This is a genomic window from Pseudomonas sp. BW7P1, assembly GCF_024981055.1.
In the GTDB taxonomy this organism is placed as follows: Bacteria; Pseudomonadota; Gammaproteobacteria; order Pseudomonadales; family Pseudomonadaceae; genus Aquipseudomonas; species Aquipseudomonas bananamidigenes.
On sequence record NZ_CP103374.1, the window covers coordinates 228,809 to 284,794 of the forward strand.

General features: G+C 61.1%; 55 protein-coding genes (2 of these 55 only partly in view). 26 read left to right on the plus strand and 29 right to left on the minus strand.

The features are described 5' to 3' along the window. Positions 1-110 carry the 5' portion of a glycine--tRNA ligase subunit beta gene (gene glyS / locus NWV16_RS01045; protein WP_260521640.1) on the minus strand. Its footprint begins 1,945 nt before the window's first position, so 110 of the gene's 2,055 nt are visible here — the first part of the coding sequence; the start codon lies at positions 108-110; its stop codon lies beyond the left edge, outside the window. After that, positions 107-1,060, minus strand: a complete 954-nt coding sequence (gene glyQ / locus NWV16_RS01050; protein ID WP_003187265.1) for a glycine--tRNA ligase subunit alpha — start codon at positions 1,058-1,060, stop codon at positions 107-109. The genes glyS and glyQ overlap by 4 nt, the downstream gene beginning before the upstream one ends. Positions 1,061-1,141: 81 nt before the next feature. On the opposite strand from glyQ, the gene NWV16_RS01055 reads away from it, so the two are divergent. Next, a complete protein-coding gene (locus NWV16_RS01055) occupies positions 1,142-1,699 on the plus strand; it encodes a DNA-3-methyladenine glycosylase I (RefSeq protein ID WP_065260137.1) in 558 nt (185 codons plus the stop codon). A 40-nt stretch (positions 1,700-1,739) separates the two neighbouring features. Beyond that, positions 1,740-2,627, plus strand: coding sequence for a lysophospholipid acyltransferase (locus NWV16_RS01060; protein ID WP_260521641.1), 888 nt, complete (start codon positions 1,740-1,742; stop codon positions 2,625-2,627). Positions 2,628-2,677: 50 nt separating this feature from the next. On the opposite strand, the gene NWV16_RS01065 is transcribed toward NWV16_RS01060, so the two are convergent. The 5 genes from NWV16_RS01065 to def are packed head-to-tail and all read right to left on the minus strand — an operon-like array spanning position 2,678 to position 7,242. Then, positions 2,678-2,992, minus strand: coding sequence for a tetratricopeptide repeat protein (locus NWV16_RS01065; protein ID WP_260521642.1), 315 nt, complete (start codon positions 2,990-2,992; stop codon positions 2,678-2,680). 20 nt (positions 2,993-3,012) lie between these two features. Beyond that, the gene (gene trkA / locus NWV16_RS01070) at positions 3,013-4,389 is read right to left on the minus strand and encodes a Trk system potassium transporter TrkA (protein WP_260521643.1); all 1,377 of its coding nucleotides are present in this window, start codon (positions 4,387-4,389) and stop codon (positions 3,013-3,015) included. Positions 4,390-4,411: 22 nt separating this feature from the next. Beyond that, on the minus strand, positions 4,412-5,722 hold the full coding sequence (gene rsmB / locus NWV16_RS01075; protein ID WP_260521644.1) for a 16S rRNA (cytosine(967)-C(5))-methyltransferase RsmB: 1,311 nt from the start codon (positions 5,720-5,722) through the stop codon (positions 4,412-4,414). Further along, positions 5,719-6,678: a methionyl-tRNA formyltransferase gene (gene fmt / locus NWV16_RS01080; protein ID WP_260521645.1), complete on the minus strand. Its 960-nt coding sequence runs from the start codon at positions 6,676-6,678 to the stop codon at positions 5,719-5,721. The genes rsmB and fmt overlap by 4 nt, the downstream gene beginning before the upstream one ends. A gap of 57 nt (positions 6,679-6,735) precedes the next feature. Beyond that, entirely contained in the window at positions 6,736-7,242 is a 507-nt protein-coding gene (gene def / locus NWV16_RS01085; protein WP_065260143.1) for a peptide deformylase, read from the minus strand. 170 nt (positions 7,243-7,412) lie between these two features. On the opposite strand from def, the gene NWV16_RS01090 reads away from it, so the two are divergent. The 3 genes from NWV16_RS01090 to NWV16_RS01100 all read left to right on the plus strand — a co-directional run bounded on the left by NWV16_RS01090 (position 7,413) and on the right by NWV16_RS01100 (position 10,231). Next, a complete protein-coding gene (locus NWV16_RS01090; protein ID WP_260521646.1) occupies positions 7,413-8,438 on the plus strand; it encodes a LysM peptidoglycan-binding domain-containing protein in 1,026 nt (341 codons plus the stop codon). A gap of 82 nt (positions 8,439-8,520) precedes the next feature. After that, positions 8,521-9,618: a DNA-processing protein DprA gene (dprA, locus tag NWV16_RS01095; RefSeq protein ID WP_260523601.1), complete on the plus strand. Its 1,098-nt coding sequence runs from the start codon at positions 8,521-8,523 to the stop codon at positions 9,616-9,618. 55 nt (positions 9,619-9,673) lie between these two features. Further along, positions 9,674-10,231: an L-threonylcarbamoyladenylate synthase gene (locus NWV16_RS01100; RefSeq protein WP_065260146.1), complete on the plus strand. Its 558-nt coding sequence runs from the start codon at positions 9,674-9,676 to the stop codon at positions 10,229-10,231. 49 nt (positions 10,232-10,280) lie between these two features. Here NWV16_RS01100 and NWV16_RS01105 read toward each other — a convergent pair whose 3' ends face one another. Continuing rightward, complete coding sequence (locus NWV16_RS01105; protein ID WP_260521647.1) at positions 10,281-11,258, minus strand: NADPH:quinone reductase; 978 nt, start codon at positions 11,256-11,258, stop codon at positions 10,281-10,283. Positions 11,259-11,409: 151 nt separating this feature from the next. Here NWV16_RS01105 and hemF point away from each other — a divergent pair, with 151 nt between their 5' ends. Both hemF and aroE read left to right on the plus strand, forming a co-directional pair. After that, positions 11,410-12,324: an oxygen-dependent coproporphyrinogen oxidase gene (gene hemF / locus NWV16_RS01110; protein ID WP_260521648.1), complete on the plus strand. Its 915-nt coding sequence runs from the start codon at positions 11,410-11,412 to the stop codon at positions 12,322-12,324. Between the two features lie 9 nt (positions 12,325-12,333). Next, the gene (aroE, locus tag NWV16_RS01115) at positions 12,334-13,155 is read left to right on the plus strand and encodes a shikimate dehydrogenase (protein WP_260521649.1); all 822 of its coding nucleotides are present in this window, start codon (positions 12,334-12,336) and stop codon (positions 13,153-13,155) included. Between the two features lie 7 nt (positions 13,156-13,162). On the opposite strand, the gene NWV16_RS01120 is transcribed toward aroE, so the two are convergent. The 3 genes from NWV16_RS01120 to betC form a co-directional block, all read right to left on the minus strand. After that, positions 13,163-14,731: a SulP family inorganic anion transporter gene (locus NWV16_RS01120; protein ID WP_260521650.1), complete on the minus strand. Its 1,569-nt coding sequence runs from the start codon at positions 14,729-14,731 to the stop codon at positions 13,163-13,165. A 200-nt stretch (positions 14,732-14,931) separates the two neighbouring features. Then, entirely contained in the window at positions 14,932-15,849 is a 918-nt protein-coding gene (gene choX / locus NWV16_RS01125; RefSeq protein ID WP_260521651.1) for a choline ABC transporter substrate-binding protein, read from the minus strand. A gap of 16 nt (positions 15,850-15,865) precedes the next feature. Continuing rightward, the gene (betC, locus tag NWV16_RS01130; RefSeq protein WP_260521652.1) at positions 15,866-17,380 is read right to left on the minus strand and encodes a choline-sulfatase; all 1,515 of its coding nucleotides are present in this window, start codon (positions 17,378-17,380) and stop codon (positions 15,866-15,868) included. A 114-nt stretch (positions 17,381-17,494) separates the two neighbouring features. On the opposite strand from betC, the gene NWV16_RS01135 reads away from it, so the two are divergent. After that, the gene (locus NWV16_RS01135) at positions 17,495-18,445 is read left to right on the plus strand and encodes a choline sulfate utilization transcriptional regulator (RefSeq protein ID WP_260521653.1); all 951 of its coding nucleotides are present in this window, start codon (positions 17,495-17,497) and stop codon (positions 18,443-18,445) included. On the opposite strand, the gene NWV16_RS01140 is transcribed toward NWV16_RS01135, so the two are convergent. Next, a complete protein-coding gene (locus NWV16_RS01140; protein WP_260521654.1) occupies positions 18,446-19,111 on the minus strand; it encodes an NAD(P)-dependent oxidoreductase in 666 nt (221 codons plus the stop codon). It abuts the gene before it with no gap. 84 nt (positions 19,112-19,195) lie between these two features. Here NWV16_RS01140 and NWV16_RS01145 point away from each other — a divergent pair, with 84 nt between their 5' ends. After that, complete coding sequence (locus NWV16_RS01145) at positions 19,196-19,522, plus strand: DOPA 4,5-dioxygenase family protein (RefSeq protein WP_065260155.1); 327 nt, start codon at positions 19,196-19,198, stop codon at positions 19,520-19,522. Here the strand turns inward: NWV16_RS01145 and NWV16_RS01150 are convergent, their stop codons facing one another. Genes NWV16_RS01150 through NWV16_RS01160 form a run of 3 tightly spaced genes read right to left on the minus strand, consistent with a single transcriptional unit; the run spans position 19,523 to position 21,459 of the window. Beyond that, positions 19,523-19,924 (minus strand): GFA family protein, encoded by a 402-nt coding sequence (locus NWV16_RS01150; RefSeq protein ID WP_260521655.1) that lies wholly within the window; start codon positions 19,922-19,924, stop codon positions 19,523-19,525. A gap of 18 nt (positions 19,925-19,942) precedes the next feature. Further along, positions 19,943-20,449 (minus strand): hypothetical protein, encoded by a 507-nt coding sequence (locus NWV16_RS01155; protein WP_260521656.1) that lies wholly within the window; start codon positions 20,447-20,449, stop codon positions 19,943-19,945. Next, positions 20,446-21,459, minus strand: coding sequence for an AAA family ATPase (locus tag NWV16_RS01160; RefSeq protein WP_260521657.1), 1,014 nt, complete (start codon positions 21,457-21,459; stop codon positions 20,446-20,448). Before NWV16_RS01160 ends, NWV16_RS01155 begins: the two co-directional genes overlap by 4 nt. Positions 21,460-21,875: 416 nt before the next feature. Between NWV16_RS01160 and NWV16_RS01165 the strand changes: the two genes are divergently transcribed. The 9 genes from NWV16_RS01165 (at position 21,876) to NWV16_RS01205 (ending at position 32,119) form a co-directional block, all read left to right on the plus strand. Continuing rightward, a complete protein-coding gene (locus NWV16_RS01165) occupies positions 21,876-23,183 on the plus strand; it encodes a CitMHS family transporter (protein ID WP_260521658.1) in 1,308 nt (435 codons plus the stop codon). Between the two features lie 70 nt (positions 23,184-23,253). After that, complete coding sequence (locus NWV16_RS01170; RefSeq protein ID WP_260521659.1) at positions 23,254-24,021, plus strand: TerC family protein; 768 nt, start codon at positions 23,254-23,256, stop codon at positions 24,019-24,021. Between the two features lie 213 nt (positions 24,022-24,234). After that, on the plus strand, positions 24,235-25,893 hold the full coding sequence (locus NWV16_RS01175) for a Na/Pi cotransporter family protein (protein ID WP_260521660.1): 1,659 nt from the start codon (positions 24,235-24,237) through the stop codon (positions 25,891-25,893). A 169-nt stretch (positions 25,894-26,062) separates the two neighbouring features. Then, complete coding sequence (locus NWV16_RS01180; protein WP_260521661.1) at positions 26,063-27,454, plus strand: pitrilysin family protein; 1,392 nt, start codon at positions 26,063-26,065, stop codon at positions 27,452-27,454. A 76-nt stretch (positions 27,455-27,530) separates the two neighbouring features. Continuing rightward, positions 27,531-28,559, plus strand: a complete 1,029-nt coding sequence (locus NWV16_RS01185) for a DUF2914 domain-containing protein (protein ID WP_260521662.1) — start codon at positions 27,531-27,533, stop codon at positions 28,557-28,559. Positions 28,560-28,613: 54 nt separating this feature from the next. Beyond that, positions 28,614-29,762, plus strand: a complete 1,149-nt coding sequence (locus tag NWV16_RS01190) for an ABC transporter permease (protein ID WP_260521663.1) — start codon at positions 28,614-28,616, stop codon at positions 29,760-29,762. 14 nt (positions 29,763-29,776) lie between these two features. After that, positions 29,777-30,562 (plus strand): ABC transporter ATP-binding protein, encoded by a 786-nt coding sequence (locus NWV16_RS01195; RefSeq protein WP_260523602.1) that lies wholly within the window; start codon positions 29,777-29,779, stop codon positions 30,560-30,562. Between the two features lies 1 nt (position 30,563). Then, a complete protein-coding gene (locus NWV16_RS01200) occupies positions 30,564-31,502 on the plus strand; it encodes an MlaD family protein (RefSeq protein WP_065260166.1) in 939 nt (312 codons plus the stop codon). After that, entirely contained in the window at positions 31,499-32,119 is a 621-nt protein-coding gene (locus NWV16_RS01205; protein ID WP_260521664.1) for an ABC-type transport auxiliary lipoprotein family protein, read from the plus strand. The genes NWV16_RS01200 and NWV16_RS01205 overlap by 4 nt, the downstream gene beginning before the upstream one ends. 114 nt (positions 32,120-32,233) lie before the next feature. Here NWV16_RS01205 and NWV16_RS01210 read toward each other — a convergent pair whose 3' ends face one another. The 5 genes from NWV16_RS01210 to NWV16_RS01230 all read right to left on the minus strand — a co-directional run bounded on the left by NWV16_RS01210 (position 32,234) and on the right by NWV16_RS01230 (position 36,578). After that, a complete protein-coding gene (locus NWV16_RS01210) occupies positions 32,234-33,463 on the minus strand; it encodes a nucleoside recognition domain-containing protein (RefSeq protein WP_260521665.1) in 1,230 nt (409 codons plus the stop codon). A gap of 102 nt (positions 33,464-33,565) precedes the next feature. Continuing rightward, positions 33,566-34,897, minus strand: coding sequence for a glutamate/aspartate:proton symporter GltP (gene gltP, locus NWV16_RS01215; protein WP_260521666.1), 1,332 nt, complete (start codon positions 34,895-34,897; stop codon positions 33,566-33,568). A 697-nt stretch (positions 34,898-35,594) separates the two neighbouring features. Beyond that, positions 35,595-36,059 carry an inhibitor of vertebrate lysozyme family protein gene (locus tag NWV16_RS01220; protein WP_065260170.1) on the minus strand — a complete coding sequence of 155 codons (465 nt, stop codon included), beginning with the start codon at positions 36,057-36,059 and terminating at the stop codon, positions 35,595-35,597. A gap of 2 nt (positions 36,060-36,061) precedes the next feature. After that, a complete protein-coding gene (locus NWV16_RS01225; RefSeq protein ID WP_003177151.1) occupies positions 36,062-36,226 on the minus strand; it encodes a DUF1328 domain-containing protein in 165 nt (54 codons plus the stop codon). 67 nt (positions 36,227-36,293) lie between these two features. Then, positions 36,294-36,578 carry a hypothetical protein gene (locus NWV16_RS01230; RefSeq protein ID WP_260521667.1) on the minus strand — a complete coding sequence of 95 codons (285 nt, stop codon included), beginning with the start codon at positions 36,576-36,578 and terminating at the stop codon, positions 36,294-36,296. Between the two features lie 427 nt (positions 36,579-37,005). On the opposite strand from NWV16_RS01230, the gene algB reads away from it, so the two are divergent. Both algB and NWV16_RS01240 read left to right on the plus strand, forming a co-directional pair. Continuing rightward, a complete protein-coding gene (gene algB / locus NWV16_RS01235; RefSeq protein ID WP_025112294.1) occupies positions 37,006-38,352 on the plus strand; it encodes a sigma-54-dependent response regulator transcription factor AlgB in 1,347 nt (448 codons plus the stop codon). Between the two features lie 10 nt (positions 38,353-38,362). Next, on the plus strand, positions 38,363-40,153 hold the full coding sequence (locus NWV16_RS01240; protein ID WP_260521668.1) for a KinB sensor domain-containing domain: 1,791 nt from the start codon (positions 38,363-38,365) through the stop codon (positions 40,151-40,153). On the opposite strand, the gene NWV16_RS01245 is transcribed toward NWV16_RS01240, so the two are convergent. From NWV16_RS01245 to NWV16_RS01275, 7 genes are all read right to left on the minus strand, one after another. After that, on the minus strand, positions 40,150-41,763 hold the full coding sequence (locus tag NWV16_RS01245; protein WP_260521669.1) for an EAL domain-containing protein: 1,614 nt from the start codon (positions 41,761-41,763) through the stop codon (positions 40,150-40,152). The two genes, NWV16_RS01240 and NWV16_RS01245, sit on opposite strands and share 4 nt — an antisense overlap. A 74-nt stretch (positions 41,764-41,837) precedes the next feature. Then, a complete protein-coding gene (locus NWV16_RS01250) occupies positions 41,838-42,617 on the minus strand; it encodes an N-acetylmuramoyl-L-alanine amidase (RefSeq protein ID WP_260521670.1) in 780 nt (259 codons plus the stop codon). 102 nt (positions 42,618-42,719) lie between these two features. Beyond that, a complete protein-coding gene (locus NWV16_RS01255; RefSeq protein WP_260521671.1) occupies positions 42,720-44,789 on the minus strand; it encodes a diguanylate cyclase in 2,070 nt (689 codons plus the stop codon). Then, positions 44,786-45,664 carry an endonuclease/exonuclease/phosphatase family protein gene (locus tag NWV16_RS01260; protein ID WP_260521672.1) on the minus strand — a complete coding sequence of 293 codons (879 nt, stop codon included), beginning with the start codon at positions 45,662-45,664 and terminating at the stop codon, positions 44,786-44,788. Before NWV16_RS01260 ends, NWV16_RS01255 begins: the two co-directional genes overlap by 4 nt. A 14-nt stretch (positions 45,665-45,678) precedes the next feature. Beyond that, positions 45,679-46,320, minus strand: coding sequence for a thiol:disulfide interchange protein DsbA/DsbL (locus NWV16_RS01265; RefSeq protein ID WP_065260177.1), 642 nt, complete (start codon positions 46,318-46,320; stop codon positions 45,679-45,681). A 211-nt stretch (positions 46,321-46,531) separates the two neighbouring features. Further along, positions 46,532-47,143, minus strand: a complete 612-nt coding sequence (locus NWV16_RS01270) for a c-type cytochrome (protein WP_065260178.1) — start codon at positions 47,141-47,143, stop codon at positions 46,532-46,534. A gap of 32 nt (positions 47,144-47,175) precedes the next feature. Continuing rightward, positions 47,176-47,481 (minus strand): c-type cytochrome, encoded by a 306-nt coding sequence (locus NWV16_RS01275; protein WP_065260179.1) that lies wholly within the window; start codon positions 47,479-47,481, stop codon positions 47,176-47,178. A gap of 191 nt (positions 47,482-47,672) precedes the next feature. Between NWV16_RS01275 and yihA the strand changes: the two genes are divergently transcribed. After that, on the plus strand, positions 47,673-48,317 hold the full coding sequence (yihA, locus tag NWV16_RS01280; protein ID WP_260521673.1) for a ribosome biogenesis GTP-binding protein YihA/YsxC: 645 nt from the start codon (positions 47,673-47,675) through the stop codon (positions 48,315-48,317). Between the two features lie 410 nt (positions 48,318-48,727). Here the strand turns inward: yihA and polA are convergent, their stop codons facing one another. Next, on the minus strand, positions 48,728-51,532 hold the full coding sequence (gene polA, locus NWV16_RS01285) for a DNA polymerase I (protein WP_260521674.1): 2,805 nt from the start codon (positions 51,530-51,532) through the stop codon (positions 48,728-48,730). 74 nt (positions 51,533-51,606) lie between these two features. Between polA and NWV16_RS01290 the strand changes: the two genes are divergently transcribed. After that, on the plus strand, positions 51,607-51,897 hold the full coding sequence (locus tag NWV16_RS01290; RefSeq protein WP_065260182.1) for a DUF2782 domain-containing protein: 291 nt from the start codon (positions 51,607-51,609) through the stop codon (positions 51,895-51,897). Between the two features lie 60 nt (positions 51,898-51,957). Continuing rightward, complete coding sequence (locus NWV16_RS01295; RefSeq protein WP_260521675.1) at positions 51,958-52,911, plus strand: homoserine kinase; 954 nt, start codon at positions 51,958-51,960, stop codon at positions 52,909-52,911. Positions 52,912-53,013: 102 nt separating this feature from the next. Here NWV16_RS01295 and NWV16_RS01300 read toward each other — a convergent pair whose 3' ends face one another. After that, positions 53,014-53,934, minus strand: coding sequence for a zinc ABC transporter substrate-binding protein (locus NWV16_RS01300; protein WP_260521676.1), 921 nt, complete (start codon positions 53,932-53,934; stop codon positions 53,014-53,016). A gap of 66 nt (positions 53,935-54,000) precedes the next feature. Here NWV16_RS01300 and zur point away from each other — a divergent pair, with 66 nt between their 5' ends. The 3 genes in view from zur to znuB are tightly spaced (each overlapping or abutting the next) and all read left to right on the plus strand, a layout consistent with a single transcriptional unit that may run on beyond the window. Beyond that, on the plus strand, positions 54,001-54,483 hold the full coding sequence (gene zur, locus NWV16_RS01305) for a zinc uptake transcriptional repressor Zur (RefSeq protein WP_065260668.1): 483 nt from the start codon (positions 54,001-54,003) through the stop codon (positions 54,481-54,483). Next, the gene (gene znuC, locus NWV16_RS01310; RefSeq protein WP_065260667.1) at positions 54,483-55,268 is read left to right on the plus strand and encodes a zinc ABC transporter ATP-binding protein ZnuC; all 786 of its coding nucleotides are present in this window, start codon (positions 54,483-54,485) and stop codon (positions 55,266-55,268) included. The genes zur and znuC overlap by 1 nt, the downstream gene beginning before the upstream one ends. Continuing rightward, on the plus strand, positions 55,261-55,986 hold the 5' portion of the coding sequence (znuB, locus tag NWV16_RS01315; protein ID WP_065260666.1) for a zinc ABC transporter permease subunit ZnuB. It continues 63 nt past the right edge of the window; the window shows 726 of its 789 coding nt (coding positions 1-726); its start codon is at positions 55,261-55,263; the stop codon falls past the right edge of the window. The genes znuC and znuB overlap by 8 nt, the downstream gene beginning before the upstream one ends.

Below are 55,986 nucleotides of genomic sequence, written 5' to 3' on the forward strand. Positions count from 1 at the left end.
GTCTGCAGGCCCTTTTCGATACCGGCCAGAAACGCTTCGGCCAGGATGTTCAGGGCTTTGGGTGGCAGTTCTTCGGTGCCCAGTTCAACCAGAAAATCTTGAGCACTCATTGTGCAGCCTCCAGCTTGGCCAGTACTTCGTCACGCAGATCCGGGGTTGCCATCGGGAAGCCCAACTTGGCGCGGGCCAGCAGGTAGGCTTGGGCGACGGAACGCGCCAGGGTGCGAACGCGCAGAATGTATTGCTGACGCGCGGTCACCGAGATCGCCCGGCGCGCATCCAGCAGGTTGAAGGTGTGCGAGGCCTTCAGAACCATTTCGTAGCTTGGCAACGGCAGCGGCTGGTCAAGTTCGATCAGGCGCTTGGCTTCGCTTTCATAGAAATCGAACAGTTCGAACAGCTTGTCGACGTTGGCGTGCTCGAAGTTGTAGGTGGATTGCTCCACTTCGTTCTGGTGGAACACGTCGCCGTAGGTCACCTTGCCGAACGGACCGTCGGCCCAGACCAGGTCGTAGACCGAGTCCACGCCTTGCAGGTACATGGCCAGACGCTCGAGGCCGTAGGTGATCTCGCCGGTCACCGGGTAGCACTCGATGCCGCCCGCCTGCTGGAAGTAGGTGAACTGGGTCACTTCCATGCCGTTGAGCCAGACTTCCCAGCCCAGACCCCAGGCGCCGAGGGTCGGCGATTCCCAGTTGTCTTCGACGAAGCGGATGTCATGGACCAGCGGGTCCAGGCCGACATGCTTGAGGGAGCCCAGGTACAGTTCCTGGAAGTTGTCCGGGTTCGGCTTCAGGACCACCTGGAACTGATAGTAGTGCTGCAGACGGTTCGGGTTTTCGCCGTAACGGCCGTCAGTCGGACGGCGGCTTGGCTGTACGTACGCGGCGTTCCAGGTTTCCGGGCCGATGGCACGCAGGAATGTCGCGGTGTGGAAAGTGCCGGCGCCTACTTCCATATCGTAGGGCTGAAGTACCACACAACCTTGCTCGGCCCAGTATTGCTGGAGCGCGAGGATCAAGTCTTGGAAGGTACGCACGGCTGGCGTAGGCTGGCTCACGAAATTCACCTGTTTCTTGGGCTGCGATTTAAAGAGCGGGAGTATACCCGATTCAGTCGCACCTCCACCCCCTGGAGCCTTATGCCACGCTGCTTTTGGTGCAACGATGATCCGCTGTACATGGCTTACCACGATCAGGAGTGGGGTACGCCGCTACGCGACGCGCAGGGATTGTTCGAGTTGCTTTTGCTCGAAGGGTTCCAGGCCGGGCTTTCCTGGATCACCGTGCTGCGCAAGCGCGAGCGATATCGCGAGGTGTTGTACGGCTTCGACGTACAGCGCGTGGCGCAGATGAGCGACGCGGAAATCGATGAGTTGATGCTCGATCCGGGGATCATCCGCAACCGTCTCAAGCTCAATGCCGCCCGGCGCAACGCTCAGGCGTGGCTGGAACTGGATGACCCGGTGGCGTTCCTCTGGTCGTTTGTGGATAACCGCCCGATCATCAATCATTTCAAGGATCGCAGCGAAGTTCCGGCCATTACCCCGCAAGCCGTGGCCATGAGCAAAGGCCTGAAAAAGGCCGGTTTCACCTTCGTCGGCCCGACCATTTGTTATGCCCTGATGCAGGCTTCGGGCATGGTCATGGATCACACTCAGGATTGCGACCGCTACGCGCAGCTGGTCAACGGCGGTTAGAATGGCCGCCTCGCGCACAGCACAAGATCAGGAGTGACCTGTGGAAAAGTTTAAAGGCGCCATGCTGGTCGGCGCTCTGCGGCTGTTTGCCATGCTTCCGTGGCGGGCCGTGCAGGCCGTGGGTTCGGCGATCGGCTGGATCATGTGGAAAACCCCCAACCGTTCCCGCGATGTGGTGCGGATCAACCTCGCCAAATGTTTTCCACAGATGGACCCGGCCGAACGTGAGCGTCTGGTGGGGCAGAGTCTGAAAGACATCGGCAAGTCCCTGACCGAAAGCGCCTGCGCCTGGATCTGGCCGGCCCAGCGTTCCATTGATCTGGTACGCGAAGTCGAAGGCCTCGACATCCTCAAGGAGGCGCTGGCGTCGGGCAAAGGCGTGGTCGGCATCACCAGCCACCTGGGCAACTGGGAAGTGCTCAACCACTTTTATTGCAGCCAGTGCAAACCGATCATTTTCTATCGTCCGCCGAAGCTCAAGGCTGTGGATGAATTGCTGCGCAAGCAGCGGGTGCAACTAGGCAACCGTGTGGCGGCGTCGACCAAGGAAGGCATCCTCAGTGTCATCAAGGAGGTGCGCAAGGGCGGTCAGGTGGGGATTCCGGCGGACCCGGAGCCGGCTGAATCCGCCGGGATCTTCGTGCCGTTCTTCGCCACCCAGGCCCTGACCAGCAAGTTCGTGCCGAACATGCTCGCCGGTGGCAAGGCTGTCGGGGTATTCCTGCACGCCCTGCGTCTGCCGGACGGTTCCGGTTACAAAGTGATTTTGGAAGCGGCGCCGGAAGCCATGTACAGCACCGATACCGAAACCTCCTGCGCCGCAATGAGCCAGGTGGTCGAGCGTTACGTGGCGGCTTATCCGAGCCAGTACATGTGGAGCATGAAACGCTTCAAGAAGCGCCCGCCGGGCGAAGCGCGCTGGTACTGATCCACGCGTTCATCTGTGGATAATCTCGCCTGCGAGGTTATCCACAGATTTCACGGCTTTTGCCGATCCAGCTTCTTCAGAAACACCGTCATTTCCTTTTCGGCCTGCTTGTCGCCATGAGCCCGGGCCGCTTCCAGTCCCTGCTCCCAGGCCTGTCGCGCAGCCGCCGTGTCGCCCAGTGCCAACTGCGCCTTGCCCAGCAGTTTCCAGGCCGCCGAATACTTCGGATCGAAACCGACGCAATGCTGAAAATGTTCGGCTGCCTTTGCATTTTCCCCCTGATCCAGATAGCCCTTGCCGAGGCCGAAGCGCAGCAATGAGTTATCCACACCCTTGGCGAGCATTTTTTCCAGGGATTCGATCATCGGTTTCGCCTCGAAGTCGGTCAGAAAAAACTCAGTCCCACGTGGAACAGCTTCTCCACATCGCGGATATACTTTTTATCCACAAGGAACAGAATCACATGGTCACCCGCGGCGATGACCGTATCGCCGTGGGCGATGATCACTTCTTCATCGCGAATGATTGCGCCGATAGTCGTGCCCGGAGGCAGGGCGATGTTCTCGATGGCCTTGCCGATGACCTTGCTCGACTTCGAATCACCATGGGCCACCGCTTCGATGGCTTCCGCCGCACCACGGCGCAGGGAGTGCACGCTGACGATATCGCCACGGCGCACATGGGCCAGCAAGGTGCCGATGGTCGCCAGTTGCGGGCTGATGGCGATGTCGATGTCGCCGCCCTGGATCAGGTCGACGTAGGCCGGGTTGTTGATGATCGTCATCACCTTCTTCGCCCCCAGACGCTTGGCCAGCAGCGATGACATGATGTTGGCCTCGTCATCGTTGGTCAGCGCGAGAAAGATGTCGGCGTCGGCGATGTTCTCTTCCAGCAGCAGGTCGCGATCCGACGCACTGCCCTGCAGCACCACGGTGCTGTCGAGGGTGTCGGAAAGGTAGCGGCACCGCGCCGGGTTCATCTCGATGATCTTCACCTGGTAACGGCTTTCGATGGCCTCGGCCAGGCGCTCGCCGATCTGCCCGCCGCCGGCAATGACGATGCGTTTGTAGGTTTCGTCGAGGCGGCGCATTTCGCTCATCACGGCGCGAATGTTCTCACGGGCGGCGATGAAAAAGACTTCGTCGTCGGCCTCGATCACCGTGTCGCCCTGAGGAAGAATCGGGCGGTCGCGTCGGAAAATGGCGGCAACCCGTGTCTCGACATTCGGCATGTGTTCGCGCAACTGACGCAGTTGCTGCCCCACCAGCGGCCCGCCGTAGTAGGCGCGTACTGCCACCAGTTGCGCCTGGCCTTCGGCGAAGTCGATCACCTGCAAGGCGCCGGGATGTTGGATCAGGCGTTTGATGTAGTTGGTGACCACTTGCTCGGGGCTGATCAACACGTCGACCGGAATCGCTTCGTTCTGGAACAGCTGTTCTTCGCGGGTCAGGTACGAAGCTTCACGCACGCGGGCGATCTTGGTCGGCGTGTGGAACAGGGTGTGGGCGACCTGACAGGCGACCATGTTGGTTTCGTCGCTGTTGGTCACGGCCACCAGCATGTCGGCGTCGTCGGCGCCGGCCTGGCGCAACACGCTCGGCAGCGAGCCTCGGCCCTGTACGGTGCGGATATCGAGACGGTCGCCGAGGTCGCGCAGACGGTCGCCATCGGTGTCGACCACGGTGATGTCATTGGCTTCGCTGGCCAGGTGTTCGGCCAGCGAACCGCCGACCTGCCCCGCGCCGAGGATGATGATTTTCAACCCGTCACTCCATTGAATCCGTTTAGCCGCGCGCGGCGGCGATCTTGATCAGCTTGGCGTAGTAGAACCCGTCATGCCCACCCTGCCGGGCCAGCAATTGGCGACCATGAGGTTGTTTGATCCCGGCCTGGGTGGCCAGATCCAGTTCCCGGGCGCCCGGCGTGCGCTCAAGGAACGCGGCAATGACTTCGGTGTTCTCGGTCGGCAAGGTCGAGCAGGTGGCGTAGAGCAGGATGCCGCCCACTTCGAGGGTTTTCCACATGGCGTCGAGCAGTTCGCCTTGCAGTTGCGCGAGGGCGGCGATGTCGTCGGCCTGGCGGGTCAGCTTGATGTCCGGATGACGGCGGATCACCCCGGTGGCCGAACACGGCGCGTCCAGGAGGATGCGCTGGAACGGTTGGCCGTCCCACCATACGGAGGTGTCGCGCCCGTCGGCGGCAATCAGTTCGGCGCTCAGGCCAAGGCGTTCGAGGTTTTCCTTCACCCGTACCAGCCGCTTGGCTTCCAGATCCACCGCCACGACACCGGCCAGCGCCGGTTCGGCTTCAAGGATGTGGCAAGTCTTGCCGCCCGGCGCACAGCAGGCATCCAGTACCCGTTGGCCCGGTGCGAGATCGAGCAGGTCGGCGGCCAATTGCGCGGCTTCGTCCTGCACGCTGATCCAGCCTTCGGCGAAGCCCGGCAGGCTGCGCACGTCAGCGGCGGCATCCAGCACGATGCCGTCGCGGCTGAAGGTGCAAGGCTGCGCGGCGATACCCGCTTGCGTCAGCAGGCCGAGGTAGGCGTCACGGCTGTGATGACGGCGGTTGACCCGCAGGATCATCGGCGGATGGGCGTTGTTGGCTTCGCAAATGGCTTCCCATTGTTCAGGCCAGAAAGCCTTCAGGGATTTTTGCAGCCAGCGCGGGTGGGCGGTGCGTACCACCGGGTCGCGTTCCAGTTCGGCGAAGATCGTCTCATGATCGCGCTGGGCATTGCGCAGCACGGCATTGAGCAGACCTTTGGCCCACGGTTTTTTCAGCTTGTCGGCGCAACCGACGGTTTCGCCAATGGCGGCGTGCGGCGGGACGCGGGTATAGAGCAACTGATAGAGGCCGACCAGCAGCAGCGCCTCGACATCGGCATCCGCCGCCTTGAACGGCTTCTGCAACAGTTTTTCCGCCAGTGCCGACAAGCGTGGTTGCCAGCGGGCAGTGCCGAACGCCAGATCCTGCGTGAAACCGCGGTCGCGGTCTTCGACCTTGTCCAGTTGTGCCGGCAGGGAGCTGTTGAGCGAAGCCTTGCCGCTCAGGACAGCGGCGAGTGCCTTGGCGGCGGCCAGACGCGGGTTCATGGCGCGTCCACCGCTGCACCCAGTACGGTGCCGATGGCGAATTTCTCACGACGGCTGTTGAACAGATCGCTGAAGTTCAGTGCCTTGCCACCGGGCAATTGCAGGCGGGTCAGGCACAGCGCCTGTTCGCCACAGGCGACCAGCAGACCGTCCTTGCTGGCGCCAAGGATGGTGCCCGGCGCGCCTTTGCCTTCGGCCAGCGTCGCCGCCAGCACTTTCAATGCTTCGCCGTTGAGCGTGCTGTGGGTGATCGGCCATGGGTTGAAGGCGCGGACCAGTCGTTCCAGCTCGATGGCCGGGCGGCTCCAGTCGATGCGGGCTTCGTCCTTGTTCAGTTTGTGGGCGTAGGTGGCGAGGTCATCGTTCTGCACTTCGCCTTCCAGGGTGCCGGCGGCGAGCCCGGCAATCGCCTGCACGACGGCGGGCGGGCCCATTTCGGCGAGGCGGTCGTGGAGGCTGCCGCCGGTGTCTTCGGCGCTGATCGGGGTCACGACCTTGAGCAGCATCGGCCCTGTGTCCAGGCCGGCTTCCATGCGCATCACGGTCACGCCACTTTCGGCGTCACCTGCTTCAACAGCGCGCTGGATCGGTGCTGCCCCGCGCCAGCGTGGCAGCAGCGAGGCGTGGCTGTTGATACAACCCAGACGCGGAATATCCAGCACCGCTTGCGGCAGGATCAGGCCGTAGGCGACCACCACCATCAAGTCCGGTTTCAATGCCGCGAGTTCGGCTTGAGCGTCGGCATTGCGCAGGGTCGGCGGCTGCAACACCTGGATATTATTTTCCAGGGCGAGTTGTTTGACCGGGCTCGGCATCAGTTTTTGTCCGCGACCGGCCGGACGATCCGGTTGGGTGTAGACGGCGACGATCTCGTAAGGGCTGTCCAGCAGGGCCTTGAGATGTTCGGCGGCGAATTCCGGGGTACCGGCAAAAACGATGCGCAATGGCTCAGTCATGGGGGGAATCTCGTAAAAAGAAAAAGGCTTGCCGCGGCAAGCCTTTGGAGAGGGGCATCAAGCGTTCTGGCGGTGCTGCTTTTCCAGTTTCTTCTTGATCCGGTCGCGTTTGAGCGTGGACAGGTAATCGACGAACAGCTTGCCGTTGAGGTGGTCGCATTCGTGCTGGATGCACACCGCGAGCAGGCCTTCAGCGATCAGTTCGTATGGCTGGCCGTCACGGTCCAGCGCCTTGATCCTGACCTTCTGCGGGCGGTCGACGTTTTCGTAGAAGCCCGGCACCGAGAGGCAGCCTTCCTGATATTGCTCCATTTCGTCGGTCAGCGGTTCGAACTCGGGATTGATGAACACCCGAGGTTCGGTGCGGTCTTCGGAAAGGTCCATCACGACAATACGTTTGTGCACGTTGACCTGGGTCGCGGCAAGGCCGATGCCCGGCGCTTCATACATTGTTTCAAACATGTCATCGACCAGTTGACGCACTTCGTCGTCCACTACGGCCACAGGTTTGGCGATAGTGCGCAGACGCGGGTCCGGAAATTCGAGGATGTTCAAAATGGCCATAAGCTTGATTGCTGCACGTGTGAGGTAAAGTCGGGTCGATGGCCTGGCGGGTCCGAAGATGCAGGCTACCGTTGTGAAACGTAGCGCCTTGCTTTTCAGCATAGAGCAGGGAGCGAGCCACGGGGGCTCTGGCGTTTCACGCGAACGCACATGATAAAGGGATTCACCGCATGAGGAAATCACTACTCGCCCTGCTGTTTCTGGCCTCGGCCGGCACCGCATACGGGCAAGTGCAACTCAAGGAAGGTTTTCCACAGCAATACACGGTGGTTTCGGGGGATACACTCTGGGACATATCCGGCAAATATCTGCGCGAACCCTGGCAGTGGCCACAACTGTGGCGGGCCAATCCGCAGATCGAAAACCCCAACCTGATCTATCCGGGCGACACCCTGACGCTCAGTTACGTCAACGGCCAGCCACGTCTGACCCTCAATCGCGGGGCGTCGCGCGGCACCATCAAACTGTCGCCCAGGATTCGCAGCAGCCCGGTGGCCGAGGCGATTCCGAGCATTCCGCTCAAATCCATCAACAGCTTTCTGCTGAGCAACCGCATCGTCGACAAGGTCGAGGACTTCGACAAGGCGCCGTACATCGTCGCCGGCGATGCGGAGCGCGTGCTCAGCGGCACCGGCGACCGGATCTTCGCCCGTGGCCATTTCGATCCGGGCCAGCCGGTCTACGGCATCTTCCGTCAGGGCAAGGTCTATACCGATCCTCAGACCAAGGAGTTCCTGGGGATCAACGCCGACGATGTCGGCGGCGGTGAAATCGTCGCCACCGAAGGCGACGTCGCCACCCTCGCCCTGCAACGCACGACCCAGGAAGTACGCCTCGGCGACCGTCTGTTCGGTGGCGAAGAGCGTTCGATCAACTCGACCTTCATGCCCAGTGCTCCCGCCACCGACATCAACGGCCTGATCATCGATGTGCCGCGTGGCGTCACGCAGATCGGCGCGATGGACGTGGTGACTCTCAACAAGGGCAAGCGCGACGGGCTCGCCGAGGGCAATGTGCTGGTGGTGATGAAAACCGGGGAAACCGTACGCGACCGGATCACCGGTCAGCCGCTGAAAATCCCCGATGAACGTGCCGGATTGCTGATGGTGTTCCGTACCTACGACAAGCTCAGTTACGGGCTCGTCCTGAACGCGTCGCGCTCGCTGGCAGTGCTGGACAAGGTGCGAAATCCTTAGCTGACTTCACAAGTTACCAACAGAGTTATCCACAGCTTGTTCCGAAGGGTTCGGGGCAAATGACGATCAAGGATGATCCATGATGATGCCTGTCTGTATGCCGGTTTCCCCGGCGGAACTGGAGGCGCGTTTGCGCCTGCACCGCCTGCCGGAAATCGGCCCGAAACGTTTTGCCCGATTGCTCGAAGCGTTCGGCTCTGCGTCCAAGGCCCTCAGCGCGCCGGCCAGTGCCTGGCGCTCGCTGGGATTGCCGGTGGCGAGCGCCGAAGCTCGCCGCTGTCCTGACGTACGCGACGGCGCCAGCCACGCACTGCGCTGGCTAGAGCGGCCACAGCAGCATCTGTTGATGTGGGACCAGGCGGATTACCCGGCGTTGCTGGCGCAGATTCCTGATCCACCGCCCTTGCTGTTTGTCGCCGGGGATCCCGCCATTCTGGAAAAACCGCAGTTGGCGATGGTCGGCAGCCGACGCGCTTCGCGTCCGGGCATGGACACAGCCGCCGCGTTTTCCCGGAGTCTGGCCGGAGCCGGTTTCGTCATCACCAGTGGCCTGGCCCTGGGGATCGATGCAGCGGCCCATCAGGCGGCGGTGGACGTCGGCGGGCAGACTGTCGGCGTACTGGGCACCGGGCTGGAAAAATTTTACCCACAGCGCAATCGACGACTGGCGGACGCGATGATTGCCTCTGGCGGCGCGGTGCTTTCGGAGTTTCCACTGGACGCCGGACCGACGGCGAGCAACTTCCCCAGGCGTAACCGGATCATCAGCGGTTTGTCCCTCGGCGTGCTGGTGGTCGAGGCCAGTGTGGCCAGCGGCTCGCTGATCACGGCGCGACTGGCGGCGGAACAGGGCCGCGAGGTTTACGCGATTCCGGGGTCGATCCACCATCCCGGTGCGCGCGGATGCCACCAGTTGATCCGTGACGGCGCTGTGCTGGTGGAGACCGTCGAACACATCCTCGAAGCCCTGCGTGGCTGGCAGCGCCTGCCGATGTCCGCAACCGCTCCGGATCCCGACAGCCCGTTGCTGCGCCTGCTTCATGCGGCACCACACACCAGCGAAGGGCTGGCCGAGAGCAGTGGCTGGGCGTTGCCCAAAGTGCTGGCGGCACTGACCGAACTGGAGATGGAGGGGCGAGCGGTGTGCGAAAACGGTCGCTGGTTTGCACGGGCAAGCTAGGTTTTACATTGAAGATCGGTAAACTGCGCGAAACCTGTTTGCGGAGAGTTTTTTCATGGTCAACAGTTGGCGTGTGCAACAAGCCGCACGAGAGATTCGCGCCGGGGCGGTGATTGCCTATCCAACCGAAGCCGTCTGGGGGCTGGGGTGCGATCCATGGAATGAAGAAGCGGTGGATCGCCTTTTGGCGATCAAGAACCGTTCGGTGGACAAGGGACTGATTCTGGTCGCCGACAACATTCGGCAGTTCGATTTCCTGTTCGAGGATTTCCCCCAGGACTGGATCGACCGCATGGCCAGTACCTGGCCGGGTCCGAACACCTGGCTGGTGCCGCATCAGAACCTGTTGCCGGAGTGGGTGACCGGTGTGCATGACACCGTGGCACTGCGGGTCAGCGATCATCCGCAGGTGCGGGATCTGTGCTCGCTCGTGGGGCCGCTGATTTCGACGTCGGCCAACCCGCAGGGACGGCCGGCGGCGAAGAGTCGCTTGCGGGTCGAGCAGTATTTTCGCGGGCAGGTCGATCTGGTGCTGGGCGGCATGCTGGGCGGGCGCAAGAACCCGAGCCTGATCCGCGACCTGGCAACCGGCAAGGTCGTGCGCCCGGCCTGATACCGTGGTGATTTGTGGCGAGGGAGCAAACGCCCTCGCCTCCTTCGGGCTATGGCAACAGAATGGTCGAGCCAGTGGTACGCCGCGCCGCCAACTCGGTCTGCGCCTTCGCCGCATCCGCCAGTGGATAACGCTGACCGATATCCACTTTCAGCTTGCCGCTGGTGATCATCCCGAACAGCTCATCCGCCATGCGCTGCAGGTTCTCGGCGTTGTTGGCGTAGGTCGCCAGGGTTGGCCGGGTGACGTACAGCGAGCCTTTCGCCGCCAGAATGCCCAGATTGACCCCGTCCACCGCGCCGGACGCATTGCCGAAACTCACCAGTAGCCCCCGTGGTGCCACGCAGTCCAGAGAGGCGAGCCAGGTGTCCTTGCCGACGCCGTCGTAGACGACCGGGACTTTCTTCCCGTCGGTCAATTCCAGCACTCGTTGCGCGACATTTTCGTGGCTGTAATCGATGGTTTCCCAGGCGCCGTGGGCCTTGGCCAGTTCGGCTTTGGCTTGCGAGCTGACGGTGCCGATCAACTTCACGCCCAGAGCTTTCGCCCATTGGCAGGCAAGCAAACCGACGCCGCCGGCCGCCGCGTGAAACAGAATGGTTTCGCCACCCTTGAGTTCATAAGTCTGGCGCAGCAGGTACTGCACGGTCAGACCCTTGAGCATTACGCCCGCTGCGGTTTCGAAGCTGATGGCGTCCGGCAGGTGCACCAGATTCGCTTCGGGCAGGACATGCACGTCGCTGTACGCGCCCAGCGGACCGCTGCCGTACGCCACGCGGTCACCGACCTTGAACCGGGTAACCGCGCTGCCCACGGCCTCGACGATGCCCGCGCCTTCCGCACCCACACCCGACGGCAATGCCGGCGGCGCATACAGCCCGCTGCGATAGTAGGTGTCGATGAAGTTAAGGCCGATGGCCTTGTTGCTCACGCGGACCTGCTGCGGGCCGGGCTCTGCGGGCTGGTAATCAACGTATTCGAGCACTTCGGGGCCGCCATGGGCGCGGAACTGGATTCGCTTGGCCATCTGCCTACTCCTCGGGACGATTCGGAAGGCCCCTATCGAACTCCCCTGCTTGATCTTCGTCAACTGCGGCGTGCCGGCCTGCGATGGTATGCTACGCGCCCATTTGCGCCGCCCCTCGCCCACGGGGCGATGCCCGATCCAAGGTGATGCCATGACGACCCGCACCGATGCCGTAAAGGCCTATCTGCTCGACCTGCAAGACCGCATCTGCGCGGCGCTGGAATCCGAAGACGGCGGCACACGCTTCGTCGAAGACGCCTGGACCCGTGCGGCCGGCGGTGGCGGTCGCACCCGGGTGATCGAGAACGGTACGGTGATCGAAAAGGGCGGCGTGAACTTTTCCCACGTCTTCGGCAGCGGTCTGCCGCCGTCCGCCAGCGCCCATCGTCCGGAGCTGGCCGGGCGCGGTTTCGAAGCCCTTGGCGTGTCGCTGGTGATCCATCCGCACAACCCGCATGTGCCGACGTCCCACGCCAATGTGCGTTTTTTCATCGCCGAGAAGGAAGGCGAAGAACCGGTCTGGTGGTTCGGCGGTGGCTTTGACCTGACCCCGTACTATGGCAACGAAGAAGATTGCATCCACTGGCACCGCGTCGCCGAGCAGGCCTGTGCGCCGTTCGGTGCGGACGTCTACCCGCGCTACAAGGCCTGGTGCGACACCTATTTCCACATCAAGCATCGTCATGAACCACGGGGCATCGGCGGTCTGTTCTTCGATGACCTGAACGAATGGGATTTCGACACCAGTTTCGCTTTCATGCGTGCCATCGGCGATGCCTATATCGACGCTTACCTGCCGATCGTGCAGCGTCGCAAGAATGATGCGTTCACCGCCAAACAGCGTGAGTTCCAGGAATTCCGTCGCGGTCGCTACGTCGAGTTCAACCTGGTTTACGACCGTGGCACCCTGTTCGGTCTGCAATCGGGCGGGCGTACCGAATCGATTCTGATGTCGCTGCCGCCGCAGGTGCGCTGGGCCTATGACTGGAAGGCCGAACCGGGCAGTGAAGAAGCACGCCTGACCGACTACTTCCTGCAAGACCGCGACTGGCTGGCCCAGGCCTGAGGATTTCTGATGGATCGTTACGTCGTTTTCGGTAACCCGATCGGCCACAGCAAGTCGCCGATGATTCACAGGCTGTTCGCCGAGCAGACCGGGCAGAGCCTCGATTACAGCACCCTTCTGGCGCCGCTCGACGACTTTTCCGGCAGCGTCACGGCGTTTTTCCGCGAAGGTCGCGGCGCCAACGTGACCGTCCCGTTCAAGGAAGAGGCCTACCGCCTGGCCAACAGCCTGACCGACCGTGCCCAACGGGCGGGGGCAGTGAACACCCTGAGCAAACTCGCCGACGGCAGCCTGCTCGGGGATAACACCGACGGCGCCGGGCTGGTGCGGGACCTGACGGTCAACGCCGGGTTCAGCCTCACCGGCAAGCGCATCCTGCTGCTCGGAGCCGGTGGCGCGGTGCGTGGCGCACTGGAGCCGTTGCTGGCGGAGAAACCGGCCTCGGTGATCATTGCCAACCGTACCGTGGACAAGGCTGAGCGGCTGGCCGAGCTGTTCTGCGATCTGGGGCCGGTGTCGGCCAGCGGTTTCGACTGGCTGCGCGAGCCGGTGGACGTGATCATCAACGCCACCTCCGCCAGCCTCAGCGGCGACGTGCCGCCCATTGCTGCGAGCCTGATCGAACCGGGCAAGACCCTGTGCTACGACATGATGTACGGCAAGGAGCCGACCGCGTTCTGCCGCTGGGCCAGCGAACAGGGCGCGGGCGTGGTGATGGATGGCTTGGGCATGCTGGCGGAACAGGCGGCGGAAGCGTTTTTCCTGTGGCGGGGCGTACGTCCCGACACGGCGCCGGTTCTGGCGGAACTGCGTCGTCAACTGGCGCTGTAAGCCACCGTCAGTCCTCGAAGCGGATCGGGCATTTCTCCGGCCCTTCGAGTTTGCGCAACTCCTCCACCACCTGCGGTCGCGCCTGACGCAAGGTCAGGCTGCGATCCTGGCGCAGCAGGCGCCGGGCTTCCTGATGGAGCATTTCCACGCCGGAATAGTCGATGAAGTTGATCTGCTGCGCCTCGATTACCACCCGTGTGCCGTGCATCCGTTGCAGGCGCACTTGCAGGTAGTGGCTGGCGCCGAAAAAGATCGATCCGCCGACCCGCAACACATCGTCATCGCCATCGCGCCAATGCTGCACTCTCGGCTGCGAAGTGCGCTTGAGGTAGAAAAACAGTGATGCCAGTACACCGGCGTAGATCGCCGTCTGCAATTCCAGCAGCAACGTGGCGACGCAGGTCAGGCCCATCACTACAAACTCGGCCCGACTGACCCGCAACAGCGCACGAATGCCGCGATGATCCACCAGTCCCCAGGCGATCAACAGGATGCTGCCGGCCATGGCCGGGATCGGAATGTGCGCGATCAGCCCTGCACCGAAAATCGCGAACAGCGCCACCCACAACGCCGAAAACACCCCGGCCAGCGGTGAACAGGCGCCGGCCTCATAGCTCAGTCCGGAACGGGTGAACGAACCGGCGGACAACGAGCCCGAAAAGAACGCTCCGACGATGTTGGAAAGCCCTTGGGCGCGGACCTCCTGATTGGCATCGAGCAATTGTTGCGAGCGTGCGGCAATCGAGCGGGCAATCGACAGACTGGTGACCAGCCCGAGCATGCCCACCGCCACGGCGCTGGGCAGCAGCCTTAAAACCAGATCCATATCCAGCGGCAATCCGCTGAACGGCGGCAGGCGCCCGACAAAGGCACTGACCAGATGAACATGGCCGAACATCGTCGGCCACATCCACACCATCAGACTGCCGAGGACCAGAGTTATCAACAATGTCGGCCAGCGTGGCAGCAGTTGCTTGAGCAATACGCCCACCACCACCGTAGCGGCGCCGAGGACAAGCGAGGGTTTATCCACAGCCCCGAGATGTCGCAGCAGATCCAGCAGGCTGGCCAGCGCCGTCGCCCTGGCCGGCAGATCCAGCCCGAGCAAATTCGGCAATTGCCCGATGGCAATCACCACCGCCGCACCCAGGGTGAAACCCAGCACAACCGAGTGCGAGACGAAATTGACCAGCGCGCCGAAGCGCAGCAGGCCGAGCAGCCACTGAAAAATCCCCGCGAGAAATGTCAGCAGCAGGATCAGGGTGATGTAGTCCTGCGACGCCGGCACGGCGAGCGGACTGACGCTGGCGAACAGCACAATCGAAATCGCCGCCGTCGGCCCGCAGATCAGATGCCAGGACGAGCCCCAAAGGCAGGCGATCAGCACCGGAATGATCGCCGCATAGAGTCCGTACTCGGGTGGCAGACCGGCGATCAGGGCGTACGCAATCGACTGCGGCAGCGCGAGAATCGCACCGCTGAGGCCTACGATCAGGTCCCGCCCGACGCTGGCGCGGGTCTGCCGGGGCAGCCAGACCAGGAAAGGGAACAGTGAGCGGCGGCTGGGGAAGGCCATGGGTCCTCTCGGGTGAAATTTTACGCAAGCGTAACAGTACAGGGCTGATCATTGTGGCGAGGGAGCTTGCTCCCGCTGGGCTGCGTAGCAGTCCAAAAAACAGACAACGATGTATTTCTCACTGGCCGAGTCTGCGGGATCGGGAGTGCTGTGCACGCCAGCGGGAGCAAGCTCCCTCGCCACAAAGCGGAGGTAATGATTTACAGCCGGGCTTTTACAGCGGGCAACGCATCCTTCCCGTCCACGGTCTTCACGCCGTCGAGCCACTTCTCCAACACCCCCGGATTCGCCTTGATCCAGGCCTTCACCGCATCGGCATTGCTGATCTTCTTGTTCACCACGTCGGCCATGATGCTGTTCTCCATCTCCTGCGTGAACGAAAGATTGGTCAGCAATTTGCCCACATTCGGGCAGGCCTGTGCGTAGCCCTTGCGAGTCAGGGTGTAGACGCTGCCGGTGTCGCCGAAGTATTTCTCGCCACCCTTGAGGTAACGCATTTTCAGCTGCACGTTCATCGGGTGCGGAGTCCAGCCGAGGAAGGTGACGAATTTCTGTTTCTTCACCGCCCGCGAGACTTCGGCCAGCATTGCCTGTTCGCTGGACTCGACCAGCTTCCACTGACCCATGTCGAAATCGTTTTTCTTGATGATCTCCTGCAGCGAGATGTTCGCCGGAGCGCCTGAGCCGATGCCGTAGATCTTGCGATCGAACTTGTCGGCGAATTTGTTCAGGTCGGCAAAGTCATGCACACCGGCATCCCACACGTAGTCAGGCACGGCCAGGGTGAATTCGGTGCCGTCGAGGTTCTTCGCCAGTTGCGTGACATCGCCGGTGGCCACGAACTTGTCGTAGAAGCCCTGCTGCGCCGGCATCCAGTTGCCCAGGAAGACGTCGACCTGGCCGTCCTTCAAGCCGCCGAAAGTGATGGGCACCGCGAGCGTATCGACCTTGGCCTTGTAACCCATGCCGTCGAGCAGAAAGCCCGCGATGGCATTGGTCGCGGCAATGTCGCTCCAGCCGGGATCGGCCATTTTCACCGTGTCGCAGCTCTCGGCGAACGCGCTGGCACTGCCCAGCGCCAGCAGACTGACCGACACAACTGTGGATAACTTGACCATGGACTTCCCCTCGACGTTATTGGTTTTGGCAGGGTTGTGGATAACGGGCCTTGCGCTCCAGGTCATCAAGGTCGATGTGGTTGCGCATGTACTGCTGACTGGCGTCCACCAGCGGCTGGTGGTCCCAGCTCTTCAGTTTGCCGATCGTCAGCGCCTCGGCAACAAAACGCCGACGTCGCTGGCTTTCGAGCACTTCGCGATGAATGGCCGGAATGTTCCATCTGGCCCGCGCTTCGGCGAGAAAATCGTCGAACAGTTGGCGATGTTGCGGTGACTGGCTGAGTTCCTCTTCTTCGCGTGGATCGTTATCCACATCGAAAAGCAGACAAGGGTCGGTTTCGCTGTAAATAAATTTGAAAGCGCCCCGCCGGATCATCATCAGCGGACTGACGGTGCCTTCGGCCATGTATTCGCCGAACACTTCATCGTGACCGCCCTGCCCTCGCAGATGCGGCATCAGAGAGCGGCCATCCAGCGGCAGATCCGGTTCCAGGCTGCCACCTGCCAGTTCCACGAAGGTCGGCAACAGATCGGCGGTGGACACGGCAGCGCTCACACGGCCTGCATTGAACTGACCGGGCGCACTGATCAACAGGGGCACCCGCGCGGCCATTTCGAACCAATGCATTTTGTACCAGAGGCCTTTCTCACCCAGCATGTCGCCGTGGTCGCCGGAGAAGACGATGATGGTGTCGTCCGTCAGCCCACAATCGTCGAGGGTTTGCAGGAGTTTGCCGACGTTGGCGTCGATATAACTGCAGGCGCCGAAATAAGCCCGGCGCGCATCGCGAATCTTGTCCACAGGCAACGGCTTGCCCCACAGATCGTAGACCTTGAGCAAACGTTGCGAGTGCGGATCAAGTGAATGCTGATCCGGTGTGGTCGGAAGCGGGATATCCGCTTCGTCGTACAAATCCCAGAATGCCTTGGGAATCGTGTACGGATCGTGTGGGTGCGTCATTGAAACGGTCAGGCAGAACGGCTGGTCGCCGTCCTCGCGGATGTGGTCGAACAGGTATTGCTGCGCCTTGAACACCACCTCTTCGTCGAAATCGAGCTGATTGGTGCGCACACATGGCCCGGCCTGCAGCACCGAGGACATGTTGTGGTACCAGCTCGGCCGCACATCCGGCTGGTCCCAGTTCACCGCCCAGCCGTAGTCGGCCGGGTAGATATCGCTGGTCAGGCGCTCTTCGTAACCGTGCAGTTGATCGGGGCCGCAGAAGTGCATCTTGCCCGACAGCGCGGTGCGATAACCGAGGCGACGCAGGTAATGGGCATAGGTGGGAATATCGGCGGGAAAATCGGCGGCGTTGTCGTAGGCGCCGATCTTGCTTGGCAGTTGACCGCTGACTAGGGTGAAACGCGAAGGCGCGCACAGCGGACTGTTGCAATATGCGGCGTCGAACACCACGCCTTGTCCGGCGAGACGACTCAGGTTCGGCAGTTTGATTGGCGACGGGCCGTAGAAAGGCAACATTGGCGCGGCCATTTGATCGGCCATGATGAAGAGAATGTTCTTGCGCTTCATGTGATCGCGGCATTCCATAGTGAATATTTATGCGACATTGCTGCGATCGAGCATGGATTCCCCTCAATTTCCGGTAAAGCCCGCGCCGGACAATGACTAGGATAAGCACAGCTTATGTATGAAGCCCTCGGTGACCTGTCCCTCGACCTGCTGCGCGCGTTCGAGGCGGCGGCCCGTCATCGCAGTTTTACCGCCGCCGCTGTGGAGCTTGGCACCACTCAGCCGGCCATCAGCCAGCAGATCAAACGACTGGAGGAGCAGCTCGGAACGCGACTGTTCGACCGGATTTACCGAGGCATCGAACTGACTGAGGTTGGTTCAATCCTTTTCGAGCAAGTCACCCTCGGTTTGCAGAATATCGACGCAGGATTGGGTGCGATCAGCGCACAGCAACAGCATGAAGTGCTTCAGGTCGCCACCGACTTCGCCTTCGCCGCCTACTGGTTGATGCCCCGTCTGCATCGTTTTCACGCAGCCAATCCGCAGATCGATGTCAGCCTGGTCACCAGCGAGCGCAATCACAACATGCTCCGGCCGGATATCGACGTTGCCGTGCTGTTCGGCGACGGTCGCTTCAAACAGGGCGAAAGTCACTGGCTGTTCAGCGAAGAAGTGTTTCCGGTGTGCAGCCCGCAATTGCTCAAGGATCGCGTTCTGCCCTTGCCGCCCCAGGGCCTGCTGGAGTTCCCGCTGCTGCACTTGCGTGGCGAAAACAGCAGTAACTGGTTCGACTGGAGCGGGTTGTTTCGCGCACTGGGCATCCACACGCCGCCCGCGCCGGGCCAGCTGCGTTTCGACAACTACACGTTGCTGATTCAAGCGGCGATTGGCGGTCAGGGCGTGGCGATTGGCTGGCGGCACCTTGTGGATAACTTGCTGGCCCAAGGCTTGTTGTGCCGCCCGATTGCAGAAACCACGCTTTCGCGCCTCGGTTATTACGTGGTGCTGCCCCAGCGCAAACGGCGTGGGGCGTTGATTCAGCGGTTTGTCGATTGGCTGATGGCCGAACAGGCCAGCAGCGCGCAGTCGCTGACGGGCATGGCGTTGCCTTCGATCGCCGTGTGATCAAGGCTTCGATGCGGCAACAAAACTCACATGTTCACCTGTATGCAGGTTCAGACTCAGTTCATCGGCAATTCCGACCGCCACCCGGTGCAGACGCTCCAACGGTTCGGCCAGGCCCGGCTCCAGCGTTGCGCCGACCTGGCTGAAATGCTCGATGGTCAGCCCCGCCACTCCACGGGGCGCATCGACCAATGTCCAGCGCAGTGAGCTGCCTTGCAGGGCTTCGCGGATTTCCCCGGCGGCGTGGCGTTGCAAGCGATCATCCGGACCCGGTTCGTCCAGCAGCGCGAAATCCCCCACGACAAACAACCGGGATACGCTCGCCGCTTGCAGGCCATCGATCAGCGCATCCACCGCCAGCACCTGCTCCACCGGTCCGAGCACCACGGTCTTTTCCACATGATCGCTGCTGAACGGCAGGCCCGGCGCACCCAGCAGGCAGATCACCGCCGAGCTGCCGGCCACGCTCTGGTTGACCCGTTCGGCATCGAACAGATCGCCGCCTTTGGTGCGCAGGCCCGGGCGTGGCGCTAGGGCGGTCAGGTCGTCGAGGATGGCGATGACTTCGTGCTGACGGCGCAGCAGTTCAGCCATCAACGCACTGCCCAGGCTACTCATGGCACCATAGAGCACCACCTTCACCACCGGGGTTTCGGCATTTTTCATGGCTGAGGTCCCTTTTGATTTCCATTGTATGGCGTGTGACATATTGCCAACGCCAAGGGTTCGAACCGATTCAGAGGGTTTGCGATGCAGACGATCAAGGGTTACCACGCCCACGTTTATTACGACGCCGGCACCATCGAGCAGGCGCGGACGTTGTGTGAGCAGGCGGCAGCGTTGTTTCCATTGAAGATGGGCCGCATGCATGAACGCCCGGTGGGCCCGCATCCGGACTGGAGTTGCCAGCTGGCCTTCGGCCCGGAGCTGATTGGCGATGTGCTGCCGTGGCTGGCACTCCATCGCAAGGGACTGGTGGTGTTCCTGCACCCGGACACCGGCGATGACTTGCTCGATCACACCGAGCACGCAATCTGGATGGGTGCGATGCGTCCGCTGGACCTGTCTGTTTTTTGATCAGATGGTTTCTTCGGGCCCGCCGGGCAAATGCTCGTCCAGGTGCAGCCACGGCAATTGGCTGCCGGTCCAGATATGCCGCTCGGCGGCGGCTTGTTCCGGGTGATCCAGCGTGGCGATGGTCAGATCGATGCTCTCGGGGCTGAGCGATGTCACCAGCGCCAGCTGCGCGCCGCAGTTCGGGCAAAAGAACCGTGCGCAACTGGCTGACGAGTCATAGCGTGAAGGTGTTCCGGTCAGCCATTGGAAATTCGCCGCTGGCAGCGTGATCCAGGTGGTGACGATGCCGCCACTGACCTTTCGACAAATCGAACAATGACAGTGGGCAATGTCGCGCAACGCTCCGCTGAACTGATAGCGGATATGTCCGCAATGGCAGCCACCGCTGTGCAAATCAGTCATAGGGATTCCACCGTCGGATCAGGTGATCAAGTTGAGTTCGCGCGCCTTCTCGTCGTTGATGACTACGACCGACGTAGGGCTGAAGCCCATGGTTTTTACCAGCGTTCTCATTTCTCTGCTCAATGATTCCTGCAGGGGGGCAATCCATTCTTTACGAAAATTTCGGATCACCAGAACACACTTTACCGGGCAATTGCCAAGATTAAGCTCCCTGAACTCCGCAGGAAGAAGATCCTCTACATCATCATGACGCTTGAGGCAGGCAGCAAATGTCAGCTGTACCGAGTTTGTAAATTTCTGTCGGATTTCCTCAACGTAGATCGCATGCTCTCGTGGTGCGCTTGATTTTGCCTCTATGAACCAAGCTGCCTGAGTATTATTTGGCGCATCTCGCAACAGAACGAACTCAGAGACCTTTAACCCCTCTCCCAATCTGGTGAAAAGTGGGCTGGTCTCAATCGGAAAGCACTTCTCCTCAGGGTAAGGCCCGAAATTCATTCCGGATTCCTGGATTGAAATACTCATCCCAATGCCAACTCCACTTCTTCCTCATAGAGTCGAATTGATTCATCAACAATCGGATTTGTCGGCATGCCTTTGAGCAAATCATCACCAATCCATTCGCCATCAATGGATGACAAGACCGGAATGGATATTTGTTGTTTTTGAGCCGCCAGATACAAAGCTTTGATGACGAAGTACGAGTGACTGGCAATGAAAAACTGAATGCCACTTCCAGCGAGGGATACGATAATTTCTACCAATTTGGTAATGGCAACCGGGTGAAGAGCTGACTCCGGTTCGTCAATGAATACCATCGAGTCTTTCGTCAAAAAACGGTTGCCCAGCAAGGTATCAAGAATGGCAATTTTCTTGATGCCCTCAGCCGTTGATCCGATCTGGAACTTCTGGTTGCCCTTCTTGAATTGCCAGCGATTTGCACTGCTATCGAATTCGACTTTTCCCCCGAACATCTCTTCCAGGTTCTCTCGAGCTTTTGCGAAGTGCGCGTGGTTTTTTCCTTTCGTAGGAAGGAGACGCAGGGCTTTGGCCAAGTCGTAATAAGTGTCGTCGAATCCGAAATCCTTATCGATATCGCGGCTTTTCAGAATGATGTGTTGCAACGAAAGCACTTCCTTGGGAGGAAGAAAAATTGAATTGCTGCTCCGAGGTGGAACGTGACTCTCCAAAGAGGAGATGTTCTTCGCCGTGTCTTTGCCGAAGCTGTAACGAAATTCACGCGCATCCACCTTGACTCTGCAGGACAAAGGGCTGTCTGCGCTTTTGGTTACCAGATCGCCAATCTTGTCCGCCTGATATGTCCAATAAAGCTTGTCAGTCAGGATTTCTGCGGCCGAACGCTGATCATTTCCCCGCTGGTACTCTTCGAGTGTTCGCATCGTGCAATACAGCGCCTTCAGCAAAAAGGTTTTGCCAGCGCTGTTTGCACCGATGATCAGATTCAGGTTTGAGAGCTTGCTCCAGCGAATTTTCTGTAATGGGCCGAAATTGTCTAAATCAACGCTGTTGAGCATTGGTTGGAGCTCCTCTCAAACTTTGCAGTGGTCGCAAGCCTAGCATTGCGAATGCCTTCCATACAGCGGTGGACAGGGCCCTTCAAAATCTTCGGAAGGGCCTTACGATCACATTCCACTGCAGATTCACTTGTTGCAAGAAACTGTCCGAGCCTCTCGTCAGACCTTTCACCTGCGAAAGCTGGCTGAAAGGTTGCCCCATTAGGATCGCCGCCACTACCGGCAACAGACCGGTTGGCCAACGCGTGCAGTTGCTCGCACGTCAGGCCCGATTAACAACAACAATGGTGATTCTGATGTCCTCTGTAGCCCGCCTCCTCGCTCCAACTCCGCCCGTACGTCTCGTGCTTCCCGTTCTGCGCTGATCGCCCTCGATCTGCTTACTTACCTAGCCGCGCTACGCCTGGAGTTTTCCCATGCTGACTTTCCTTGGCTTCGCCATGGTCATCACGTTCATGTTCCTGATCATGACCAAGCGCCTGTCCGCGCTGATCGCTCTGATCATCATCCCGATCCTGTTTGCCCTGTTCGGTGGCTTCGCGCCGAAGATCGGCCCGATGATGCTCGAAGGCATTACCAAGCTTGCGCCGACCGGCGTGATGCTGATGTTCGCCATTCTGTACTTCGCCCTGATGATCGACTCCGGCCTGTTCGACCCGGCCGTGCGCAAGATCCTCAAACTGGTCAAGGGCGACCCGCTGAAGGTCTCGGTCGGCACCGCCGTCCTGGCGCTCGTCGTTTCCCTCGACGGTGACGGCGCGACCACCTACATGATCTGCGTGGCCGCCATGCTGCCGCTGTACAGCCGCATCGGCATGAGCCCGCGAATCATGGCCGGCCTGATCATCCTCGCCGGCGGCGTGATGAACATGACCCCATGGGGCGGCCCGACCGCCCGTGCCGCCAGTGCGCTGCACGTGGACCCGTCGGACATCTTCGTGCCGATGATCCCGGCGATGGCTGCCGGTGTGGTGGCGATCCTGATCATTGCCTACTTCTACGGCAAACGTGAACGTGCGCGTCTGGGTGAGCTGCACCTGATCGGCGACGAAATCGATCACAGCGAAATCAGCGTGTCGCAGTTCCCGGATGCCCGCCGTCCGAAACTGATCTGGTTCAACGGCCTGCTGACCCTGGCGTTGATGTGCACCCTGATCGCCGGCCTGTTGCCGCTGCCGGTGCTGTTCATGGTGGCGTTCAGTATTGCCATGATCGTCAACTACCCTTGCCTGCAACAGCAGAAGGATCGTGTCGCCGCTCACGCCGGCAGTGTGCTGTCGGTGGTCAGTCTGATCTTCGCGGCGGGCATCTTCACCGGTATCCTGTCGGGCACCGGCATGGTCGATGCCATGTCGAAAAGCCTGCTGGCGGTGATCCCTGATGTCCTCGGCCCGTACCTGGCGGTGATTACCGCACTGGTGAGCATGCCGTTCACGTTCTTCATGTCGAACGACGCGTTCTACTACGGTGTGCTGCCGGTGCTGTCGGAAGCAGCCAGCCATTACGGCATCACTGCAGTGGAAATGGCCCGCGCCTCGATCGTCGGGCAGCCGGTTCACCTGCTGAGCCCGCTGGTGCCGTCGACGTATCTGCTGGTGGCACTGGCCGGGATCGAGTTCGGCGATCACCAGCGTTTCACCCTGAAGTGGGCAGTGCTGGTCTGCCTGTGCATACTGGCCGCCGCACTGCTGTTGGGGACGTTCCCGCTGTTCAGCACGTTGTAACGGCATCAAATCACCCGTGCGCCGACGGCCTGCCGGCGTACGGGTTTAACACTCGCTCAAAGGAATACACATGGATTGGCTGACCAACCCCGAAATCTGGGTTGCTTTCTTCACCCTGACCGCCCTGGAGATCGTCCTGGGCATCGATAACATCATCATGATTTCGATCCTGGTCAGCCGCATGCCCAAACACATGCAGCAGCGCACCCGGATTTTCGGTCTTGGCCTGGCCATGATCACGCGGATCCTGTTGCTGCTGTCGATCACCTGGGTCATGCGTCTCACCGCCGACCTGTTCGTGGTGTTCGGTCAGGGCATTTCCGGGCGTGACCTGATCCTGTTCTTCGGTGGCCTGTTCCTGCTGTGGAAAAGCTCCCAGGAGATGTACCACGCGCTGGAAGGTGAAGACGAAGCCGGCGATGCGCCTTCGGGCAAGGGCGGCAACTTCTTCTACACCATCATCCAGATCGCGATCATCGACATCGTGTTTTCGCTGGACTCGGTGATCACCGCCGTCGGCATGGTCTCCCATGTCCCGGTGATGGTGGCGGCGATCGTCGTGGCGGTGCTGGTGATGATGGCGGCCTCGGGCAAGATCAGCGAATTCATCGACAAGCACCCGTCGCTGAAAATGCTCGCGCTGTCGTTCCTGCTGGTGGTCGGCACCGTGCTGATCGCCGAAGCGTTCGACGTTCACGTACCGAAAGGCTACGTCTACTTCGCCATGGGCTTCTCGCTGGCAGTCGAAGCGATCAACATCAAGATGCGCGGCGCGATTGCCCGCAGGAAAAAACAGCAGGATCCGGTGAAACTGCGCAAGGATGTTCCGGGTCAGTAACCGCAACGCTGCGCTGATGATCAAAGGGCCTTCGGGCCCTTTTTTCATGGCTGCATGAACCTGTTTTCATGACGGTTTTATTTCAATCCGCACTTTAGCTGTGCAATGCTGGCGCCCGGACCATTCGCCAACTACAGCTTAAGAACAACACGTAGAAACTGCGCGGTATCGTCAACTTGTCCCTTTGGGGCGCTGCAACTACAGGGGGTCTGCATGCTCACCCTGCTCAATCTGCTGTCTGCCGTGGCCCTGCTGATCTGGGGCACGCACATCGTCCGAACCGGCATCCTGCGGGTGTACGGCACCAACCTGCGGCACGTGATCGGCCAGAACATGTCCAGGCGCTGGCTGGCGTTCATCGCCGGCATCCTGGTGACCGCCATGGTGCAGAGCAGCAACGCCACCGCCATGCTCGTGACCTCCTTCGTCGGCCAGGGGCTGATGGGGCTGACCCCGGCCCTGACCACCATGCTCGGCGCCGACGTCGGTACGGCACTGATGGCGCGGATGCTGACCTTCGATCTGTCATGGCTGTCGCCACTGCTGATCTTCCTCGGGGTGATTTTCTTTCTGTCACGCAAACAGACACGGCTCGGGCAGATGGGCCGCGTGGCCATCGGCCTGGGGCTGATCATCCTGGCGCTGCAACTGATCGTCGAGGCCGCCGGGCCCATCACTCATGCAAAAGGCGTGAAGGTGATTTTCGCCTCGCTGACCGGCGACATCCTGCTCGACGCCCTGGTCGGCGCGCTGTTCGCGATGATTTCCTACTCCAGCCTTGCCGCTGTACTGCTGACCGCGACCCTGGCGGGTGCCAATGTGATCAGCCTGCCGGTGGCGATCGGTCTGGTGATCGGCGCCAACATCGGCAGCGGCGTGCTGGCGTTCATGAGCACCAGCATGCAGAACGCCGCCGGCCGGCAAGTGGCACTCGGCAGTCTGTTATACAAACTGATCGGCCTGTTGCTGATCATTCCGGTACTCGACCCACTGGCGCACTGGATCGACAGCCTCGATTACAGTCCGCAGGAAATGGTCATCGGCTTCCACCTGCTCTACAACACCGCACGCTGCCTGATCCTGCTGCCGACGGTCGCACCGATGGCTCGCCTGTGCGCCTGGCTGTTGCCGGAGCGTCCGGAGGTCAATGGCACCGCCAAACCGCGTCACCTCGACCTCACCGCGCTGGTCACGCCAAGCCTGGCGCTGGCCAACGCCGCCCGGGAAACCCTGCGCATGGGCGACCTGATCGACAACATGCTCGACGCCACCCTCGACGTGCTGCGCGGCAAACAGACCGCAGTCACCCAGGAAATGCGCAAGCTGAGCGATGACGTCGAAGCGCTGTACAGCGCGATCAAGTTGTATCTGGCGCAGATGCCCCGGGAGGATCTTGGCGAGCAGGACAGTCGGCGCTGGGCGGAAATCATCGAACTGGCGATCAACCTCAAGCTTGCCAGCGACCTGATCGAACGCATGCTGCGCAAGGTGCAGCAGCAGAAGACGTCCCAGCGCCGTTCGTTTTCCGAAGACGGGCTGGAAGAACTGGCCGGGCTGCATCAGCAATTGATCGCCAACCTGCGGTTGGGGCTGTCGGTGTTTCTCAGCGGCGACAAGGAAAGCGCCCGCCAGCTGTTGCGCGAGAAACGTCGCTTCCGTGCTCAGGAACGTCGTCTGGCCCATGCCCATGTCAGCCGTTTGCAACGCAAGATCGTGCAAAGTATCGAGACCAGTTCGTTGCACCTGGAGCTGATTGCCGACATGAAACGCCTGAACTCGCTGTTCTGCAGCAGTGCCTACGTGGTGCTGGAAACTTCCGACACCGGCGCGCTGGCGGCGGACGAAATGGCCGACATCACGCATTCGCCTTGAACGTCTGGGGCTGTGGTCAGTCAGTAGCTCATGGTTCAGCCTCAAGGACGCCTTCGCGAGCAGGCTCGCTCCTGCATTTGAAAGGCATTCCTTTGCGGGAGCGAGCCTGCTCGCGAAAGCGATCCGACTGACGACACGGATCTCCGACTCAGTTGTATGGAAGCTCGTTATGCGTTGCCTGTTGTTCGCTTGTCTGCTGCTCGGTTCCCTGCCCGCCCTCGCCCTGGATCGTTTCCAGGTCGAGGGCTATGCCCTGCCCAACGGCCTGCAATTGCTGCTCAAACCCGGTACCGAACGGGGGCATGTGGCGATCCGCCTGGTGGTGGGCGTCGGCCTCGACGATTTCGACTGCAATGAAAAGGAGCTGCCGCACCTGCTCGAACACCTGTTGTTCAGCGGCATCGACGCCACTGGCGAAGGTGGCCTCGAAGAGCGCATGCAGGCTCTGGGCGGTGACTGGAACGCCTTCACCAGCAACGCCGACACCACGTTCGTCATCGAAGCCCCGGCGAAAAACCAGCGCAAGGTCCTCGACCTGTTGCTGGATCTGCTGACTCAGACCCGTTTCGACGACAACGCGATCAACGCCGCCAAACGGGTGGTCGAGCGCGAGGATGGCGGCCATTACACCCGTCTGCGGCGCTTTCTCGACCGTCAGGACCTGGGCCACAGCGCCAGCAATCAGCTGGCGGTGGAGCTGGGGCTGAAGTGCCCGCAACGGGCCGAAGTCGATGGCCTGACCCGCGAACAGCTGGATAAGGTGCGCAAGGCCTGGTACGCGCCGAACAACATGACCCTGATCGTCGTCGGTGACCTCGACAAGCTGCTGCCGGCGTATCTGGAACGGACGTGGGGCGCGCTCGAGGCGGTCGATCCGAGCGAGCATCGGTCGCTGCCGGACATCCGCACCAGCGCTGCCCATGAGCGCACGCTGACCCGCGGCTTCATCGGCAATGGCGCCAAGCTGCACTGGCTGGTGCCGGAGCCGGTGCTCGACGACCAGTACGACGAGACGTTCGATTTGCTCAAGGAATATCTGGAGTGGGCGCTGTACCGCGAGCTGCGCCTGAACCATGGCTTGTCCTATGGACCCTGGGCCGAGCGCGAGGTGTTCGGCGGTGTCGGTTTCATGAGCCTCAACGCCGATCTGGATCGTGGCGACATCACCGAAGCCGAACAGGTGCTGGAAGACCTCAAGGCCAGCCTGCTGAAGAACGGCCTCGATGCCGACACCTTCAATCGCATCAAACAGGCAGCCATCGCCCACCAGGCCTGGGCCGTGCAGGGCAACAGCGGCATGGCCGACTATTACTGGAGCGCGCTGGGCGACTATGAGGATGGCCGCTTCGCCGATCCTGCCCGGGAACTGCAAGGGGTGACGCTGGAAGCGGCGAACAAGGCCATGCGCGAATTGTTATTGCAGCCGGGGTATCTGCGCATCGAGAAAGCATTGTTCAGTGACGATCAGGTGGTGTGGCTGATGGGTGGCTGTCTGGGCGTTGTGTTGCTGCTCCTGCTTGGCTGGCGACTGCGCCGGCGAAAATCCGTGCCTTCAGACTGACCGGCAGCCTCGCCACAGGCCCCGGCGGGCGGTACTCTGTCGAGGTTTTTTTCCTCGACTGTCGTGAACCGCCCACATGCCCAAATTGAACCTCCTGATCCAGCGCATCCTCGAACTGATGAAGCGCTACCCCGGGGTCATCGCACTCGGCGGTTTCATTTCCGGTGTCGGCAGTTTCATCCTGGTCGACCGGCAACAGGGACTGGCGAGCTGGATCACCACGATCATGCTGCTGAGCTGGATCTGGCTGATGCTGGAAAACAGCCTGACCGAGCTGTTCACACGGGTCTTCAAACGGGAAATTCCCCAGCCGCTGCTGCGTTATGCGACGCAGATGATCCATCAGGAAAGCCTGTTTTTCGTCCTGCCGTTTTTCTTCATCACCACCACCTGGAACAGCGGCCAACTGGTCTTCACCGGGCTGCTGTGCATCGCGGCGCTGATCTCGATCGTCGATCCGCTCTACTACAAATGGCTGGCGCCCCGGCGTTGGGCGTTTCTCGCGCTGCACACCCTGACCCTGTTCGCGGCCCTGCTCACCGCCCTGCCGGTGATCATGCACCTGACCACCTCCCAGAGCTTCAAGTGGGCGCTGGGCATTGCCGTGGTGCTGTCGTTCCCGAGCCTGGCATCGATCTTCCCGATCCGTACCGTGCGCAATGCGCTGGCGATCCTCAGCATCACCATCGGTATCGGTGGCGTCGGCTGGGTCCTGCGCTCGTGGGTGCCGCCGGCAACGTTGTGGATGACTGACGTGGCGATCAGCACTCAGGTGCAGGACCGCACTCCCGGCGCCAGCCTGGAGCAAGTCAGTGCCGATCAGATACGCAGCGGCGGCCTCTACGCCTACACCGCGATCAACGCGCCGCGCGGGCTCGATGAGCGGATCTACCATGTGTGGCAGTTCAACGGCAAAGAGGTCGACCGCATTGCCCTCGACATCCACGGCGGGCGCAAGGAAGGCTATCGGGCGTGGACCCACAAGCAGAACTTCCCCGGCAGTCCGGTCGGTGACTGGCAGGTGCGGGTGCTGACCGAAGACGATCAGGTGATCGGCGTACTGCGCTTCGAAGTGACGGACAGCACACCGATCAAAGAAAAGTAATCCGGTTCGTGCTATTACGTAGATTCGCTCAGCCGCAGAACAAGCACGGAGTCTATGACCAGCAGCGCGATGACCGGTAATGCCCGACTGGACACGTCAATCAGCCCTGCCCGCCTGCGGGTCACCGGGGACTGGACGCTTGCCCATTACGCCGAACTCAAGCACCTGAGCGAAACGCTCCGCGGTCAGTACGACGCCAGCACCACCATCGATCTCAACGGCCTCGGCGCGCTCGACACCGCCGGCGCTTCACTGCTGGTGGAGCTGCTTGGCTCCGAGCGACTGGGCAAGTCCGCCGAACATCCCGACTGCACGATTTCCACAGCCGACCGCGCCTTGCTGCAAACCGTATATCGCTCGCTGACCGACTTCTGTGTACCGGTCAAGGAGCCGGAAATCAGCGTCAGCGTGCAGTTGCTGACCCGGATCGGCCGGGCCGTCGATACGGTGTGGCAGGACACCCTGCAACTGCTCGGTTTTGTCGGTCTGATTCTCGAAACCATCGCTCGCAGCCTGTTCCGGCCCAAGCGCTGGCGGATCACGCCGATGATCGCGCACATCGAACAGACCGGCCTCGACGCCGCGCCGATCGTCGCCCTGCTGACCTTTCTCGTCGGCGCGGTGGTGGCGTTTCTCGGGGCGACGGTGCTGGCCAGTTTCGGCGCCAGCGTGTTTACCGTGGACTTGGTGGGCTTCGCCTTTCTCAGGGAATTCGGCGTGTTGCTCACGGCAATCCTGATGGCCGGCCGGACCGCCAGTGCCTTCACCGCGCAGATCGGTTCGATGAAGGCCAACGAGGAAATCGACGCGATCCGCACGCTTGGCCTCGACCCCATGGAATTGCTGGTAGTGCCGCGGGTGCTGGCGTTGCTGGTAGCCCTGCCGATGCTGACCTTTCTGGCGATGATCTGCGGGATCATCGGTGGCGCCGTGGTCTGTGCGGTGTCGCTGGATATTTCCCCGGCGATGTTCCTCTCGCTGCTGCAAAGCGACATAGGGATTCAACATTTTCTGGTGGGACTGGTCAAAGCCCCGGTCTTCGCGTTCCTGATTGCCGCCATCGGCTGTCTGGAAGGCTTCAAGGTCAGCGGCAGCGCCGAATCGGTCGGCGCCCATACCACCTCGAGCGTGGTGCAATCGATCTTCGTGGTGATCGTGCTCGACGCGGTTGCCGCGCTGTTCTTCATGGAGATGGGCTGGTGAGTCGTCTACCCCGCATGCTGTCCGAAGCGGTGATCGAAGTCCGTGGCCTGTGCAATCGCTTCGGCAGCCAGAGCGTGCACGAGAACCTCGACCTGGACTTGTACAAGGGCGAGATCCTCGCGGTGGTTGGCGGTTCCGGCAGTGGCAAATCGGTGTTGCTGCGCAGCATCGTCGGTTTGCGCCGGCCCAGCGAAGGCATGGTCAAGGTGTTCGGCCAGAACCTGCCGAGCCTGCCGGAGCACGAGCGTTCGTTGATCGAGCGACGTTTCGGTGTGCTGTTCCAGAAAGGCGCGCTGTTCTCTTCGCTGACGGTGACCGAGAACGTCGCCCTGCCCCTGATTGAACACGCCGGCCTGAGCCGTGAAGACGCCGAGCACCTGGCGGCGGTGAAACTGGCACTGGCCGGGCTGCCGCTGTCGGCGGCGGAAAAGTACCCCGCCTCGTTGTCCGGCGGCATGATCAAGCGTGCAGCCCTGGCCCGGGCATTGGCGCTGGACCCGGACATCCTGTTTCTTGACGAACCGACCGCCGGCCTCGATCCGATTGGCGCAGCGCAGTTCGACCAGTTGATCCTGACCCTGCGCGATGCGCTGGGACTGAGTGTGTTTCTGGTGACTCACGACCTCGACACGCTCTACACCATCACCGACCGCGTGGCGGTGCTGGCGCAGAAGAAAGTGCTGGTGGCCGGGCCCATCGACGTGGTCTCGGAAACCGACGACGCGTGGATTCACGAATATTTCCACGGCCCTCGCGGCCGCTCGGCGCTGGACGCCGCCAAACTGCTCAACGAGGTCTGACATGGAAACCCGAGCCCATCATGTGTTGATCGGCCTGTTCACGGTGATTGTGGTGGCCGGCGCCCTGCTCTTCGGTCTGTGGCTGGCCAAGTCCAGCGTCGACACCGAGTTCAAGGATTACGAAATCGTCTTCAACGAGGCGGTCAGCGGTCTGTCCCGGGGCAGCCCGGTGCAGTACAGCGGGATCAAGGTCGGCGACGTGGTCAGCCTGCGCCTCGACCCGCAGGACCCGCGCCGGGTGCTGGCGCGGATTCGCCTCGGCGGCGACACGCCGGTCAAGGAAGACACCCTGGCCAAACTGGCCCTGGCCGGGATCACCGGCACGTCGATCATCCAGCTCAGCGGCGGTACGCCCGAGAGCCCGAAACTGCGCGGCCATGACGGCAACCTGCCGACCATCGTCGCTTCGCCCTCGCCTATTTCGCGGCTGCTCAATGACAGCAATGACCTGATGAGCGGAGTCAGTACGCTGCTGAGCAACGCCAATCAGATGTTCTCCGCCGACAACATCGAGCGCGTGAGCAAAACCCTCGAACATCTGGAGCAGACCACCGGTTCGATCAATGATCAACGCGGCGACCTGCGCCAGGCCATGCAGCAACTGGCGACCGTCGGCAAACAGGCCGGCAGCATGCTCGAGCAGACATCAGCGCTGATGCGTAATGCCAACGGTTTGCTCAACGATCAGGGCAAACAGGCGCTGGGCAGTGCCGAGCAAGCGATGAAGTCGCTGGAACAGAGCAGCGCCACCATCAACGGCCTGCTGAGCAAGAATCAGAATTCCCTCGACAGCGGCATGCAGGGCCTCAACGGCCTCGCGCCGGCAGTGCGCGAACTGCGTGAAACCCTGACCTCGCTGCGGGCCATTTCCCAACGTCTGGAGGCCAACCCCAGCGGTTACCTGCTGGGCAGTGACAAGAACAAGGAATTCACGCCATGAAGCTGACTCGCCTCGCCCTCCTCGCCGGCTTCACGCTGATCGGCGCCTGCTCGATCCTGCCCAAGTCCGAGCCGCTGGATGTCTACCGCCTGCCTTCTGCGCAGACGCCCGCCTCGGCCGCTTCGGCGACTCAGCATTGGTCGCTGCGCCTGAACAAACTGCAGGCCAGCGAAGCGCTGAACCGTCCGGGCATCGCGGTGATTCCCCAGGGTGACGTCATCAGCACTTACAAGGCTTCGCGCTGGAGCGACCCGGCGCCGGTGCTGATGCGCAACCGGCTGCTCGATGGCTTCCAGCGCGATGGCCGGGTGTCGCTGTTGAGTACCGACGACAGCAACTTCCAGGCAGATCTGGAACTGGGCGGCAGCCTGCAGGCATTCCAGACGGAATATCAGGGTAATCAGGCCAGCGTCGTGGTGCGGGTCGATGCGTTGCTGGTGCGCGGCCATGACCAGAAGATTCTCGCCAGCCGCCGCTTTGAAGAGCGTCAGCCGCTCAATGATGTGAAGGTACCGGCGGTGGTGGCCGGATTCGGTCAGGCCAGTGATCGCCTCACCGCGAAAGTTGTTGCATGGGCGGTGGAGCAAGGCCAGAAATTCGCCCCCGCAAAACCCTGATTCACCATAGCCCCTGTGGGAGCGGGCTTGCCCGCGATGGCGGTGTGTCAGTCACCAGAAATTCTGGATGTGCGGCCCTCTTCGCGGGCAAGCCCGCTCCCACAGGGTTTTCTATCAGCCGAAGAACCAGTAGCAGACGCCGATTGCGCCGAGCACACCGGCCAGTTCCGCCAGCAGCGCGCATCCCACCGCATGTCGCGCCCGCTGGATGCCCACCGCGCCGAAGTACACCGCCAGCACATAGAACGTGGTCTCGGTACTGCCCTGGATGGTCGCCGCCACCAGCGCCGGGAAGCTGTCGACGCCTGAGGTCTTCATGGTTTCGATCAGCATCGCCCGGGCGGCGCTGCCGGAGAACGGCTTGACCATCGCGGTCGGCAGCGCATCGACGAAGCGCGTGTCCCAGCCTGCCCACTGCACCAGATGGCGAAGGCCGTCGAGGCCGAAATCCAGCGCACCGGACGCTCGCAATACGCCGATTGCACAGAGCATCGCCACCAGATACGGCAGCAGGTTTTTGGCGACGTCGAAACCTTCCTTCGCACCTTCGACGAATGCTTCGTAAACCTTCACCTTGCGCAAGGCGCCGATCACCAGAAACAGCATGATCAGACCGAACAGCGTCAGGTTGCCGAGAATCGACGACAGGCCCGCCAGTGCGGTGGCCGACATCGTGGCCAGCAGCGCCATGAAACCGCCGAGGATCAGCGCACCGGGAATCAGATAAGCCAGCACCACCGGGTCCCAGACCCGCAGGCGTTGCATGAACGCCACCGACAGGAAGCCGACGATGGTCGAGCAACTGGTGGCCAAAAGGATCGGCAGGAACACCAGCGTCGGATCCGGCGCGCCTTGCTGGGCGCGGTACATGAAAATCGTCACCGGCAACAGGGTCAGGGACGAAGCGTTGAGCACCAGGAACAGGATCTGCGCGTTGCTGGCGACGGTCGAGCTGGGGTTGAGTTCCTGCAGCGCCTTCATGGCCTTGAGGCCGATCGGCGTGGCGGCGTTGTCCAGGCCCAGGCCGTTGGCGGCGAAATTCAGGGTGATCAGGCCCAGCGCCGGATGCCCGGCCGGTACTTCCGGCATCAACCGCAGGAACAGCGGCCCGAGCACCTTGGCCAGCCATTCGACGATCCCGGCCTTCTCGGCGATGCGCAGAAAGCCCAGCCACAGGGTGAGTGTGCCGAACAGCAACACCATGACTTCGACCGACAGCTTGGCCATGGCAAAAATGCTTTCCACCATCGCCGCGAAGATCCCGGCGTTGCCGCCGATCAGCCACTGCCCCAGCGCCGACACGGCTGCCACGATGAAGAAGCCAAGCCACAGGCCATTAAGCATCAGTCAAATCCCCCGGAAGATGCGGCGAATGATAGCGGGGTCGCCAGAAACGACAAACCCCGGATTTCTCCGGGGTTTGTCAGGTAGCCTGGCGGGCGGGGATCAGTTTTTCGAAACGTCACCGGCCGGCAGTTGTTCCTTGCTGCGCCAGTGCGGCAGCGAGTTCCAGTAGCGCTGGCCCTTGGCGTCGTCGTACATGCCTTCCCAACGGGCGATGACCAGCACGGCGAGGGCGTTGCCGATCACGTTCAGAGCGGTACGCGCCATGTCCATCACACGGTCGACACCGGCGATGAACGCCAGGCCTTCCAGCGGAATGCCGACGCTGCCCAGCGTGGCCAGCAGGACCACGAAAGACACGCCCGGCACACCGGCGATGCCTTTGGAGGTGACCATCAACGTCAGGACCAGCAGCAGTTGCTGGCTGATCGACAGGTCGATGCCATACAGCTGGGCGATGAAGATCGCTGCGATGGACTGGTACAGGGTCGAACCGTCCAGGTTGAACGAGTAGCCGGTCGGAACCACAAAGCTGCAGATCGCTTTCGGTGCGCCGTAGGCTTCCATCTTCTCGATCACGCGCGGCAGCACGGTTTCGGAGGACGCGGTGGAGTAAGCCAGAACCAGCTCATCCTTGAAGATGCGCATCAGCTTGATCACCGAGAAACCGAACATTTTGGCGATCAGGCCCAGGATCACGAAGGCGAAGAAAGCGATGGCGACGTAAACCAGAATCACCAGCTTGGCCAGCGGCAGCAGCGAGGCGAAACCGAAGTTGGCCACGGTCACCGCGATCAGCGCGAACACACCGATTGGCGCGTAGTTCATGATCATGTGGGTGACTTTGAACATGCTTTCCGAGACGCCCTGGAACATCTTCACCAGCGGCTCGCGCAGGTCCGACTGCAGGCTCGACAGACCGAGGCCGAACAGCACGGAGAAGAAGATGATCGGCAGCATTTCGCCGCGGGCCATGGCCGCGAAGATGTTCGACGGGATCAGGTTGAGGATGGTCTCGATGAACGCGTGTTCATGCTGTACTTCGGCGGCGGTCGCCTGGTACTTGGAGATGTCCACGGTGCCCAGGGTGCTCATGTCGATGCCGGCACCCGGATGGAACAGGTTGGCCAGCAGCAGGCCGACGACGATGGCGATGGTGGTGACGATTTCGAAGTAGATGATGGTCTTCAGGCCGATACGCCCGAGCTTCTTGGCGTCGCCCACGCCGGCGATGCCGACGATAAGGGAAGAAATGACGATCGGAATCACGATCATCTTGATCAGACGGATAAAGATATCGCCTGCCGGTTGCAGGACATTGCTGATCCACCAGGCCTTTTCGGCACTGAAATGGTTGAGCAACGCACCGATTGCAATCCCCAATACCAGACCGATGAGGATCTGCCAGGCGAGGCTGAGCTTTGCCTTCTTCATATTCTTTACCCTTACTTGCGTTTGACTCAAGGCACATGCAGGAACTGGAACGCTCTTGGCGGAAAAGTCTGTGCATCTGCCTCCGTATAAGGTGCCCCGAAGCGCGTAATTACGGCTCTCCGGCAGGCGAAAAAAGGCGCAACTATTCCGATGCGGGGTTGCGCCGTCTAATGCCGTAAACGCCTACCCTATGCAGAATCGGCATGAGTTTTTTCTAGTGAAACTGGCGTCCCAACCGGTTCGAATACGACATTTCGGCAGGCATAAGTGCCGTGAACCGGCCATTACAGCGTAGATTGGTTATTTTTTGAGCGAGTGATTTCGACGAAAATTTTCGGAAAAAGCCTACGTTTGGAATACAAAACCCTGACAGGCTTTATCGACTCTTTCTCGATATACGGTCGCGAGGAAACACCGCGAAACGCTTTTCGCGCGCAGTGTGAACGACAAAAAGATGAGCGGAACGCTCTGGATCAATGTTTTGTCACTTTGAAAGCTCAGCGCAAGCCCGTCGAACCACTGCGGGTTGGCGAACTTGCGTTGCAGCTTTTACCCTGACCCGGCCCTCATCGCAGGCACTCCCTGTACCCGTAGGTCACTCCGACCCTGAAACAGTCAGAACGTCCCGGCCCCCTGGTCATGCACCGGCCTTCCTCGGGCGGGCGCAATGGAAGGCAGCGGTCGGCTGCCTTCATGTTCAATACCAGTTCGGATCTTTCTTCAGCGTTTCCATCAACAGATCCTGCATGCCCTGGTCGGGTTTGCCGAGGAAGCGGTAAGTGGCGTGTCGCGTTGGCGACTTGTCGGCCGGCAATCCTTCGGGCACATCGACCAGCATGGCGTAGGCGTGTTTCTTGTCGAAGCTGAAAGCGACGATCAAGCGGTGGTTGAGGCACTTGTCCTGCGATTCGCAGAGCGGCCCCACCAGGTACTTGTCGCCGTCTTCCGTGACGGCATTCATCTGTTGGTCCGGCGCGCCGGAGAGGTTCATGACCCATTCCGGCAGGCGTTCTTCCTTTTTCACCACGCCTTCCCAGGTTTCCCGGTATTGCGGGTCCGAACTCAAGAGTTCATTGACCCGGGTCTGGCCATCATTGGCCGCCATCGCCATGGCACTACCGCCCAGAAGCAGGGCGGCTGCCAGTGTCTTTAAAGCACTCATGATCAACCTCGGCCGCGACGGCCAAAGAAGAACGACGCGATGAACATCACCAGGAACACGACAAAGAGAATCTTGGCGATACCCGTGGCGGTGCCCGCGATACCACCGAAGCCCAGGACTGCAGCGATGATGGCAATGATCAGGAATGTAATTGCCCAGCTCAACATGGTGATTCTCCTTGTTTCTATTTAGGGATGTTGCCGGTCTCGGCGCTGCGGCGCCCAGATTCGTGGATCAGAAAACCCAGCGTTCCTCGCGCGGCATGTCGCCCAACGGTTGCGGCTGGTCGACATCCATCATGCGCATTGCGCCGTTATCGACCTGGCTGCTGGTGACGGCGCGAAAGTGTGTCTGAGTGGCGTGTTGCATTGAAATCAAAGGCTCGGGGTGCTGACTCTGTTCCCAAAGCAGGTATTGCTGGCAGGCGATCAGGGTGATCAGCAGCGCCAGTGCGCCAAACAGGCCCTGCTGCAGATGCAGGGGCGAAATACGCATTTGGGCGGCACGTTGGCGAGTCATCCTGGTTTCCTCACTCTTGTCGGGTTGGGGCAGTGCATGTCTGCCCGGGCTGATAGAGGTATTGCAGTCGGCATGCCAGCTTTTTTGTTTAAAAAAAACTAATAAAATCAATTAGTTATGTTTGAGATGAATTTTTTTGACGACGCATCCTGCACGATGGCCGTTTCGCGGTCGTGCGAAATGCACGAATGCGACGTAGGAGAAATCATTCTTTTTGAATTGAGAGCAGGGTGTGGATGTCAGAAAAGGCAGCAGGCAAGCGTCTGAAAATCGGCGACTGTTCAAAACATCAACAAAATCAGGGCATTAGCCGAAAGGGCAGGAGAGAGCTACCCTGCCATGACTGGAATGGATCAGAATCCACCATGCAACTTGCCCGATTTTTACGGGACTAATTCAATACATTCATTTATGGAGCGTAGGAAACATGGAATCAGCCACTGAGCATCAAGGCCGCATTCTGCTGGTGGATGATGAATCCGCCATCCTGCGAACTTTCCGTTATTGCCTCGAAGACGAAGGCTATACCGTCGCCACCGCCAACAGCGCTGCGCAGGCCGATGCGTTGTTGCAGCGTCAGGTATTCGATCTGTGCTTCCTCGATCTGCGTCTTGGTGAAGACAACGGTCTCGATGTGCTGGCGCAGATGCGCATTCAGGCGCCCTGGATGCGGGTGGTGATCGTCACCGCCCATTCGGCCGTCGATACGGCGGTTGATGCCATTCAGGCCGGCGCCGCCGACTATCTGGTCAAACCGTGCAGCCCGGACCAGTTGCGTCTGGCCACCGCCAAGCAGCTCGAAGTGCGCCAGCTTTCGGCGCGTCTGGAAGCCCTTGAAGGCGAGATCCGCAAGCCAAAGGACGGCCTGGATTCCCACAGCCCGGCGATGAAAGTCGTACTGGAAACGGCACGGCAAGTGGCGAGTACCGATGCCAATATCCTGATCCTCGGCGAGTCCGGTACCGGTAAAGGTGAACTGGCCCGGGCCATTCACGGTTGGAGCAAGCGCGAGAAGAAATCCTGCGTCACCATCAATTGCCCGTCCCTGACTGCGGAACTGATGGAAAGCGAGCTGTTCGGTCACAGTCGCGGCGCGTTCACCGGCGCCAGCGAAAGCACCTTGGGCCGGGTCAATCAGGCCGATGGTGGAACGCTGTTTCTTGACGAGATCGGCGATTTTCCGCTGACGTTGCAGCCAAAGTTGCTGCGATTTATTCAGGACAAGGAATACGAGCGGGTAGGCGATCCGGTCACCCGCCGCGCCGACGTGCGCATCCTCGCGGCCACCAACCTCAATCTTGAGGACATGGTGCGCGACGGTCGTTTCCGTGAAGACCTGTTGTATCGCCTGAACGTCATCACGCTGCATCTGCCGCCCTTGCGCGAACGGGCCGAGGATATCCTGACCCTGGCCGACCGTTTCCTCGCGCGCTTTGTGAAGGAATACGCTCGCCCGGCCCGGGGCTTCAGTGACGAGGCCCGGGAAGCCCTGTTGGGTTACCGCTGGCCAGGCAACATTCGCGAACTGCGCAACGTGGTCGAGCGGGCGAGCATCATTTGCCCGCAGGAACGGGTGGAAATCAGCCACCTCGGCATGGCCGAACAACCGGCCAACAATGCCCCGCGAGTCGGCGCGGCCCTCAGCCTCGACGAACTGGAAAAGGCTCATATCGGTGCGGTGCTGGCGACCGCCGGCACCCTCGACCAGGCTGCCAAGACCCTCGGGATCGATGCCTCGACCCTGTATCGCAAGCGCAAGCAGTACAACCTGTGAGCACCCGCCGATGAAACTGGCGATGAAGTTGCGGACCCGCTTGTTTCTGAGTATTTCCGCACTGATCACCGTGGCCTTGCTCGGGCTGCTGCTCGGGCTGGTCAGCGTGATGCAAATGGCCGGGACTCAGGAAGCGCTGATCCGCAACAACTTCGTCACCCTCGATCTGGGCCTCAAGCTGCGCCAGACCCTGGGCGATCAGCTGATCATGATGCTCGCCGAGAAGCCTGATCCGGTGGCGTTCGAGGCATCGAAGCAGCATTACTTCGAGCTGCTCGACGAGGGCATCGCTCAGGAGCAGAAAGACGATGACCGCCAGTACGGGTTCCGTCAGGCCAAGGCCGATTACCTGAATTTTCTGCAGGCGTTCGACCTGTCCCGCGATCCGGGCGCGGCCCTGAGTGGTGGGGGGGACTTGCGCGAACGCTTCAATGTCTTGCGCAACGGTCTGATTTCCGAACACAAGCACGCACTGGACAATATCAACGCGGTACAGCATGACGCCCGGGACCGGGCGCTGTTGGTGGCCGGTCTGCTCGGGCTGGTGGGGCTGGCGGTGCTGATCATCGGTTTCATCACCGCCCAGGGGATCGCCCGCCGGTTCGGTGCACCGATCGAGGCGCTGGCGAAAGCGGCGGACAGCATCGGCCAGGGCAATTTCGAAGTGACCCTGCCAGTGTCCTCGGCCATGGAAATCAATCTGCTGACCCGCCGTTTCGGGCTGATGGCCGAAGCCCTTCGCGAGCATCAGGCGACCAATGTCGACGAATTGCTGGCCGGTCAGCAGCGCTTGCAGGCGGTGCTCGACAGTATCGATGACGGCTTGCTGATGATTGACCGCCAGGGTCATCTGGAACACCTGAACCCGGTGGCACAGCGACAGCTGGGCTGGGACAGCGACCGTTTCGGCGAGGGACTGGGCAGCGCCTTGCAACGTCCGGAACTGGATGCGCAACTGCAACTGGTATTGCGCGGCGGCACCCTTGAGCGCGCGCCGGAAGACCTGAGCATCGAGGTCGACGGCGAATCGCGGCTGCTGACCTACAGCCTGACTCCGGTCAGCCACACCCAAGGGCATATCCTCGGCGCAGTGATGGTGTTGCACGACGTCACCGAACAACGTGCGTTCGAGCGGGTGCGCAGCGAGTTCGTACTGCGCGCCTCCCACGAACTGCGTACGCCGGTGACTGGCATGCACATGGCCTTCGGGCTGTTTCGCGAACGGGCGAAGTTCCCGGCGGACTCCCGCGAGTCGGATCTGCTCGATACGGTCAACGAAGAAATGCAGCGCCTGATGCAGTTGATCAACGACCTGCTGAATTTCTCACGCTATCAGAGCGGTTTGCAGAAACTCACGCTGGCACCGTGTTCCATCGAAGATTTGCTGACGCAGGCGCAATCACGGTTCACCGATGCTGCCGCGCAGAAGGGGGTGGCGTTGAGTGTCGAGGTGCAGAATCCCTTGCCGCGCTTGCAGGCCGATCAGGCGCAACTGGATCGGGTGCTCGACAATCTCATCGACAACGCCTTGCGCCACACTGCTCGCGACGGGCTGATCCGTCTGCAGGCGCGGCGCCATGGCGAGCGGGTCATCATCAGCGTTGAAGACAACGGTGAAGGCATTGCCTACGGCCAGCAGGGACGGATCTTCGAGCCCTTCGTGCAGGTCGGGCGCAAAAAGGGTGGCGCGGGTCTCGGACTGGCACTGTGCAAGGAAATCGTTCAGCTGCATGGCGGGCGGATGGGCGTCTACTCGCGACCGGGGCAGGGCACGCAGTTCTACATGGCGCTGGCGGTCTAGGCCTCGTCGTCCATGCGGCGGCCGGCGAGTCGTCGGCCTCGTGTGATGAGCTCGATGAATTGCACGGCGCTCAAGGCCTGGGCGAACAGCCAGCCCTGACCGAACTTCACACCTTCGCTGCTCAGCAGTGCGGCCTGGGATTCATGTTCGATACCCTCGGCGATGACCTTCAGGTCCAGGGCCTGGGCCATGTGAATGATGTGCGGGGCGACGCCGCTGCTGGCCGCGTCATGGCCGAGCGCATCAATGAATGCCTTGTCGATTTTCAAGCAGTCCACTGGGAGGGTCTGCAAGTAGGAGAGGCTGCAATAGCCGGTGCCGAAATCGTCGATCAACACCTGGTGACCGACATCGCGTAACGCTTGCAGGTTTTCCCGGGCCACCACGACATCGATCAGCCCGCGTTCGGTCACTTCAAATGCAATCTGCCGTGCCGCTACCCGGTGCAGACTCAGTAACCGCGCCATGACCTGGCCGATGCGCGGCACCATCACATCACAGGCTGCCAGATTCACCGAAATGTAGAGCTGTGGATTGGCCCGAAGCAGTTGACCCAGCTGTTCCAGCAGGCGCTGCAGGACGAAATCGGTCATCTGGCGAATCTGCCCGGTGTTTTCCGCCATCGGGATGAACAGGTCGGGACTGGTCAGCGTACCGTCCGGTCGCCGCCAGCGCAGCAACGCTTCGGCGCCGACGCAATTGCGGCTGTCGAGATCGAAGATCGGTTGATACAGCACTTGAAGCTCACCGCGGCGGATCGCCCCGTGCAGTTCGGCATCCAGCGACTGACGCTGGCGGACCAGCCAGAACACCAGGACCCCGACAAATGCCCCCAGCAACAGACAGAACGGCACCATCCACCACCAGAGCTCCGGAACGTGCATGCCGGTGCGCGGTGTGATCAACACTAATTGATACTCCGGATTATCGGTCGGCATGCGGTAGATGAGCTGTGTCTGGGTTATCTGCAGCGCGTCGGTGGACTTCGGTGGCCACGGCTCGGCAGGTGGCCAGGCCTGTGGAACGCCGAGCACCGGAATGGCTCGGGTTCCGTGATCCAGCACCACCAGCAGGCTGCTTTCCGGAGGCAGGTCGACCATGTCGGTCAAGTGTCCACGCGAGGTGGCCACACGAAAGTTGCCCCGTCCGAGCATCAGTGCCGCACGGTTTTCATCGGGTTCGGTGGTGGTGTTCAGCCAGTAGCTGTAGGTCGGGCCCTTGATATCCGGTGGACGGACGACCGACAGACCTTCCTGGCGCGGACGATTGGAGCAGAGGCGGGAGGCATCCATGTAGGCCGCTTCATAGACGAAGCGATAGTTGAAGGTCACTTGCTGCAGCGTGGCGATCATCTCGTCGTCGCAACTGCGCAACGGTTGGGCTTCGAGGTCGTCGAGACTTTCGCGCAACTGGCCGAACAACTGTTCCAGGCGAGCCAGAAAGCGCTCGCCCTGGGCGTTCATTTCCTGACTTTCGCTCTGTTCGACCTGATGCATGGCCACGAACAGTCCGCCGGTGATCAGCAGGCTGGCGCTGAGGACAGCCGCCAGCATCGCCAGAAACCACGGACGATAAAACCAGCTGCGCAGCGCCTCTCGGGTAGCAACCATATGGATATCCGAAGAATTACCAATGAGTTATAGCTGCTGATTGCGTTTTCGCCTCGACCGTCGGGCGGGCGTCATTATTTTGTCTGATTCAACACCAGCAGCAACGCTGCCGTTTGCGCATCCGGCGTGCCGTCGAAGCGGGAAGGGCGGAAATGCATCTGGAAGGCGGCGAGTACATGGCGGGTGGCCACGTCCAGTTCACCGTTTTGCGGGGTTGCATAACCCAGGCGTGCCAGTTGCGTCTGGAACCAGCTGATGCTCGGTAACTCGACGTCGAATCTGACCTGCTGGCGAGCGACCGCCTGCTCGTCGGGCCACAGCCCCAGCCCCTCGGCAGCCAGGCGTTTCCACGGGAACAGCGGGCCAGGATCCAGCTTGCGCAGCGGTGCAATATCGCTGTGTCCGATGATGTGGTCCGGGCTGATGCCGTGGCGTTTGCTGATGTCCCTGAGCAACACGATCAGCGACTGCACCTGGGCTTCGCTGTACGGATACCACACGCGGCCGGTCGGCGTGTCCTTGAAGCCGGGATTGACGATTTCAATCCCGATCGAGCTGGAGTTGAGCCAGGTGCGCCCCTGCCATTCGCTTTCGCCCGCATGCCAGGCACGCAGGTTTTCGTCCATCAGCTTGTAGATTGTGCCGTTTTTGTCGTCGCCGATCAGATAGTGGCTGCTGACTTCACCGTGGGTCAGCAGTTGCAGCGAGCGCTGCAGGGAAGCAGAGGTGTAATGCACGATCACGAACTGCGCTCGGCTGTCGTGGTTTGCGGAAGGATGGCTGGTGTCGTAGCGCGGACCGCTGGCACAACCGGCCAGGATGAGCAGCGACGCAATGAGAGCAAGGAGTTTCATGGCAGAGAGCAGTACACACAAGACAATAATGCAACAGTGTAACGTACTGACCCACCTGCGAACGGCAAAAGGGCTGATTTAAATGAAATGGAACAATTGTCTTCAGCCCAGTTCGACCCGGTTGCGACCCGCATTTTTTGCCCGGTACAGCGCCTGATCGGCCCTTTTGAGCACCAGATCGCTTCGCTCTCCTGGCTTGAACGATGCCAGCCCCATGGAAATGGTGATCGTCACCCGCTCGCCCTTGAAGTGAAAAGGGCAGGCCTCGATCGCGGCACGCAGGGTTTCCAGCAACCTGACGCCGACAGCCGGCGGGGTGGCCGGCAGCAGCAGGACGAATTCCTCGCCGCCGAAACGGGCAATGAAATCGTTGCCCCGCAGACGTTTGCGCAACACGGTGGCGATGATCTTCAACACCTTGTCGCCGGCCAGATGCCCGTAGTTGTCGTTGATTCGTTTGAAGTGATCGAGGTCGAGCATGGCCAGGCTCAGGGTATTGCCGTGTTGCTGCCATTGGGCGATTTCATGGTCGAGACGCTCGCTCCAGGCGGCGCGGTTGGGCAGGCCGGTGAGCGGGTCGATCAGGGCTTTCTGGCGTTGCTCTTCAAGGTGTTCGCGATAGCCGAGGGCTTCCTGTTCCATGTGGGCCACACGTTCGGCGAGGCTTTTGAGGCGGTTGGCCACTTCCTGTTCACGGGCGTCGCGTTGTTTCTGGTGCTGGTCCATCGTGCCGAGCAGGCCTTCGAGATGGTTTTCCAGTACCTGCTTGAGGTCGTCCAGGTCCGCCGCTTCCTGCACGCTGTTCTGCAAACCGTCGACCTGTTCGCGAATCTGCGTGTCCATCGCCCGCGCTGCAGAGCTGTTGTCGGCATGACCTTCGCTGGCGGCCTGCAGGTTGCTCTGGAATGCTTCGAGGCGTTCGTTGAGTTGCTGCAGATAAGCCTCGAATTCGTGCTGGCCGCTGTCGGTGATAGCCAGCATCAAGGTCGCCAGATCGTCGAGGATCGGCAGCAGTTCGTACCAGTTCAAGCCGTTTTTCAGCCGTTCACGCATGGCTTCGGCTTGCGGGCGATGGCGCTCCGGCAGGGTCAGGTCATCCAGTAGCCCGATCAACGTGTCTTCGATGTGTCTGGCTACCGAGCTGTAGGACGGTTCGGGTGAGTCCGGCAGGGCGTAGAGAATGTCGTGCTCGGACTGCTCCGGATCGATGGCCGCCAGGGCCTGCGCAATAGGCTCGGGCAAGGGCAGGCTGTCGAGGATGAGCGGGGGCGGGTTGTCACCGGGATGGATCAGTTCATCAGGGTTGATGGCCATTGGCGTCGACGCAGCGAACACCGGAGGCAGCGCGGCGGCTGGTGGCTGAGGTTCCGGATCGAAGGCCTCCGGCTCGCCGGGGGCGGTGACGACTTCGGGAACGATTCTGACAGGCTCGGAGGCGACCACTTCCGGCTCTGGCTCCGCCGCATGCTCGGGCGTTGGTGCGCAAGCTCGCGGCGGGGTGGCGGCAGCAATGGCAACAGGCTCGGCAGAGGCGACAGGCGCTTCCTGCATTGGCACTGCTTCAGGCGCAGCGGCGGGAGACTGCACAAGTTGAGCATCCGGAGCAGTTCCGGCAGGTTGAGCCACAGGCGCAGGCGTTTCTTCACTGTCACGACTGCCGAACAGACGCTGCAACAAGCCGGGGCGTACCGGTTCAGCCGGCGTCTCCAACTGGCTCAAGGCCTTGCCCTGCAAGCCGCTGAGTTCGCTGAGCAGCAGCGGCATTTCCCGGGCCTGACTGACTCGACCGTCGAGTTGCTTGGCGAATTTCTTCAGCGGCTGGGCAACTTCCCGCGGCAGCGGCAATGATTGCAGCTGGGTGACCAGCGCGTTGAGCGCGGTGCTGACCTGTTCGATGCGGGTTTCACGACGTTGCTCCGAATCGAGCACGGCTTTTTCCAGACGCGGCAACAGGGCGGCGAGGCCGGCATCCATGTCGTCGGTGCGTATCACGTCGCGCATTTCTTTCATGTATTGATCGACCACACGGTCGGTGCCTTCCGCCGCCAGGGTGCTGCGCACCAGGCCGCGGCGCAGCAGGTCGAGCCGGGCGTCCCATCGACGTTCCAGCTTTTCCTGTTGTTCGATGCTCTTGAGGTATTTTTCTTTCCAGCGCTGGGCTTCGTCGCTCATTCAGGCGTTCCGCGAGGGGCAGGACTCAACGCGGGCAATGCATCGGCCGTGAGCGAACCCGGCAGACGAATCTCTACCGCGACGGGCAGGTGATCGGAAATCGGTTGGGCCAGCACTTCGACCTTTTCCAGGGTCAGGGTCGGGCTGAGCAGAATATGGTCCAGGCAGCGCTGGGGCCGCCAGCTGGGGAATGTCGCTTCGAGTTGCGGGGCCAGCAGGCCGAGGTCGCGCAACGGTGAGTGTTGCAGCAGGTCGTTGGCGTGGGTGTTCATGTCACCCATCAGCACCTGGTGCTGGTAGCCGCCGATCAATTCGCGGATGTAGGCCAATTGCATGGTGCGTACCCGTGCGCCGAGCGCCAGGTGCATCATCACCACCACCAGCGCGTCGGGACCTTCGCCGAAGCGTACCAGTATCGCTCCGCGACCCTTTGGTCCCGGCAGCGGATGGTCCTCGATCGCCCACGGGCGCAGGCGACTGAGCACGCCGTTGCTGTGCTGGGCCAGTCGGCCGAGGTTGCGATTGAGCTGTTGATACCAGTAGGGGAAAGCGCCGAGATGGGCAAGGTGTTCGACCTGATTGACGTAGCCTGAACGCAGGCTGCCGCCATCGACTTCCTGCAGGGCGACCAGGTCGAAGTCGCCGAGCAGATTGCCGATCTTCTGCAGATTGCCGGAGCGCCCGGGATGCGGCAGCAGATGCTGCCAGCTGCGGGTCAGGTAGTGCCGATAACGTTCGGTGCTGATGCCGACCTGGATATTGAAGCTGAGCAAGCGCAAACGGCTGTCTGCGGGCAGGCCCGTGGATTCCAGGTGGAGCTCGTTGACCTGCGGATCATGCAGGCCGACGAGTCGTTCGGTTCCCCAGCGGCGCATGGCGATTGCCGCGCTTAGTTGGCGGCTGCCTTGTTGGCCGCTCGCTCTTTGGCGACCAGTTGGTCGGCCAGTTTCAGAGCCTCTTCGGCACCACCGGCAGAGCCGATGTCAAAGCGGTATTTGCCGTTGACGATCATGGTTGGAACGCCGGAGATTTCATATTTCTTGGCCAGTTCGCGAGCCTTGACGATCTGGCCCTTGATGGCGAAGGAGTCGAAAGTGGCCAGGAACTTGTCCTTGTCCACGCCTTGAGTGGCGAGGAAATCAGCCATGTCGTTCTTGTCGGTCAGTTTCTTGTGTTCTTTCTGGATCGCGTTGAACACCGCAGCGTGCACGTTGTGCTCGACGCCCATGGCTTCCAGGGTCAGGAACATCTGACCGTGGGCGTCCCAGGGACCGCCGAACATGGCCGGGATGCGAACGAAATTGACGTCGGAAGGCAGTTTTTCAACCCAAGGATTGATCACCGGCTCGAAAGCGTAGCAGTGCGGGCAGCCGTACCAGAACAGCTCCACCACCTCGATCTTGCCAGGCACGGCAACCGGTACCGGGTTGCTCAGTTCGACGTAAGGGGCGGCAGGTGCTTCGGCGGCCTGGGCCGTCACGCCGAACAGGCTGGCAGCGACGAGTGCGGCGCTGATGATCAGATTACGCATGCTTTACTCCTGGGCAAATTGGGTCGCCTCGCGCGACCTGTTTTCAGACAGATCCTGGCGGGCATGAGTTCTGTAGTGTAACGGCAGCGGCCACAAAAAAGGGCGGCCAAAGCCACCCTTTTTATACTTGCTGCAATGGATTAATCGAGCGTTAACGTGGCGGGGGTTGTCCTTCACACGCAACGCTCGAATCACCATCGTAGACCGGGCCTCAGTGCAGCCCTTGAATGTAGCTGGAGACTGCCGCGATGTCCTCATCGCTCAGTTTGCGAGCGATGGTGCGCATGGTCATGGCATCGCCGTCGTTGTTGCGACCGGCTTCTTCCTTGCGGAAATCGGTCAGCTGCTTGGCGATGTATTGAGCGTGCTGGCCACCCAGATGGGGGAAGCCGGCGGCAGCATTGCCCGCGCCGTTCGGCGAATGGCAACCGGTGCAGGCCGGCAGGCCTTTTTCCAGGTTGCCGCCACGGAACAGGGCTTCACCGCGAGCGACGATTTTCGGGTCGGCGGCGCCGACGCTGCCTTTCTGGCTGGCGAAATAGGCGGCGATGTCAGAGAGGTCCTGATCGCTCAGGTTGGTCAGCAGTCCGGTCATTTCCAGAACGGTGCGTTTGCCCGACTTGATGTCGTGCAGTTGCTTGGTCAGGTAGCGTTCACCCTGACCGGCCAGTTTTGGAAAGTTTGGCGCCATGCTGTTGCCATCCGGGCCATGACAGGCCCCGCATACGGCCGCTTTCGCCTGGCCTGCGGCGGCATCGCCTGCAGCATGGGCGAAACCTGAGATTCCCACGGTCAACAGCAGACTCACGATCAGTTTGTTCATCAGCTAATCCAACTACGGCTAAGGGTTAAGAGTTATGGACCGGGTTTACTCTCGCTCATCCAGAGGATGATGGCCTGGTAATCCTCGGCACTGCAGTCCATGCACAAACCACGCGGCGGCATCGCCTTGAAACCCTGGGTCACGTGTTGCACCAGCGTCCCCATGCCTTTCGCCAACCTCGGCGTCCAGGCTGCCTGATCGCCTCTTTCGGGCGCCATGGGTAGCTGGCCGGAATGACAGGCACCACAAACACGGTTGTACACGGCTTCCGGATCCTGTGTAGCCTGTGCGCCGCAAAGCGGCATCAGAACTCCGGCAGCCAGCAGCCATTTCGTCATAAAACGACCTTTTCAGGGTTGAGAGCGATCTGCGTTCTGTTGCGCAATCAAAGTCTGTCGCTCTCGTGAGCTTCATCCTTCGCCGGGACAAAGCACACACAAAATCTGCGGCATTATATACTGGCGTCACTGAAACGGAAGCGACACCGCGTTCCGCGCCCAATCCTGGCGCCGCCCACATCGGAAATCCCATGCAACTCAAGAATCCCATCCTCGGCCTTTGCCAACAGTCCACGTTCATGCTCAGTGCCGCCAAGGTCGATCAGTGCCCCGACGACGAAGGCTTCGAAGTGGCATTCGCCGGTCGTTCCAACGCCGGTAAATCCAGCGCGCTGAACACCCTGACTCACGCCAGCCTGGCGCGCACCTCGAAAACCCCGGGTCGCACACAGCTGTTGAACTTCTTCAAGCTAGACGATGAACGGCGTCTGGTCGACCTGCCGGGCTACGGTTATGCAAAAGTACCGATCCCGCTCAAGCAACACTGGCAGCGTCACCTCGAAGCCTATCTGGGCGGCCGCGAGAGTTTGAAGGGGGTGATTCTGCTTATGGATATCCGCCACCCGATGACCGACTTCGACCAGCTGATGCTCGACTGGGCCGTTGCCGCCGGCATGCCGATGCACATCCTGCTGACCAAGGCCGACAAGCTGACCTACGGTGCAGCCAAGAACACACTGCTCAAGGTGCAGTCGGAAATCCGCAAGGGATGGGGCGATCTGGTGACGATCCAGCTGTTCTCCGCGCCAAAGCGCATGGGCCTTGAGGAGGCCTACATCAGGCTGGCGGGCTGGATGGAACTGGCGGATAAGGGTGCGGAAGCGGCGGCAGAGTAAGGGGATTTCAAAACTGTCTGTGATGCTGTCAGGCAAGGCAAAAGCATTGCTAAAAAGCGGAGTTTAGGGGACCTAAATGAGCATTTTTAGCGATGCTTTTAACGCAGTCTGGCGGCGCCACAGCCAGTTTTGAGGCAAAAAAAGCCCCGGACTTCATATGGGGAGGGAGAAGTTCCGGGGTTCAAGTTCCGAACCGCTAGGGCGGGGTTCAGATATCTGCCAACACTTAACACAACATAGGAGCATCGAAGGGCTTCACCAGCCATTCAGTATCTCTGAGTGGTTTGTCGCAAGATTAGTTCAGATTCTTTTCAAAAAAGTTTGGAATAAGCTCAAGAACGATCAGCGCTAAGCCCTGTCGATGACCTTGCCGCGACGCCCTGTCGCGGCAAAATCACGGCCCAGAGGCCTCAGTGCGCCTCGTCCCAGTTGTTGCCGACGCCCACTTCCACCAGCAATGGCACGTCCAGCTTCGCCGCTTCGCTCATGTGGAGGCGAATTTCGTCGCGAACCTGATCCACCAGATCCTCCCGAACTTCCAGCACCAGTTCGTCATGCACCTGCAGGATGACTTTGGCGTCCAGCGCCGAAGCGTTCAGCCAGTTATCCACCGCCACCATGGCTTTCTTGATGATGTCTGCTGCGGTGCCCTGCATCGGCGCGTTGATCGCCGTGCGTTCGGCAGCGGCGCGCTCCTGCGGCTTGTTGGAGTTGATGTCCGGCAGGTACAGACGACGGCCGAAGATCGTTTCCACATAGCCCTGATCCGCTGCCTGGGCGCGAGTGCGGTCCATGTATTCGCGAACACCCGGGTAGCGCGCGAAGTAGGTGTCGATGTAGGCCTTGGCGGTCTTGGTGTCGACGCCGATGTCCTTGCCCAGCTTCTGCGCGCCCATGCCGTAGATCAGACCGAAGTTGATCGCCTTGGCGCTGCGGCGCTGGTCGGACGTCACTTCGCCCAGCTCGACCTTGAACACTTCGGCTGCCGTTGCGGTGTGCACGTCCAGGTTGTTGCGGAAGGCGTTCATCAGGCCTTCGTCGCGGGACAGGTGCGCCATGATCCGCAGTTCGATCTGCGAGTAGTCCGCCGCCAGCAGTTTGTAGCCTTTCGGCGCGACAAAGGCCTGACGGATGCGTCGGCCCTCGGCGGTGCGCACCGGGATGTTCTGCAGGTTCGGGTCGCTCGACGACAAGCGACCTGTCGATGCCACAGCCTGATGATACGAGGTGTGGATACGCCCGGTGCGCGGATTGATCTGCTCCGGCAGGCGATCGGTGTAGGTGCTTTTCAGTTTGCTCATGGAGCGGTGTTCCATCAGCACTTTTGGCAAGCGGTGATCGTCTTCGGCCAGTTTCGCCAGCACCTCTTCGGCAGTGGACGGCTGGCCCTTGGCGGTTTTCTTCAGTACCGGCAGGCCGAGTTTTTCGTAGAGGATCACGCCCAGTTGCTTCGGCGAGCCCAGATTGAATTCTTCACCGGCGATTTCGAAGGCTTCACGCTCCAGCGCGACCATCTTGTCGCCCAGCTCGATGCTCTGCACGCCCAGCAGTGCGGCATCGACGAACGCACCCTGACGCTCAATGCGGGCCAGCACCGGCACCAATGGGATCTCGATGTCGGTCAGCACGCTGGCCAGGCTCGGAATGGCGCTGAGTTTTTCGAACAGCGTCTGGTGCAGACGCAGGGTCACGTCAGCATCTTCGGCGGCATACGGCCCGGCCTGTTCCAGAGCGATCTGGTCGAAAGTCAGTTGTTTGGCGCCCTTGCCGGCGATGTCCTGGAAGCTCACGGTGGTGTGATCCAGGTACTTCTGCGCCAGGCTGTCCATGTCGTGACGGGTGGCGGTGGAGTTGAGCACGTAGGACTCGAGCATCGTGTCGAAGGCGATGCCGCGCACGGTGATGCCTTCGTTCTGGTCGCCGCCGATGGCGCAGTTGGCCAGGATGTTCATGTCGAACTTGGCGTGCTGGCCGACCTTGAGTTTGTTCGGGTCTTCGAGGATTGGCTTGAGCGCGCGCAACACCGTGTCGCGATCCAGTTGCTCCGGCACGCCGATGTAGGAATGCGTCAGCGGGATGTAGGCCGCTTCGTTGGCCCGCACCGCAAAAGACAAACCGACCAGTTGCGCCTGCTGAGCGTCGACCCCGGTGGTTTCAGTGTCGAAGGCAAACAGCTCGGCTTTCTTCAGTTTTTCCAGCCAGACGTCAAAGCGGGTCTGGTCGAGGATGGTTTCGTACTGGTTTTCAGTGCTGGCGACCGGGGCTTCGGTTGCCGGGGCGCTGAACAGATCGACGACCGGCTCGGGGGCGGCGGCGTTGCTCAGTTCCTGGCGTTTGGCGTCGCGCTCAAGATCGTTGATCCAGCTCTTGAACTCCAGCAGGGTGAAAAGCTCGTAGAGCTTGGCCGGGTCTTCCGGGCCCATCTGCAGGTCGTCGAGACTGATTTCCAGAGGTACGTCGACCTTGATGGTCGCCAGTTGATAGGAGAGGAATGCCATCTCCTTGTGTTCTTCGAGCTTGGCCGGCAGGGTCTTGGCGCCGCGGATCGGCAGGGTCGGCACGATGTCGAGCTGCGCGTAGAGCTCGGTCAGGCCACCGTTGACACCGACCAGCAGGCCGGAAGCGGTTTTCGGGCCGATGCCGGGAACGCCGGGAATATTGTCGGAAGAGTCGCCCATCAGGGCCAGATAATCGATGATCTGCTCCGGAGCGACACCGAATTTCTCCTTTACGCCCTCCACGTCCATCGAACTGCCGGACATGGTGTTGACCAGGGTAATGTGCCCGTCGACCAGTTGCGCCATGTCCTTGTCGCCGGTGGAGATGATCACCGGACGATCAGCGGCCGCGCTGCTGCGGGCCAGGGTGCCGATCACGTCATCGGCTTCAACGCCGTCGACGCACAGCAGCGGAAAGCCCAGCGCCTTCACGCTCTGGTGCAGTGGTTCGATCTGCACACGCATGTCGTCGGGCATGCTCGGGCGGTTGGCCTTGTATTCGGCATACATCTCATCGCGAAATGTCCCGCCCTTGGCGTCGAACACCACGGCGAACGGGCTGTCCGGATACTGCTTGCGCAGGCTTTTGAGCATGTTCAGCACGCCCTTGACCGCACCGGTCGGCATGCCTTTGGAGGTGGTCAGCGGTGGCAGCGCGTGAAAGGCGCGGTACAGGTAGGACGAACCGTCCACCAGGACGAGGGGGGCTTGGCTCATGAGCAGGATCAACCTTTTCGGCGGGTCCGGCGCTAGAATAGCGGGACCGTTGACGACAAAGGGACAAGGTTATCATGCGTACGTTAAATCGCTTGCTGCTGGTCAGTCTGATTGCTGTCTCACCGTTGCCTGCGATCGCGGCGGATGACGCGCCGTCCGCGGAGCCGGAAGTCACTATCCGCACCGAGGGTGACAAAACCATCCAGGAGTACCGGCAAAACGGTTTCCTGTACGCGATCAAGGTGACTCAGAAGGGTTTCCCGCCCTATTTTCTGGTGCGCGCGGACGGTACTGATGCAAACTTCATCCGCTCGGACCAGCCGGATATGCTGATCCCCGCGTGGAAGATTTTCGAGTGGAAGTAGTTTCTTAATTTCAACCGGCGCCGGCTCGATGGCGGCGCCAGAACTGAGCAGTTTTCAACCATGTCTGTGTTCACCCCCCTGGCTCGGCCCGAGCTGGAAACCTTTCTCGCCCCTTACGGGCTCGGCCGTCTGCTTGATTTCCAGGGGATCGCCGCCGGCAGTGAAAACACCAACTTCTTCATCAGCATGGAAAAGGGCGAGTTCGTCCTGACCCTGGTCGAGCGCGGCCCGGTGCAGGAAATGCCGTTTTTCATCGACCTGCTCGACGTTCTGCACGAAGCCGACCTTCCGGTGCCCTACGCACTGCGGACCACCGACGGTGTGGCCCTGCGCGAGCTGAAAGGCAAGCCGGCGCTGCTGCAACCGCGTCTGTCCGGCAAGCACATCAAACAGGCGAACGCCCAGCATTGCGCGCAGGTTGGTGACTTGCAGGCCCATCTGCACCTGGCGACCCAGGGCGACAGCATGATCAAGCGCAAGACCGATCGTGGCCTGGACTGGATGCTGGAGGAGGGCACGCAGTTTCTTTCGCGCCTCGGCGATGAGCCGCGTGCGCTGCTGCAGACCGCGCTGGAAGAAATCACCCGACAGAAAGAGAAAATTCTCGCGCTGCCTCGGGCGAACATCCACGCCGACCTGTTCCGTGACAACGCGATGTTCGAAGGCACGCACCTGACCGGGTTGATCGACTTCTACAACGCCTGCTCCGGGCCGATGCTCTACGACGTGGCGATTGCCTTGAACGACTGGTGCTCGGACGATGACGGCCTGATCGACGGCCCGCGTGCGCGGGCCTTCCTGGGCGCCTATGCGGCACTGCGTCCATTTACGGCGGCCGAGGCCGAGTTGTGGCCGACCATGCTGCGTGTGGCGTGTGTGCGGTTCTGGCTGTCGCGGTTGATCGCGGCGGAATCCTTCGCCGGGCAGGACGTGCTGATTCACGATCCGAAAGAGTTCGAGCAGCGGCTGGCGCAACGGCAACAGGTCCACTTACCTTTGCCTTTCGCCCTTTAAAAGCTTCGCGAGCAGGCTCGCTCCCACATTGGCTTTGTGTCGATCACAAATCTGATGTGGGAGCGAGCCTGCTCGCGAATGGGGCAATACTGATGCCCGTGTTTACAGCGATTCCAGACAACCCGCCAGATCATTCCCCAGCTTCTCCAGCACCTGCTCATAACCCTGAGCCGTCGCCGGCGTATACCCGCCCAACGCATCCAGTTCCGCCAGCTTCACCGGCAGGCCCGCCACCAGGGTCTCGGCCAGACGCGGACGCAGCGGCGGTTCACTGAACACGCAGGTCTTGCCGACTTCCTGCAACCGCGCGCGCATCGCTGCGACATGCTGCGCACCCGGTTGTACTTCTGCGGCAACACTGAAGACACCGGTGTGTTTCAAGCCGTAGGCGTCTTCGAAGTAGTCGAAGGCTTCGTGGAAGACGAAGTAAGGTTTGCCCTCAACGCTGGTCAGACGTTTCTTCAATCGCTGATCCAGTGCATCGAGACGCTCGTCAAACGCCTTGGCATTGCTCTGATAGCGCTCGGCATTGGCCGGGTCGGCGGCGCTCAGGTCAGCGGCCATTTTGTCGGCAATCACTCGCGCGTTCACTGGCGAAAGCCACAAATGCGCATCGAGCGTACCGGGACGATGGTCGTGATCATGCTCATCGGCGTCTTCGGCGTGGGAGTGGCTGTCTTCGGCGAAGCGGCGCAGCTTCATGCCCGGCAGGTCCTGCACGGCGACGCTCGGCAGCGTACGACCATTCAGCACGCGGGGCAGGAAACCTTCCATGTCCGGGCCGATCCAGTACAGCAGATCCACCGATTGCACTTTGCGCACGTCGGACGGGCGCAACGCATAGTTATGCGGCGAGGCTCCCGGCGGCAACAGCACTTCCGGAATCGCCACACCGTCCTGCACCGCAGCGGCAATCAATTGCAGTGGCTTGATGCTGGTGAGGACTCTGACTTCGGCCTGAGCCGAACCGATCAGCAGAAAACTGGCGACAAAAGCCACAAAAACAGAAAAAAGTCGGGACACGATGACCACTCAAGGAGGCGAGAACGGGTAACATAATAACGTCTCCAGCCAAGCTCGTCGCCGCTCATGCCTATTACACCGATTGCCAGCCGTCCCCACGACCATTCCCATTGCGTCCACAGCGCCCTGTCCGAGGCCGATGCCTTGTGTGCACAGAAAGGCCTGCGCCTGACCGCATTGCGTCGGCGGGTGCTGGAACTCGTGTGGCAGAGCCACAAACCGCTGGGCGCCTACGACATCCTCGCAGTGCTCAGCGAGCAGGACGGTCGTCGCGCCGCGCCGCCGACCGTGTACCGTGCGTTGGATTTCCTGCTGGAAAACGGCCTTGTGCACCGCATCGCTTCGCTGAACGCCTTCGTCGGATGCGTTCATCCAAAGCATTCGCACCAGGGCCAGTTTCTGATTTGCCGCGAATGCCACGCGGCCATCGAACTTGAGCAAAAAACCATCAGTGACGCCATCGTCCACAGCGCCAGTGACGTCGGCTTCATCGTCGAGGCCCAGACCGTCGAAGTGGTGGGTCTCTGCTCTGGTTGCCGGGGGGCTTGATGAGCGATGCGTTGATCCGTCTGGAGCAAGTGGCTGTCCGGTTTGCCGGGCAGAACGTGCTGGACAACATTCACCTGAGCGTCGAGCCGGGGCAGATCGTCACCCTGATCGGCCCCAACGGCGCCGGCAAGACCACGCTGGTACGCGCCGTGCTCGGGCTGCTGAAACCCGACAGCGGCAGTGTCTGGCGCAAGCCGAAGCTGCGCGTCGGTTACATGCCGCAAAAGCTTCACGTCGATCCGACCCTGCCGCTGTCAGTCCTGCGCTTTCTGCGGCTGGTGCCGGGCGTCGATCGTCCGCGAGCGTTGGCGGCACTGAAGGAAGTGGGCGCCGAGCACGTCATCGACAGCCCGGTGCAGAGCGTGTCCGGTGGTGAAATGCAGCGCGTGCTGCTGGCCCGGGCACTGTTGCGCGAACCGGAACTGCTGGTGCTCGACGAGCCGGTGCAAGGCGTCGATGTGGCCGGTCAGGCCGAGCTGTACAGCCTGATCACTCGCCTGCGTGATCGCCATGGTTGCGGCGTGTTGATGGTCTCCCACGATCTGCATCTGGTGATGAGCACCACCGACCAGGTCGTGTGCCTCAACCGTCACGTCTGCTGCTCCGGGCATCCCGAGCAGGTCAGCGGCGACCCGGCCTTCGTCGAGCTGTTCGGCAATCACGCGCCAAGCCTGGCGGTCTATCACCACCATCACGACCACGCCCACGACCTGCATGGTTCGGTGGTCAAAGGGCCTGTGAAAGGCCAACCTCACGTTCATGGAGATAGCTGCAAGCATGGCTGATTTTCTGTTCTACGCCCTGCTTGCAGGCTTGGCGCTGGCGGTGGTTGCCGGGCCGCTGGGCTCGTTCGTGGTCTGGCGGCGCATGGCCTATTTCGGCGACACCCTGTCTCACGCCGCGCTGCTCGGCGTGGCGCTGGGGTTTTTGCTGGATGTCAGCCCGACCGTCGCGGTCACCGTGGGCTGCCTGCTGCTGGCGGTGCTGCTGGTGACCCTGCAACAACGCCAGCCGCTGGCATCCGACACGTTGTTGGGCATTCTTGCACCGAGCACGCTCTCGCTCGGCCTGGTGGTACTAAGCTTCATGCATGAAGTGCGGATCGACCTGATGGCCTATCTGTTCGGCGACCTGCTGGCGATCAGCCCGACTGACCTTGCCTGGATCCTTGGCGGCAGCGCGGCGGTGCTGGTGTTGCTGGTGACGCTGTGGCGGCCGCTGCTGGCGATCACCGTGCACGAAGAACTGGCCCGGGTCGAAGGCCTGCCGGTGGCCGGATTGCGCATGGCGCTGATGCTGCTGATCGCGGTGGTGATCGCCGTGGCGATGAAAATCGTCGGTGTATTGCTGATTACGTCGCTGTTGATCATCCCGGCAGCTGCGGCACAACGTCACGCCCGCTCGCCGGAGCAGATGGCACTCGGCGCGAGCCTGCTGGGCATGCTCGCCGTGTGTGGCGGGCTGGCGCTGTCCTGGTTCAAGGACACCCCGGCCGGCCCGTCA

Excerpts from the sequence above, each read along its gene's own strand:
- NWV16_RS01105 (WP_260521647.1), bottom strand. The coding sequence starts at position 11,258 with ATGGCCAAGCGAATCCAGTTCCGCGCCCATGGCGGCCCCGAAGTGCTC.
- algB (WP_025112294.1), top strand. The coding sequence starts at position 37,006 with ATGGAATCAGCCACTGAGCATCAAGGCCGCATTCTGCTGGTGGATGAT.
- NWV16_RS01055 (WP_065260137.1), top strand. The coding sequence starts at position 1,142 with ATGCCACGCTGCTTTTGGTGCAACGATGATCCGCTGTACATGGCTTAC.
- rsmB (WP_260521644.1), bottom strand. The coding sequence starts at position 5,722 with ATGAACCCGCGTCTGGCCGCCGCCAAGGCACTCGCCGCTGTCCTGAGC.
- NWV16_RS01180 (WP_260521661.1), top strand. The coding sequence starts at position 26,063 with ATGCGTTGCCTGTTGTTCGCTTGTCTGCTGCTCGGTTCCCTGCCCGCC.
- gltP (WP_260521666.1), bottom strand. The coding sequence starts at position 34,897 with ATGAAGAAGGCAAAGCTCAGCCTCGCCTGGCAGATCCTCATCGGTCTG.
- NWV16_RS01135 (WP_260521653.1), top strand. The coding sequence starts at position 17,495 with ATGTATGAAGCCCTCGGTGACCTGTCCCTCGACCTGCTGCGCGCGTTC.
- def (WP_065260143.1), bottom strand. The coding sequence starts at position 7,242 with ATGGCCATTTTGAACATCCTCGAATTTCCGGACCCGCGTCTGCGCACT.
- NWV16_RS01225 (WP_003177151.1), bottom strand. The coding sequence starts at position 36,226 with ATGTTGAGCTGGGCAATTACATTCCTGATCATTGCCATCATCGCTGCA.
- NWV16_RS01250 (WP_260521670.1), bottom strand. The coding sequence starts at position 42,617 with ATGAAACTCCTTGCTCTCATTGCGTCGCTGCTCATCCTGGCCGGTTGT.
- NWV16_RS01140 (WP_260521654.1), bottom strand. The coding sequence starts at position 19,111 with ATGAAAAATGCCGAAACCCCGGTGGTGAAGGTGGTGCTCTATGGTGCC.
- NWV16_RS01200 (WP_065260166.1), top strand. The coding sequence starts at position 30,564 with ATGGAAACCCGAGCCCATCATGTGTTGATCGGCCTGTTCACGGTGATT.
- NWV16_RS01150 (WP_260521655.1), bottom strand. The coding sequence starts at position 19,924 with ATGACTGATTTGCACAGCGGTGGCTGCCATTGCGGACATATCCGCTAT.
- NWV16_RS01255 (WP_260521671.1), bottom strand. The coding sequence starts at position 44,789 with ATGAGCGACGAAGCCCAGCGCTGGAAAGAAAAATACCTCAAGAGCATC.
- NWV16_RS01145 (WP_065260155.1), top strand. The coding sequence starts at position 19,196 with ATGCAGACGATCAAGGGTTACCACGCCCACGTTTATTACGACGCCGGC.
- NWV16_RS01160 (WP_260521657.1), bottom strand. The coding sequence starts at position 21,459 with ATGCTCAACAGCGTTGATTTAGACAATTTCGGCCCATTACAGAAAATT.
- NWV16_RS01065 (WP_260521642.1), bottom strand. The coding sequence starts at position 2,992 with ATGATCGAATCCCTGGAAAAAATGCTCGCCAAGGGTGTGGATAACTCA.
- NWV16_RS01220 (WP_065260170.1), bottom strand. The coding sequence starts at position 36,059 with ATGAGTGCTTTAAAGACACTGGCAGCCGCCCTGCTTCTGGGCGGTAGT.
- NWV16_RS01185 (WP_260521662.1), top strand. The coding sequence starts at position 27,531 with ATGCCCAAATTGAACCTCCTGATCCAGCGCATCCTCGAACTGATGAAG.
- NWV16_RS01090 (WP_260521646.1), top strand. The coding sequence starts at position 7,413 with ATGAGGAAATCACTACTCGCCCTGCTGTTTCTGGCCTCGGCCGGCACC.
- zur (WP_065260668.1), top strand. The coding sequence starts at position 54,001 with ATGCCTATTACACCGATTGCCAGCCGTCCCCACGACCATTCCCATTGC.
- NWV16_RS01240 (WP_260521668.1), top strand. The coding sequence starts at position 38,363 with ATGAAACTGGCGATGAAGTTGCGGACCCGCTTGTTTCTGAGTATTTCC.
- fmt (WP_260521645.1), bottom strand. The coding sequence starts at position 6,678 with ATGACTGAGCCATTGCGCATCGTTTTTGCCGGTACCCCGGAATTCGCC.
- NWV16_RS01175 (WP_260521660.1), top strand. The coding sequence starts at position 24,235 with ATGCTCACCCTGCTCAATCTGCTGTCTGCCGTGGCCCTGCTGATCTGG.
- NWV16_RS01170 (WP_260521659.1), top strand. The coding sequence starts at position 23,254 with ATGGATTGGCTGACCAACCCCGAAATCTGGGTTGCTTTCTTCACCCTG.
- NWV16_RS01230 (WP_260521667.1), bottom strand. The coding sequence starts at position 36,578 with ATGACTCGCCAACGTGCCGCCCAAATGCGTATTTCGCCCCTGCATCTG.
- NWV16_RS01100 (WP_065260146.1), top strand. The coding sequence starts at position 9,674 with ATGGTCAACAGTTGGCGTGTGCAACAAGCCGCACGAGAGATTCGCGCC.
- NWV16_RS01270 (WP_065260178.1), bottom strand. The coding sequence starts at position 47,143 with ATGAACAAACTGATCGTGAGTCTGCTGTTGACCGTGGGAATCTCAGGT.
- NWV16_RS01210 (WP_260521665.1), bottom strand. The coding sequence starts at position 33,463 with ATGCTTAATGGCCTGTGGCTTGGCTTCTTCATCGTGGCAGCCGTGTCG.
- yihA (WP_260521673.1), top strand. The coding sequence starts at position 47,673 with ATGCAACTCAAGAATCCCATCCTCGGCCTTTGCCAACAGTCCACGTTC.
- NWV16_RS01260 (WP_260521672.1), bottom strand. The coding sequence starts at position 45,664 with ATGCGCCGCTGGGGAACCGAACGACTCGTCGGCCTGCATGATCCGCAG.
- NWV16_RS01245 (WP_260521669.1), bottom strand. The coding sequence starts at position 41,763 with ATGGTTGCTACCCGAGAGGCGCTGCGCAGCTGGTTTTATCGTCCGTGG.
- NWV16_RS01265 (WP_065260177.1), bottom strand. The coding sequence starts at position 46,320 with ATGCGTAATCTGATCATCAGCGCCGCACTCGTCGCTGCCAGCCTGTTC.
- znuC (WP_065260667.1), top strand. The coding sequence starts at position 54,483 with ATGAGCGATGCGTTGATCCGTCTGGAGCAAGTGGCTGTCCGGTTTGCC.
- NWV16_RS01120 (WP_260521650.1), bottom strand. The coding sequence starts at position 14,731 with ATGGCCTTCCCCAGCCGCCGCTCACTGTTCCCTTTCCTGGTCTGGCTG.
- NWV16_RS01165 (WP_260521658.1), top strand. The coding sequence starts at position 21,876 with ATGCTGACTTTCCTTGGCTTCGCCATGGTCATCACGTTCATGTTCCTG.
- NWV16_RS01275 (WP_065260179.1), bottom strand. The coding sequence starts at position 47,481 with ATGACGAAATGGCTGCTGGCTGCCGGAGTTCTGATGCCGCTTTGCGGC.
- polA (WP_260521674.1), bottom strand. The coding sequence starts at position 51,532 with ATGAGCCAAGCCCCCCTCGTCCTGGTGGACGGTTCGTCCTACCTGTAC.
- NWV16_RS01290 (WP_065260182.1), top strand. The coding sequence starts at position 51,607 with ATGCGTACGTTAAATCGCTTGCTGCTGGTCAGTCTGATTGCTGTCTCA.
- NWV16_RS01205 (WP_260521664.1), top strand. The coding sequence starts at position 31,499 with ATGAAGCTGACTCGCCTCGCCCTCCTCGCCGGCTTCACGCTGATCGGC.
- NWV16_RS01195 (WP_260523602.1), top strand. The coding sequence starts at position 29,777 with ATGCTGTCCGAAGCGGTGATCGAAGTCCGTGGCCTGTGCAATCGCTTC.
- NWV16_RS01190 (WP_260521663.1), top strand. The coding sequence starts at position 28,614 with ATGACCAGCAGCGCGATGACCGGTAATGCCCGACTGGACACGTCAATC.
- dprA (WP_260523601.1), top strand. The coding sequence starts at position 8,521 with ATGATGCCTGTCTGTATGCCGGTTTCCCCGGCGGAACTGGAGGCGCGT.
- choX (WP_260521651.1), bottom strand. The coding sequence starts at position 15,849 with ATGGTCAAGTTATCCACAGTTGTGTCGGTCAGTCTGCTGGCGCTGGGC.
- hemF (WP_260521648.1), top strand. The coding sequence starts at position 11,410 with ATGACGACCCGCACCGATGCCGTAAAGGCCTATCTGCTCGACCTGCAA.
- NWV16_RS01295 (WP_260521675.1), top strand. The coding sequence starts at position 51,958 with ATGTCTGTGTTCACCCCCCTGGCTCGGCCCGAGCTGGAAACCTTTCTC.
- betC (WP_260521652.1), bottom strand. The coding sequence starts at position 17,380 with ATGAAGCGCAAGAACATTCTCTTCATCATGGCCGATCAAATGGCCGCG.
- aroE (WP_260521649.1), top strand. The coding sequence starts at position 12,334 with ATGGATCGTTACGTCGTTTTCGGTAACCCGATCGGCCACAGCAAGTCG.
- NWV16_RS01155 (WP_260521656.1), bottom strand. The coding sequence starts at position 20,449 with ATGAGTATTTCAATCCAGGAATCCGGAATGAATTTCGGGCCTTACCCT.